Here is a 57,671-nt window from a genome sequence, read left to right as displayed (position 1 = left end):
ACAGCCGTACCTTGCGCGAGTTCACGCGCCAGCTTGCCGAAGCGGCGGGCTACACCGTTGATTGGGAGCGCTTCAACGAAAACAAATTCGGCCGCGATGTTCTCTATATTGCCCGCGACAAGAGTGTAAACGAACTGTCCTTCCCACATCTCCGAGATGCCGACACAAAGCGAGATGTGGCGTTTACGCGTGATAGTTTTGCGAGGAGCCGCGACTTACCGGACCTCTTGCGCGATGCGGTCCGGCCCTCCCGCGCAATTGCTTTTGAAAAGGAGGACCGCGAAACGGCTTTGAAAAAGTTTCCGGAGCTGGCGACGCATTACGCCTTGCTGGACCTTGCAGAGGCGCAGGCGAGCGAGCGGTTTTCGGCCGATCCACGCACCGTCGTCAATGTCGTGGCCGACATAAAGTCCCGCATGGTCGCGCGTCTCGACACAGGAGATGTTCAGATCGCCAGAGCAGCACCCGAGCACGCCCGCGCCGACTGGATCGAAAGAGACGAACACGACGACGCGCGCGACGAGGGGCGGGAGCGATGATGGTGTTGTGCCCTGCTGCCTACGGTGCGCGGCCAGGTTCCCACAACGTGCTTTGAGTTGACCAAAAGCTCTTCGGGTCACTTGGCCTTACAAGGGTGCGGAACCACTCGCCGCACGCCGCCATTCAGCCGCCACGAGAGGATTCCTATCAGGGCAACGAGTCCAGCTTCATGCGGGCCTGAGGGTAGACAAGCATCGATCCTGCTGACGGACGATTTCGGAATCCACAAAGGTCATCAGCACGTAGCGGGGTCTGCGGTGCCGCATCGTCTGCGGCCAACTGGGGTTAGGTTGTCTGTTCAGATCGTCCCAGGATGCCATGCCGGGCCGGAGGCGTCGAGGACGAGCGGTTCCCCCAATTTTGACGACGGACGCTACGCGACCGCCGACAAAATCGGCTCCCCCACTCGCCGGCTTCGCCGGTCGCTGCGCGCTCCTCGACCCCTCCGGCCCGGCATGACCTTCAGCGTCGTCTTTCACAAACGTCAAGGAGACGACAATGACGATCCTCGAGCAAATCGACGAACTTCGCGCTGAGTTGCAGGGCGCCATGGATGCGGCCGAGCGCCGCCAGATCGAGGCCGAGCTTACAGCGGCACTCGCGCAACGCGACATCATCGTGGCCAAGCAGAACGGCCGAATGAGCGCGGAGCCTCGCCACTAGGGACGCATTCGCCATGGTTCGCACCACGAAATGCCGCACCCTCTGGGCGCGGCACTTCGTAGGGCGCTTGGGTCGTAACCTTCGTCGATGTTGTTTCGTCTTCGTGCACATTCGTTTCAAAGCGCTCAGCCGTTTTCGGTTGAGCCGACGTCCGCGTATCCACGATGCCGCTTTGTGCGCGCGAGACGACAGAATTCACTTTCGGCCTCGTGTGTTTGACCGAAGGTCTCCATCATGGATTGTCCGAATGTGCCAATTCGGCCCCAGGTGCGGACCACCGAAGTGTCACCGAACAGCGTCTGTTGGAGAACAAGCGTGTGGAACCGCCGCATGTTCTGTGACGGATCAATCCGGCGAAGATGAAGCGAGCTGGGTTCCTCGTTCGACATGGTTGCAGCTTCGCTTCGCGATAGTGCTGCGTCCAACGATTTTCGTGAATCGGTGCGCGACCATCGATTCATTGCTGTGATGGATTGGTTGCTTCTGTCGACTTAGTAAGGCAATTAAAATTCGCCTCGAAACCGGTGGCTGGATGAAGGCGCCGAGTTGCTCATATGGAAATTGCGGCAGGCGTCCGTCAAGATCGTCATGCAGGGCGAAGCCTTCGGCCCGCGCTCTATTCGCGTTCCGCGAACGGAGCCACTGTGCGTCTCCGCCTAACGGTTACGATCGCTTTCGCGCGTTCGACGTCAGAGTATTGAGGTGAGTTCGTCGGGCACGTCATCTGGCATCAGATGATGGAGTGAGCCGTCCGTTTGCAGCAACGCGGGTGCGCCGTTGGCAAGACGCACGAGCCAGCCCGCATCTTCGATTTCGCCGATCGCCCGCGCGCACAGCGGCAACTTGCGTTTCAAACGCTGTGCAAGCGCCGGAAAGGTTCCGATCGCGTGCACGCTTGCGAGCATGGCGTCGACGTCATCCTTGTTCATTGGTGGCGGCCTCCGACGGAGATGCGACAGCATAGCACCGTCGGTCGGTGCGCTCTACCAACGCCAATCAATTGTCAGCCGTGAGAAGGGCGGCTCCGCATCGTGTGCGGTGGGTCTCGACACGCCTGGAGCGGTTCAATTTCCTCGCTCGGCTCGTGGTTGTTTCGTGGGGCGCGCCCGAACCTGTCCATCGAGATTGCGCGATCGCGTGGGTTCGAACATCGGGATCCAGGTCGGGGGGCGAGGCATGGTTTTCGTCTCTCCGCTGATGGTGCCAGGCGCCCACCGTTACGTCGCCGGATGGGCTGCAGCACCGCTTGAGGCTTTGTCGGTCGTATCGTCTTGTCGACAGTGTAGTCGCCTGGCGGGATCGAAGAGTTGAAGATCGGCGGAGATAATTTCGCATGGCATCGAGGCTAAGTCCTCCGTTGACAGCTTTGTCTTTGCTGGCCTTGGTGGTCGCGGGCATCCGAAACGGCCTCTTATGGGGGGATCTAAAAACAATCCAGTTTGCCGGCAACGGCGCCGCCAAAAATTTTCCCCTGACCGGTCCACCCCACGCGGGTGAAGCCGCGCGGGGCCCCTGAGACCGGTCATTCCTCGCGGTACAAAATTTTACGATCATCTGTGCGGCTCGCTCTGTCGCCGCCGCGCTGCCGCGCGTGTTTTGTCGTCGGCAGCAGAGCGAGCCGCACAGATGATCTTGGCTTAAGCGCCGTCCTCCGCTGCGCTCCGGCCCTTTGGGGCACCCCATTGCGCACGCGCAACCGGGACCCCTGGGGTGCAGTCAAAGCAGGCCCGTTTTTTAACGATCCCATCGAGGCCGCATCGGGCGGCCCGAACAACAGGAGCAAAGACCATGGCGATCATCGGTACCTTCACCCGCACCGAAAACGAATTCATCGGCACGATCAAGACCCTCACCGTCTCCGCGAAAGTCCGCCTGGTTCCGGTCGAGAAGACCAGCGACAAAAGCCCCGAATACCGGGTTTACGCCTTCGGCGGCGCGGAACTGGGCGCTGCCTGGCCGCAGGTTTCGAACGATGGCGTTCCGTACCACTCGCTGACCTTGGATGATCCGAGCTTCGCACGTCCGATCTACGCCAGCTTGATGCACAGCGAGGACGAGGCCGATCAGTTCAACCTCCTCTGGAGCCGCCCGCGAGCCAATTGAGCCCACCAAGGAGGCCGCGCCACAAGCGGGGCCTCCTTCGCATATCCGAGGGAGGAGCTGACAAATGTGATTCTACCGCAAGAAGATTGAACCTAAGCAGTATTGAACGCGAAAGTCACAAACCTCCGAGAAGCCCGGCCTCAAGATGCGTGGCCGGCTCTCGTTCTGCGTGACTTGATCTGCGACGATGGCAATGCGCGATTCAGCTCAAGCTTGGCTGTGCGCGGGCATTCGTGTCGCGCGCTAGCCAAGGCGCTTGCGTTCCGCTACTTTATAAGGCCAATGGCTTCATCCACTTGAATTTGCCCTGACGTACGCCTTTATCGAAATCCTATCATTGTCTCCATCAGGGATAATCATGATCGGTCTCTTGCAGAAGACAAACGATACATACAGTGAGCCGGACGGCAACATTTTGCTCGTTCTCGTTTTTGCAAAGCATAAGAGTCCGCAGCAGGTGAAAGAGCGTCTCTAGTGCGAAGTCTCAACCCGGACTGCAGCGTATGACCCGCTACATACAAATCGATGGGTATCGTCTTGCCACGGACGACACCAATTTTCAGAGCAAACTCGAATGGGCATACAAAGCCCATTCGCGTCCCCTTTGTCTGTGCCAATCCGGCGGCGTGCCGATGTATATCGCCCGTGCCGACGATAAATTCGTGCTGAAACGCATGCCACTTTCCGGCGAGCAGCACGCGCCACAGTGTGAAAGTTATGAGCCTCCTTACGACCTCACCGGCCTTGGCCCGCTGATCGGCACGGCGATCGAAACGAAAGGCGGAGAGGCGGACTTCGTGCATCTCAAGCTCGACTTTTCGCTCGCGCGAGGCGCTCCGCGTGGCCCGAACGTGCCTGCCGCCGATCCGCCGCCGGTCGTGCGTAACGCGCCCCCGCGTCTCTCCTTGCTTGCCCTTCTGCATTACCTTTGGCATGAGGCCGAGCTTGCCGAATGGGATCGCCGCTGGATCGGCAAGCGCCATTGGCGAACTGTCCGTGACCGACTGCTCACTGCGGCAGGTCATGCGGTCGCCAAGAAGGACGCGCTCTCGGCCTCCCTGTTTATCCCGGAGCCGTTCGCCAAGGAGCGTGTGAGCGAAATCGAAGCCAACCGGCAGCGCGTCATTGCCCCATTCAGACAGCCAAGCAACAAAGCGTTCCTGTTGGTGATCGGCGAGTTTCGCGAAGCAAAACCATCGCGCATGGGAGTCGCGATTTATCTTCGCCACTCCAACGAGGCGTTCTTTATTTCGGAGCAGGCGTGGAAGCGCGCGGAAACGAACTTCGCCCGCGAACTTGACATGGCGCACCATGAGGCTGACGGCCATCTCATGGTCATCGCCACCGTTTCATTTTCGGCTTCGGGCTACGCGAATGTCGAGCAGTTTGCGTTCATGTACACAAATCGCAATTGGCTGCCGGTCGAGAATCGCTACGAGCTGGAATTGCTCCACGCTCTCGACAGCCGATCAGGGCGTTACGTCAAGGGCCTTCGTTTCACGACGCCGCCGAGCAAACCTATTGCCGCAGTGCTTTTGCCTTATGCCGCGCTTTATCTGATGCCCGATAATGCCGACGCGGCTTTCGAGGCGGCGCTGGACGATCTCACGGAGCGCAAGGCGTCGTTGCAGCACTGGATTTGGCGCACCGGCACCGCCATGCCGCCACTGCCTGTTGCTGGAAATCCCGGTGTCGGCAATTGACCGGGTTCATCGACAGGATTGAACTTTGGTGCTTGTCCGGCCAGACATCATCCTGTCCCAAAAGTTCTTTTGGCTCTCCGAAGGAAAGGTCCGTTCCGTATTATGAGCCGGAGCGGACCGTGTCAGAGCCGCTTGTCCCGTGTTGGATGTTGAAAAAGTCTCTGATGGAGCGCGTTTTGCCCCCGACTCGATGCGGCCCCGCGATAAACTCGTCCACTGCGTCTAAGTCGATTCCGACTTTTGCCGCCGAGATTTTCCAATCATCATCTGTAATACCCAGAAGCTCCCCGACAGGTATATTTAACCTGGACGCGATGATCTCCAAAGTCTTAATCGTTATATTGCTTTTCCCGGTTTTGATCTTATGCAGTGTACCAGTTGCAATTCCAGCGGCTTCCGCAAAAGCGTCTATGCTTGGATGGCTTCTTTCCAGCTGCATCATCCGACATGCGATTATGATGCTGAGACGACCGTAAGACGTGCGCCTTTCCTTACTCACCTTCGTTCCCCGATTTTTTGGGCGTGCCTTAGGGCACTGCCTTGCCGGGCTCCAAAACCACGATCGATGCGCCCCCCAGACACCTGCTTAAGAATCAGCTGCCTGATTCTTCAGCGGACATCGACCGCGGTTTTGGAGCCCTATCCCCTTGTAGGGATTCGACTAACTAGCACCCTGCAACTACCGGCCCAAGACGACCGAAAGGCGTATAGCAGCCTGCTTTATCATTCGTTGACAAACGAGTCATCGCATCATGGCACCGTCGGAATTCGTTGCGGCACCCAACCGTTGCATGATGGCGCCGGTCTGGGGCATTTTTGTTGCACAACGACACGTTAGGATTCTGGATGTCCGAAACGACCACAAAAAGGAGATAGGCCCGACAGAATTTCTTAGGAACGTTCGCTTCATGCCGGAGCTGCTGCGATAGGTCGGTGAGGCGATCGGACGCAGTTTTCTTCGTCGATCTGCACGGCTCAGGCGAGCCGCGCCAGCCAAGCTGAAAGAGGAAACGAGTTGAAAATTCTTGTCGTGAACAACCAAAAAGGCGGGGTTGGGAAGTCTGCTATCGCCTGCCAGTTTGCGTTGTATCTCCATCTCAAGTGCGGCTTTAAGGTCCTCGTCATCGATCTTGATCACCAGGGCAACACGACCGAGGCCTTGTCCCAGTCACCGCATGTCCTCGTTGCAAAGGATCCCTCGCCAAAGCTGTTCAGCGATCGCGTCGAGATCCCGTGCGAGCCGCTTCTGCTGATCCCGGCAGATCGCGAGCTATTGACGCTCGAATCTCAGCCTCAGAGCCACGAGACGTTTCTCAATAATTTTGTTGAAAATCTCAGAGAGCAGCAGCTCGACTATGACTATGTTGTCGTGGACACGGGGCCGAATCCTGATATCCGGCCGATGAGCGCGCTCATCGCTGCAGACGCGGTGTTGGCGCCGATACAGCTTAATCAGGAGGCCATTGATGGTCTTTCGCAGTTGCAGGCTGACATTGAGCGGGTTCGCCCGCTCAATCCCACCGTCAAGCTGCTCGGCGTCCTGCCGAACCTTGTGCAAAATCTCCCCTTCCAGAAAGAGAATCTGAAAGCGGTTTACGAGCATTTTCCGCATCTCTTCATGCGTCTTGCCGATGGCACTCCTGCCCGCCTTTTCATGCGGCAGGCCATCGCGGAGGCGCAGGCCGCGGGAAAGGCAGTCTTCGAAATTAAGAAAACCCAGACGCAAGAGGTCTGGCGGGAAATGCAGCCTGTTTTTGACCGCATTATCGTTTTGATGGAAGGAATTTAAGCTATGGCATTGCGACTCGATAAGCTTAGGGCGTCGGACGCCGCCGCGCAGGCAGTGCAAGCGCACATGCGGAATGGCCCGGCGACGCCCTTTGAATTGCCGGTTGCCGACATCCGAACGGATCCTCATCAGCCCCGCACCGAGTTTTCGGGCGAGGCCATGGATGAACTCATTGCGAGCGTCAAGGAACGCGGCATTAGAACCCCAATTTCGGTGCGCAGACATCCGAGTGAGCAGGGGAAGTGGATCATCAACCACGGAGAGCGGCGCTATCGCGCCGCGGTAGCTCTTCGCTTGCCGACCATTCCGGCGTTTCTCGACGAGACGCATAACGATTTCGATCAGGTCATCGAGAACCTTCAGCGCGACGATTTAAAGCCGATGGAACTGGCGCTCTTCATCCAGCGAAAATTGGCCGAAGGCATGAAGGCGGGCCAGATTGCGTCTCACCTTGGCGTGAAGAATCAATTGGTATCATACCTTCAGGCCCTCATCGATCCGCCCGCGTTTCTCGAAGCCCTATACCGGTCAGGACGGTGCACAGCCATTCAAGCGCTTTGGGCACTTCGGAAGTTGCACGACGCCTTTCCTGACGAGGTTGAGCGATGGGTAGAGCGCCAGGAAGACATTACCCAGGCGGCCGTTCGGCATTACGGCGACGAGCTTAAGAACCCGCAAGCCAAGTCGGCGGGTGACGCAGCGAATATGAATAGCAAGGATCAATTCGCGGCGGTTTCACCGGGCGGGCCGGGGACCATCGCGGCCGGGGCGGGGCGTTCCCTTGAGCGAACCCCGCCAACCTTGGGTGGTGCGCCAGGGCGCGAGTTTGGTGATGTGGGAGGCGACCACGTCACCGTTTCTACCAAGATCGGCAAGATCAAAAAGCCGTGTCTTCTGATTTCGTATCGTGACGAGGCCGGGGCTGTGCTCTTGGACAGACATCCGAGCAATGTTGGCAAGGCGTGGATCAAGCTACATGCGTCGGGCGATACGCTGGAGGTCGCGATGAAGGACTTACAGTTGGTCAGTCTGACCGAGGGGTGAGGGGGCGGAGCTATGTCTTCGATTCCCGCAGGACCTCTATCCAGGACCTTTGGCGGGGTGGTCCGGCCTGTGGCCAGGTTGCCTCACCGAAAGTCTTGGACGCCCTCCATGGCGACGATTTACGGCACGGATCCGCGAATGGTGGGCCCATTCACGAAAGATGGCGCGCCGACAGTGGCTTTTTCCTTTAAATGAATTTTTTTGATTTTTTCTTCTATTGCAGGATAGGCGGATCGCCGGTAAAAGTGACACATGGAAGATGATCGAGAGAAAGATGCCGGAGAGAGCACGTTCCTGACGGTGCGGCTGGGCTCCGAACTCAGGGCGAAGTGGTTCGTGTGGTGCAAGGCGCGGGGACTGAAGCCGACAGCCAGCTTGCGCCAAGCCGTGGCCGAACAACTCGCGTCGGCAGCCTTGCCGGAGTTTGTTGAGACGCCTGGCGCGGTCGATAGCGGTCCTCGGACGCGATTTGAGCTGCGCTTGTCGCCGACCGAGATTGATGCGCTCCGGGCCCGCGCAGAATCCGAGGGGGTCGCGCCGCAGCTTTGGCTTATCCGCGCGATGCGGGCGCAGCTTACCGGCCGGTATCAGATCACCGACGCGGCTGTGCAAGGCGCGGCCGAGCTGCATCAGGAGTTGCTGACCATTGCTCGCAACATCAATCAAGTGGCGCGCGTGCTCAATACAACGAAGGTCATTTCCGCCGGCGAGATGCAGGCCGTCCTCGCTACTCACAAAAGCAACCTGCGCGATCTCGCAGAACTCAAGGATCAATTTGCGCGGATCTTGTCTGGCTATTCGGTCCGGTTCCCGCTCAGGAGGGTTGAGGGATGAGCGATCACACCTATTCGGCAACCACCATAGACGGGATGCTCAAAAACTGGGGCGATCGGCTGTATTACCGTTCGCGCAGGGGCCGGAAGGCGAAGCCCCGCGTGGCATCCCGTCCGGCTTACCGGGCGTCAACGCCCAAGGCGCCGCGTCGAAATCCGCGCGCTGAGTTAAAATCGCTTGCTCGCAGAGCGCCGCAGGTCATGGTCAAGATCACCGGGGGCGGGACCGGCCTGAGCCGAATCGATCCGCACCTTAGTTACATCTCGCGCAATGGTTTGCTTGAGCTTGAGGATCAGGACGGAAATCGCGTCACTCGCAAAGAGACGCTTCGCGCGTGGAGCCAGGGTGATTGGCCGGTGCCGGCCGAGAGCCGGTATCGTGAAGCCTTCAACGTGATGCTGTCCATGCCGCATGGCACGGACAGAGCGAGCTTGGAGGATGCGGCGCGGGCCTTCGCTCAGGAGACTTTTCCGAAGAACCCATATGTGTTCGCCATTCATGACGAGCATAACCGGCCGCACGCCCATATCGTCGTCAAGGCACGCGACATCGAGGGCCGCCGGCTCAATCCGCGGAAGGCCGATTTGCAGATGTGGCGTGAGCGCTTCGCCGAGAAATTGAACGAACGGGGTATCGAAGCTGCAGCCTCGCCACGTTCCGCGCGTGGCATCACTGTGAAGCGCGACAAGCAGGCCGTCCACCAGATCAACAAAGGCTTCGAAGAAGGTAAGCGGCCACAGAAGGCCTGGCAGGCCTTGAAAGAGGACGTGAGTGCCAAAAAGGAGCTGGCTGGCGCCGTTCACGTCAACCCACGCTCCACCGCCATCGTGGAGCGCCGCCAGGAGGTACTTGATTCCTACAGGTCCCTTTCGGAGGCTTTGGCGCGCTCGGAGAGCCCCAGCGATCGCGATCTTGGCGCCGAGCTGGTTGACTTCGCTGCTGCGCTGCCACCGATTGTTACGCGGCACGAACGGCGGGTCGCAGAGCTGTCGGCACAACGCAGCGCCATCGCCAGAGGACACGACGCGCATGAGGCACAACGCGGCCACGAACGATAAGGGGTCCTGTGCGGAAGAGGGCGGACTGCGCTTGTCCGAAAGGTGCGACCTTTCAAAGATTCCCCCTTGGTGCCGCCGCGGATGGGACGATCGTTGCCAGCGGCTGCACGTTCACGGAGAGCGGCTGCCGCAGCGGCGGCGCAGTGCGCCTTGACAAAGTAAGGAAGATTCCTTGTGCGCCACGAATTTTGGGGCGCACGCCTCTGTGGCTGGCCAGGGCAATTCCAGGTCTTAGGGTAGCGGACGGAGATGAGGCTGGCCGCTAGCGTCGAAATCGATGCAGCTATTCACGATTGCACCCATCGGATCGCCGCCCCGACCTTCGAGCAGCGCAATTGCGTCAGCAATCAACGCGAGACCCTTCGCACGGCTCGTCTGCGGTAATGCGATGAGGCCTGGATGAATGTCTTCCCGTCCGAGCAGCGCTTTGAAATCGCCGACATTCTCCGTAACGATGACGCGGTCTTCCGCGATGCAGCGATCCTTGACCGTATGGTCCTGTTCGCCCCGACGACCAATATGAAGCGGATGGACAGCGTCGTGACCAAGACGCGCCAGGTCGAGGGCGATTTCTGGTGACAGACATTCGTCGATGAAAAGACGCACGACCAGTCATGCCGCCGAATGCTCACGACGGGCGGGCCGACCGGGGAGAGGATGCGTCTTGGCGAAAACGACGGCTGCCTCAATCGCCTCCGGCGGTAGATCTGGGTTTTCGGCAACCAGATCCTCGAAGCTATCGCCGTGATCAAGGCGACACGCGAGAGAATGCGCGGTCAGCCGCGTGCCGCGGATCACGGGCAGACCGCCCTTAATCCCCGGTACGCTGTCGATCCAATCTTCACGCGCCCTGACGTAGCGCTCGGCGCGTTCCAAAGCCTCGCCGGCGGCCTCGCCCACATCGGCAGTCAGGGACGGCGCCAGTTGGACCCGGGCGACTTTCAGCCGGTCTAAATCATAGGTTTTCAGTGATCTGGCGAGCCTCCTCTTGGCGGGAATCGTCAGTGAGACCTCGCGAGAAAGCCGACGCATCAATCGGATGTATGCGATGCTTTCCATGCCAAGATAGCGCCGCTCGGCCTTGCCGAAAGCGGTTGCGTGGGCAGTCTTATGGACGACCAGGACTTTCTCTTCGATCGCCTTTTCGACGGAGCGCTTCGGAACGCTGGCGAGTTCCGCAACTTCTCGGGAGGTTAGACTTATAGCGATCATGAGAATAGGTCCAAAATAAATCCCTAATAGGGGACTAATTTAGATGAGAAGTGCCGCGGGCGCAACTGGTTCGGCCACCAACGGCCGTTCTGGGCCAGGGAGCGGCTGCCGCAACGGCAGCGCAGCGCTCCTTGACATAGTAAGGATTATTCCTTACTTTTGACTTGAGGCTTTATTGGAGGCCACTATGGCTGCGCTGCTGAAGGAAGAAAGTACAATCACTGCCAAGGGACAGACCACAGTGCCGAAATCGGTCCGGCAGGCCCTGGGCGTCGGCTATGGCGACCGAATTGCCTTCTTTGTCGATGATCAGCGTCGGGTCTATGTCGAGAAGGCCGGGGGCGAAGGGACTTCCGACCCGGTTGTCGAACGGTTTCTCGAATTCCTGGCACGGGACATGGCCGAGCATCCGGAGAAGTCCGTCGTCGCCTTGCCAGCTGCGCTGCGCGATCGCATTGCGGCACTGACCGACGGCATGGCTGTCGACCTTGATGCTGAAATCGAGGGGGATGTCGCGATCTAGACATGCTGACGATCAACGGCTGGACCGTCCTTGCCCATCCCCTTTTCCTCGATCAACTGGAGAAGCTGACCCGCGCGGTCGAGACCCTGAAGGCGAAGAAGCCGGACGATTACCAGAAATCCGCCGACGCCAAGCTGCTCGCGGCGCTCAACCAACTGGTCTTCAAAACCATACGGTCCGATCCAACTGCCGGCACCTACAGGCAGGGCTCAACTCTTGGCGATAATCGCAAGCATTGGTTTCGCGCGAAGTTCGGCAACGGCCGGTTTCGGCTCTTCTTCCGCTTCAGCAGCACTGCCAAGATTATCGTCTTCGCCTGGGTGAATGACGAAAACACATTGCGGACCTATGGTGCCAAGACAGACGCCTACAAGGTCTTCAAGTCCATGCTGGACGATGGCAATCCACCCGATGATTGGGCGTCGCTGTGCAAGACCGCTTCCGAAAAGCCCACCACCGAGCGCTTGGATAAAGCCGCGCCCGCTGGGCGATGAGGGCGCCTGTCTTTCCTGCGGCCCGTTCCGTCGCGCCAGCACGGTCGTGCCGGGCAGCGGCGAGCAGATGTTCGTATCGCAACCGTGCCAGTTCACGGAATTGCTCATGCGTCCAGGCCAAAATCGCAACGATGTCGGCCCGCGCTGCCATCGAAAGGCGAAAATAGGGCATCACCGTTGGATGGCGACCTTGCGTATGCGCTCAGCAGCGTCATGCCCGAGACTACCGACATAGTCCGCCAGCCTGCTCCCAGGCACGTCGTCGAACCGGCCTTCGTCAAGATCCCGGAAGCCGATACGAGCGGCCTCGCAGAGCGCCTCGAGCTTCGCCGTCTCGTGCGTTTCGTGCTGCTCGAGCAAGCGCAGGCCTTCGCGCATGACTTCGCTTGCGTTCTGGTAGCGGCCGGACGCCACCAACTGCCCGATCACCTGCTCGTGGTGTTCGGTGAGCACGACGTTTCGTGTGGGCATTGCGGCTCCTTGAACATCCATTTCGATGTTTGATTGTAGGGCAATTGGCATTCTAGCCAATCTCCTTAGAGCCCCATCTCTTATAAGTGCACGAAGCCCCGCGTTAAATATGCCTCGGCCATGCACGCCAGAACAGCGGACCCGGAAGCGATTTTGAGCCGGTTCGGCCGCGCCGAGGTAATGCATCCGACCTACAAGGCGCTGGGCGAATTGGGACGGGCGATCAAGACGATTTTCCTGTGCCGGTATTTGCGGCATGAAAGTTTCCGGCGTGAGATTCATGAAGGATTGAATGTCGTCGAGAATTGGAACAGCGCCAACGGCTTTGTGTTCTTCGGCAAGGGCGGCGAGATCGCGACCAACCAACTCGACGAACAGGAGATATCCGTTCTGGCGCTGCATCTTCTGCAAGCATCCTTGGTCTATGTGAATACGCGGATGATGCAGGCAGTCCTGTCCGAGCCGAAATGGGCCGCACGCATGGCTCCGGAAGATTATCGTGGCCTGACCCCGCTGATTTACGGTCACGTCAATCCCTATGGCCGGTTCGATCTCGATCTGGACAGTAGGATCGATTTCGGCCAGATGGCAGCGTAAAATGATTAAAAAAAGCTATTGCAATAATCTGTCGCAAAAGCCTAACTTTAAGTGGGAATTTTGCGAATCGTGAGATAGTTTATGCCCCAGTCTCTGCTTTCGCTCCTTTGTATTGCTGTTCTTTGTCTTTCCTCGCTATCGCGTGCGGAAACGATCAAGCCAATGAGCGGGAGCGATGCCTCCTCGTGCAATGGTTGCACAGTTTATATACCTCTTAAGGCGGTCCCCCCGGACGCCGATCAAAACGACCCAGCGGTCCAATTCCAAATTGGCGTGGATCACTGGTTGCGCCAAGATTTTAGTCAGGCGATCACTTGGTTTCGAAAAGCCGCTGATCAGGGGTTTGAAGCCGCACAAGTTAATCTCGGTGCGATGTATGAAGGCGGCCAAGGCACGCCGCAAGACTACGAACAGGCTCTATTTTGGTACAGTAAGGCCGCGCAGCAAGGTGATCCAATGGCCGACGAGGCTATTAAGAGGCTGAAAAAAATACACGATCCCTGAATGCTTTATGATGAAATTGAAAATCTGGAGTAGTGGTGGCGAAGGGGCGAATTCATCATGGGCGCATTCTCATTGGCGGCCATCGCACGCCGCGTGGCAAAGCTGTAACGGATCTTCATGGGGCCACCGCCATTTCACGCGTCTCGACTAATATTCCCGAATGCTCTCATCGAACCCGCGCAGCAGCGGATAGAGAAAATATGACATCACACTGCGCCGGCCGACTTTCACTTCAGCAGTGACCGCCATGCCCGCAATCAGCTGAACACGATCCTGCGGCAGCCGAAGCTTTGTGTCGGTTAAGTCGACCACGACACGATAATAGGGAGACGTGGTGCGATGCGCCGGATCAACCTTGGGATCCGGGGAAAAGGAATCCTGGCTGATCACGCGCACAACCCCTTTGCCCGTCCCGTACTTCTGGAATGGAAAGGCTTCGAATTTAATCCGCACCGGTTCGTCGATCGCGAGTTGGCCAATGTCTTTGCCTTCCACATTGACTTCGGCTTGAAGCGGCACATCGCGCGGAACCAGCACGAAAAGCGTTTCGGCCTCCCGTACCACCGAGCCAACAGTGCGATCAGCAATCTCCAACACCACCGCATCGGCCGGGGACTTCAACACGATAAGTTGGCGGCGGAGTTCAACTTTTTTGAGATCTTCCGCTGCGCTCTCTCGCTTGGCCAAGGTTTCGACCAGCTCCTGGTACGCGGTGCGCCGAAACTCCTCTGTGAACACTTTTTGATCCGCGAGCGCCTTGTCAACGCGATGCTCGTTGTCGGCGATGCTTCCCCGAACGCGAGCCAGATTGTTTTCGACATCGAGACGCGCATCGCGCGAAAGTAATAGGTTGAGCCGCGAGCCCTCTTGCCGATCCATGAGGGTGCTACGCATCTCCTCGATCGATTTCACAGTTTCCAGTCTCTGGGCCAAAACTGTCTGCTCATCCTGCGCGGTTTTCAGGTTGGCCTGCGCCGACGCGATTTGCGTCCCGAAATTCTGCACTTGAGCGTCGTAAGCTGACTTCCGTTGCAAAAACACCTTGCGCTGAAGTAGTTCGTCAGGCTTGGCATTTTCACCAACGACATACTCGCGATCACCAAGTTCGGCTCTGAGACGACTAATCGCAGCATCAAAAGCGGCAACCTGATTATTCAGCTGATCCAAATCAGCCTGCGAAAAGGTCGGGTCGAGGGTCGCAAGAAGATCCCCTTTATTCACTCTGTCCCCGACTTTCACGTGGATTTCGCGAATGACCGATGTCTCAAGCGGTTGGACGACAAGATTCGGCCGGGTCGTAACCAGCTTCCCCTGCGCCGTCACGATCATGTCGATCTGTGCCCAAGTCGCCCAAATCACCGCGGCGACGATCAAGGCAAGAACGCAATAGAGCGTGGCCCGAGCCAGAAGCGGCGGTGCTTTCTGCTCGACCTCGCTTGCATCGGATTGGAACTCTCTAACAGCCTGTCGCGCGCGCCCGTTGGGCCCACGCGATGCGCGCTGCCGTCTTTCCGTCGTCCGACCGCGAAGTCCCTTGTCAGCCTTCTCCTGCTGGCTTGGTTGCTCTGCCTTCATCATGTGATCTGCTTCGTCTGCTGGGTCCATAGATGCCGATAGATGGTGCATTTCGACAGGAGCCGATCGTGCCGATCCACATCAACAATCCTGCCCTGGTCGATAACCAGAATTTCTTTTGCGTCGACCAACATTGACAAGCGGTGCGAGACAATGATGACCGTTCGACCTTCCGCCATCCGGCGCAGGTTGCGCCGAATGATCATTTCGCTTTCGGAATCAAGGGCGCTGGTGGCCTCGTCCAGGATGAGGATTTTGGGGTTCACAATGAGTGCCCGGGCGATCGCCAGGCGCTGCCTCTGTCCTCCAGACAAATTTGATGCGTTCTCCTCGAGCAGCGTATCGAACCCGCGCGGCAGGCGTTCGATGAACTCGTCTGCTCCCGCGAGTTGAGCTGCTCGCACGACCTCGGCAAAGGTTGCATCGCGCTTCACACACGCAATATTTTCTCGAACCGTTCCGCGGAACAGAAAATTGTCCTGTAGAACCAAGCCGAGGTTTCGCCGCAAATGGACAAGATCAAGTTCGCGCGAATCAACGTCATCCATACGTAGTAAACCTTGCTGGACAGGATACATTCCCGAGATAAGCCGCGTCAGTGTCGTCTTACCCGAGCCGCTTCGTCCTACAATTCCAAAGACCGATCCCGGCGCAATGGAAAAGGATATGTCATCCAGAGCCGGGGCACCTTCAGGTCCATAGCGGAACGAGACATTTTCAAACTCGATCTTACCCGCGATTTCGGGCATGAGCCCATCTCGATTCCCATCTCGCTCGGGCTTTTGGTTCATCACCTCGCCGAGCATTTTGACCGAGAGCGCCACTTCTTGATATTCGTGCACCATGGTCACGAGTTGGACGAGCGGGCCGGAGACGCGCGCAGCCAACATGTTGAAGGCAACGAGAGCGCCTATCGTCATGTCCCCGCTGAAGACGTAATTTGCGCCAAGGGCGATGATCCCAAGCGTCATCATCTTCTCGAGAAATCCAGTAATCGCCTGCGCGCCTGCGGAGATCTTTTCCACCCCGAAACGCATGGCAACCGACTGCGCGCAACGATCGTCCCAAACTTTGCACTGCCGCGGCTCCATCGCCAGCGACTTTACGGTGCGCATACCGTGTACGCTCTCGACCAGGAGCGCCTGTCGCGCGCCTTCTGCCTGGTAGAGATCGTATAGGCGGCGGCGAAATGGCCCCATAAGCAGAGTGACCACTGCTCCACTCGCGGCGGTAAAAGCCAACACGACAAACGTCAGTTTCACGCTATAAAGGGCGAGGATCGGCACGAAGACGAACAGTGATAAGGCATCAAGTGTTGTCAGGAACAAGCGCCCTGTCAGAAATTCGCGAATTCGGGCGGACTGTTGCATATGCTTGACCAGAACGCCTGCGGATATGTGTTCAAAGAAGGTGACCGGCAAGCCAAGCAAATGGCCAAATGTCTTGGTCGCGACGCGGATATCCACTCTGTTGGTCGCGTACAGAAGCAAATATCGACGCAGGAAACTGAAGATAGCGTCGAAGGCGACAACGACCGCAGCTCCCCCGGTCAAGACGTAAAGCGTGGTGAAGCTCTCGTGCACCAAGACCTTGTCAATAACAAGCTGGAAGAAAATCGGAAGCCCGAGTCCGAGGGCGTAGAGCAGGATGGCGGCAACAGCAACGTCGGCGAAGAGCCGCCATTGCCGAAGGAGTTCGGGAACAAACCAGCGGAGCCCGAAGGGTCTACGTTCGCCCAATGCGGGCCGCGCGCATTTGATCAGCATGACATCGCCGCCCCAGCGCGCGCAAAAAGCGCCTGTGTCAACGGTCAACGGTTCATCCCGACGGACGGCAAGCGGATCGAAGATGCTAACGGTGTCGACGCCATCCGATCCTAGTACGACAACCCAATTACCGTTGGTCAGCTGCGCAAGAGCCGGATAGGCCTCGCCAAGCTGAATCAGCTCTTTCCAATCGAGACGCGTCTTTTGCGCGCGCAACCCCGCGTCCTTCGCCATGCGCGACAAAAGCTTTGCCGGAATCGGGCTACCATCGAGCGCATAAGCGTGCCGAAGGCGCTCGACCGGCATATCGACACCATGATGGGCAGCCACTTTCGACAGGCAGTCCAGCGCCGTGCCCGGGACCGCCGCCGGCGCGCCTTCCGGCGCCTCGGACTGCGGCACGGCGTCTTCGAAGCGATCTTCTTCAACGGAAATTGCTTGAGACATTTGGTGACCGTGTCGAGGTGGTGGGAATGGTTGCGCGAAGTTCGTCCGATGTGGCGCTCGCAGAGATATTGGCCACCGACGGTGCGTTGCGTCGCACCACGCCAGCATCCACCAGGCTCTGCAGCGCATTCTGCATGACCTCCACGGAATTGGCGAATGCTTCAACCGAGAAGATCAGGCGTTGGCGAAAGACGCGCACCGGCGCATTGCTGGCGTCGCGCTCGGTCGGAGAAAGACTGACAAGATCGACACGTACGATGGATCCTCCGACCGTGATTTCCTCGACCCCATCGGTATAGAGTTCGGCGTGCATTCTTGACTCCTATGCTGCGAGCTGCGGCTTGAAAACCACGTCCACGCCGTAACTCGTTGAGTTGTAGCTGTTCGCTGGAAACAGGCTGGAACTCCCATAAGCATAGACGCCATTGCCACCGCTGCTCGAGCTCGAGGGAGCGGTCAGCGGGCCGTTCGTCAGCGCCGTCGCGAACAAATTCGGGCTCGCAGAATAGTCGCCGCTGTTGGTATGATACGATGCGACATAGGTGGTTCCCGCCGTGACGGCGACAGGCGTGGTGAAATTGACTTGCTGCCATCCGGTCGGGGTTTCGTTTGTAAAGGTCGCACTCGCCAATAGTGTGCCACTGGAGCTCCACAAGTCGGCGACATGCGTGCCGGTGTTCTGAGCACCTTTGTAGAAACGGAGCCCGGTGATCTCGCCATTCGAGGATGCTTGGAATTGCACACCAAGCTCGGCGGCATTTGGATCGTTCACGCTCGTGAGCGATGGGGCGGTCGTGGGATCGAAAAGGCTTGAGGTTGCCGGATCCGAAACCATTAACGATGCCGTTGCGGAAGCGGAAAGTCCTGAGGTATCGGTGATGGTATAGGTGAAGCTCGCCGAACCGGTATAATTGGCACTCGGTGTAAATGTGACGGTCTGATTTGTCGCGTTGTAACTGACTGTTCCGTTGTTCGGATTGCTCACGCCGGTAACAGACAGTGCCAGACCGCCTGGATCGGTATCGGTGGCAAGCAGGGCCGACGCGGAAATCGTCGTCGCGGTATTCATGTTGGTGGCAAAACCGCTGTCGTTGTTGGCGACCGGAGGCGCCTTCGCGTAAACCACATCCACCCAATAATTTCCTGCATTGTACGAGGCATTCGGAAATACGCTGCCCGAGCCGTAGGCGTACACGCCATTTCCGCTCGCCGGCGCAGTCAGATCTCCACTCACAACAGGGTTGGCAAAGTAATTGGATGTGACGGAGTAATTGCCACTCGTATGGTAGGATGCGACATAAGTCGCGTCCGCGGTAATAGCGACAGGACTCGAGAAGTTTACCTGCTGCCATCCGCTCGCCGTTTCATTGGTGAAGTTCGCGCTTGCCAACAATGTCCCGTTCGAATCCCACAGGTCGGCCACATGGGGGCCTGTGTTTCCGGGTCCCTTGTAGAATCGCAAGCCTGTGATCGTTCCGTCGGCGTCCGCCGTGAACTTCACCCCGAGTTCGACGGAATTGGGATCATTTACCGTCAACGTGCTCGGCGTTGAGCTCAGGCCGAACAGCGTCTCCTCGGTCGGATTATTGACAAATAGCGAGACATTGGTCGAGGCGGTCGCGCCACCCGTGTCGGAAATTGTGTATGTAAAGCTTGCGTTTCCGTCGTAGCCCGTGGTCGGCACGAAGGTAACGGTCTGATTACTCGCCGAGTAAGAAACGGTACCGTTGATCGGATTGCTGACCCCCGAAAGGGAGATGGCTTGGCCGCCGGTGTCACTGTCGTTCGCAAGAAGAGTTGACGCGGCGATCGAAATCGACCCGTTCTCATTGACGACAAAACCGCTGTCGGGATTGGCAATCGGTTGGATCGACCCGTCGAAAACAACATCTACCCAATAGTTTGTCGAATTGTATGAATTAGTTGGGAAGTTTGCGCCACTGCCATAGGAGTAGACACCGTTGGTGGTCGCTGTGGCCGTCAACTCGCCATTGGTCAGCGCACCGGCGAAGTAGTTTGGACTATCAGAATAATTTCCTCCCGTACGGTAGGCGGCCACGTAAGTCGTACCGGCCGTTATCGCAACAGGCGTCGAGAAGTTGACCTGCTCCCAACCGCTCGCGCTCTCACCTGTAAAGGTTGCAGTGGCAAGCAATGTCCCGGTCGAGCTCCAAAGGTCGGCAACATGCGTGCCGGTGTTGGAAGCCCCCTTGTAGAAGCGGATACCCGTCACCATGCCGTTCACAGAGGCCGTGAATTTGACGCCCAACTCGACTGGCCCTGAATCACCCGAATTGACGACACTCGGCGTATCATTCGTTCCAAACAAGCTCTGAGCCGTGATCGGATAGGCCACATTGAGCGATACTTGGTCGGAGCCGCTGGCGCCGCTGGAATCGGTAAATGCGTAGGTAAAACTGGCTGCGCCTGCGTAGCCCTGGTTCGGCGTGAACGTGACCGTTTGATTCTGCGAATTGTAACTTACTGTGCCGTTCACAGGATTGCTAACGCTGGTGATTGAGAAAGGCAGTCCCGACGGATCGGAGTCGTGAGAAAGTAATGCGGACGCCTGAATCGTCAGAGCGTTGTTTTCGGTCACGGTGAAATAGACCGCGCTAGCGCCATTGATAGTCACATTCGCATTGTTGCCCGCAACGACCCTGTCGTTGGAACCATCAATCTCGAGGGTTTGTCCGTCCGCCACATAGATCGTCGCGTTGCTCACCGAAATCTTATCATTCGAACCCGAAACGTTGAAGGTCAAACCCGAGCCGCTTGCAGCAACCTGATTGTTCGAACCAAGATCGACCGTGTCGGACATCCCAGTGATCGTGGCGGTGGAGCCGTCAACTAATGTCACCGTGCTGCTACCAGCGTTGTCAGCGATGGTTTCGTTTGTACCATTGACTGTCAGTGTCGAGTTCTGACCGAGCGTGACAAGATCATTGTTGCCGGTCAACGTCGCGCTTGCGTCGGCCGACTGATTGATGGCGTTGCCGTCGCCGACGATCACATCGGACGCGCCGGCCTCCAGTTTGATCGTAACCCCGGATGCGATAGTGGTATTTCCCGAGCCGAGCACGTCGACCATAGACGAACTTACCGCACTGCCGCTCCCCGCTGCACTTAGAGTTTGGCTCCCGTCAAGTACCGTGGCGGCGGAATTGGTGGTTTGTGTCACATGAAGATTCGAACCGTTGACAAGCGCGTCGGCGCCGTCTGTCAGGGTCGTTGTGCCGCCGCTCCCGATATCGGTAACGATATTACCGGTTCCCGCCAAAATAAGCGACGCATTATCACCCTGGATCACACTATTGTCATTTCCACTCAAATTGAGCGCCGAACCCAGAAGAGCTACAATATTATTTTGGTCTCCTGTGACCACCGCGGACACATTCGGCTCGACAATCACTGTTCCGCCTGAAAGATCGTTCGTGCCATTCGTCTTACCCAGAACGAGCGCAGATGACCCAAGATCCGTCAGATTGACCTGATAAATGACATTGGTAATCTCCTGCAGCGCCTGCACATCCCCTTCGACCTGGGCTAAAGTCAGACTGAGCGTTGGCGTGCTTGTATCGGTCAATGTGATGGACGCGATCGCGGTATCGCCATCTAGGGCATCAAAGACCGAGGACACATCGGCGGCCGTATCGCTCACCGAAACAGAACTGACATTTTTGTCGAAAGCAAGATTAGCGGTATCCGCCAGAATATTGCTGGCCGTATCCGAGACGGCAATCGCATAGTTCGCGTTTGAATTGGCAATGAGGCTGAGGGCGGTTTCATCGCCTAGCGCTTGCGCGGCGCTAAGGGTCAACGTGGCGATACCTGGATCAGTCAAATTGATCGCGCTGATCCGGCTGTTGCTGTTCAACGCGTCGAAATTCGCCGAGACATCCGCAGCGCTATCCGTCACGGCCAAGTTGTAGCTCCCGACGATGAGCGAAAGCGCTCCTGCTTCTGTCGCGGCTTGCGAAGCGGTAAGCACGAGGGTCGATGTGCCAGAATCGGTCAGAACCATTGAGTGCAGCTTGGTTGCTGTGCTCAAGGCATCCCAATTGCCCGAGACGTTCGCTGCGGTATCGCTCACGTTTATGGTCGTAATTTGTGGGTCGACGGCAAGCATCGGGAGATTCGCCGCGACGTTGCTCGCCGAATCATTCACCGTCACCCTCAGTGGGCCGGTGATTTGGGCCAAACCGGCTTGATTGGTCAGGACACCATCGACGGTCTCGACCACATTGATCGACGAAATATGCGTGTCTGCGTTCAGGGCAGCGGCATTCGCGGCGACATTTGCCGCTGTGTCCGAAACGATCACTTGACCCGGAAACCCATCGAGACCTGCTTCATTGTTCAAGAAGCTTGCTACAGAGAGATCAATCTGGCTCGCATTTGAATAGTGAACCACATTGCCATTATTCAAGGTCACGCTCAGAATGCCATTCGCATAACTCACCGCGCTTGGGCTCAGTAAACCCGTCGCTGTGATCGTTCCGTCAGTTCGCTCCGTCAGGGAGGCCGAGCCAACGGTGATCGACGCATTCAGCGTCTGGTTAACCGAGATGTTGTTATCGGCACCATTGATCTGAAGGGCAACACCATTTTCTCCAACGGTCAGATTGTTATTATCTCCGTTAATCGTCGACGGACCATAAAGATAAGCAGTGTCTGAGGTGAGATTTGCAACATCGCCGGCTCCGTCAAAATAAAGCGTGTCGCCTCCGGACATTGCGTAGATCGTGTCATTGCTGCCTCCGATCTCGCCGGTTGCGTTGGCCCCAAGCGTAATCGTGTTGTTCTGACCAGCCTCACCAATTGAACTCACGCCGGCCAAGTTCAGGGTATTGCCGGTGCCTGAGACCGTGACACCGACGGTACCGCTTTGCACATTCGAATTAACGGTATTTCCGTTTCCGGTCAGCGATAGATATTGCGATCCCTGTTCCAGCGTCACTTGGTCGGAAGAACCCGTCAGATTCATACTGGCGCCGCTCTGCATGTCGAAGGATGCGTTGCTGATCGAAGCTGAAATCCCCGGCTCAAGCACGTTATATTGATTAGGCGCCACTTCTAGGAATCCAAGTGTCGTCCATGTGGTATTGCCGTTAGAATCGATTTGTTCGACTTTCGTGAAATACGTCACGCCATCGATCGTAATAATGTTGCCGTCAGCACATTTGATGGCGGCAGTTCCGCCAGCCATCAGGCCGTTCCCTGAGGCGTTAAGTGAAAACGTCATCGAATAGGAAGCGGGATTGCCCGATATAGCAATCGTACCATCCGCCTTTTCCGCAGCAGATATATCAGACGTCACAACGGAAAGATTTTGTAATCCCGCCTCCATCAGGATGCTGTTGTTGGAGCCGTTTACGTCGAGTCCAACGGAATTCGCTTCTAATGAAAGCGTGTTGCCATTCCCATTTACCTGCGCGGATCCATGAAAATAGGCTTGATCATTGGTCAGGTTCGCGACGCTTGTACCAGAGCCGTTGATGTACACGGTTGCGCCACCTTGCGCCGCCGTGACGGTGTCGGTCGCGCCGTTAACCGTGGCATATGCGCCAGCGCCCAATGTGATCGTGTTGTTTGCCCCGGACTCAGCAAGGGATCCATTGGCGCCCAATGTCAATTGGTTGCCACTTCCGGACAAGGTAACGCTCACTCCTGCGTCAGATCCCGCTGCAACACCATTTCCGTCACCCGTCACCGTCAGGCTGGACGCACCAGATTCCAATGTCACCGAGTTGGCAGAGCCGGTCACCGAGAATTTTGACTGACTATGGACGTCAAAGGACATCCCATTGACCATCGCCGATCCATTCAAGCCTGTTACCGTATATTGAGCGCTGCCCACTGCCTGCAGATCGCTATCAATAAGCTCTGTCGAAGTTGTGTTGCCTGATCCATCGATATACTCGACATTCGTGAAGCTACTCACTCCGGACACTTCAACGACGTTTCCGTTGTCGAGCACGACAGTCGCGACGCCGTCGCTGAGCAACACTGAACTGAGACTGGTCGATCCCGATAATGCCAGAGATCCATCGGGCATTTGTACCAAAGCGGCCTGCGTTGTCGCAATTGTCGCGTTTTCCTTTTGCGCAACGGTGACAATGTTATTATTGCCGTTCAGGTTGAGAACGTCCGACTTTGACTCGATGGTGAATTGGTTGTTATTCCCGGCGACGTTCGCCGATCCTGTCATATAAACTAAATCGTTGTTCAGACTTGCTGTGGCGGTCCCGGTATCATTGATATCGATAGTGTCGTTCCCTTGGGTTGCGTTAATTATCTCGTTGGAGCCATTGTCAGAAACGGTAGTCAAGTTGGAAATCACAGTAACGGTGTCGTTCGCCCCATTGTCGTAGACAAGTGAGTTGGCGCCGACGGTGGTCGAATTGTTTGCACCCGACAAAGTTAGGTATGCGTTTTGGGTTGCACTCGCATCGACGACGTTGCCATTGCCACTGAGAGAAAGGCTGGTCGCGCCGCTTTCCATTGTGACGTGATCTGCCGACCCTGTTAACGAAAGCGTCGCACCGCTTTGCACTTTCACGGTATCGGACGAGCCGTCTAATGCAAGACTTGCTCCCGACTCAACATTGAACGAGGAGTTGTCCAGCGCGAGGGAAATATTGGATCCCTTCACTTCGTATTGAGCCGGCGCTACCACCTGCAGGCCAGAACCGAGAAATTGATTCCAAACCGGGACTCCGGATGCATCAAGATACTGCACTTGCAAAAAGGTATTGGCCAACGCGATATTGACCACATTGCCACCGTCAAGGCTTAGGCTGACAACGCCATTCGTCAACGATATCGAAGTCGGATCAACATTGCCTGTTAGTTTGATCGTTCCATCCGGCGCTTCAGTAAATGACGCATCAGGCGTGGTAATCGTGGCGCCCATACCCTGCGCCACAGAAACCACATTACTCCCCCCCTTAAGGTTAAGAGAGGTCGAGGCTGCGTTAATGGACAACTGATTGCCGTCGCCGTAAACAACGGCCGACTGACCGGATTCGACGACATAATTTGTATTCGTGATTTTGCCGAGCGCCAAAATGTCATTTGTTGCTTGCGCTGACGTAAGGGTAAGTATGCCGCCCATGGAATCCGTCAGCATGGGCGTCCTGCCACTCGTATCACTCAGCGTAATCGCCGCCAGATGGGTGTTGGCGTTGAGCGCGTCAATATACACACTGACATCGCTCGCATAGTCAGCCACGTCGATCGTGTAAGTCGGGTTTGATATTTTCTGCAGAACGTCTGAATCGTCGCCGACCTGATAGGCCGCCAGCGCTACGGTTGGCGTGCCGGTGTCCGTCAGGGTGACTGACGCAAGGTTTGAATTGCCCGATAAGTTGTCGATCAGAGTTCCGACGTTTGCCGCCGTATCAGCCACATCGATTGTGTAGCTCGCATTCGTGATCTTGCGAAACGCCGAGGTATCATGCTCAACTTGAGTCGCCGTGAGCGTGAGTGCCGCGGTACTGGAATCGGTCGTCGTGATTGTCGAAACGGTGCGATCCGTATTCAGCTGGTCAAATTCCGTGCTCACATCCGCTGATGTGTCGACCACGGTGAGGATATAATTCGAATTTGTGATCAAGTTAAATGCAGCGATATCGTTTTCCGCCTGCCTTGCCGTCAACGCGAGGGTGGGCGTTCCAGGGTCTGTCAATGCGATAGCCGCGAGACTCTGATCTGCATTTAAAGCATCAAATGCCGCGGCGACATTTACCGCTGTATCGGAAACGACAAAGCCTCCCGACGTCGCATCCAGGCTGGATTGGTTGGCCTGAAAATCAGAGACGCTGACGCTGGGCTGGGGCGGAGTTCCACCGGTCGACCCGCTTCCAGAACCTGAACCACTCGAACTGCCTTGGGGGCTTAAGAGATAATCGGACAAGTTCAACAACAATTGGGATTCAATGGATGAAGAATTTGCGAAGTAGTTTGGTGGCAACGCCGGGTATGCCGGCACGTTTTGTGAGACCGGCCCATTGGATCCCACATTTGTCCACACGCCAATCTCTGCTGGTCCATTACCAATTGGGTTGATTCCAAAATCTCCCGGCACCCATCCGCTAATCATTATCTTATTACCAGATAGATCCGTTGGCGCCGATTTATCATAAGTAAAACCATACCTTGTGAGCGTATATCCCTGAAGTGGATCGCCCTCTGTATTATATTTGCCAGATTGCTCGTTGGATGACGTTTGGCCGGACCCAAGAGGGTTGATAATCAAGCTTGGAAATGTCGCATTTTCCGCGCGAGGAAAACCAATATTGTAACTGAATTTATCTGACCCATAGAAGAAGGATTCTCCCCACTCCCAACTGCTCAGAGATAATATCTGTCCCGTTAAATTCGATGTATAGATTGTGGAACTCTGATCTTGACTCAGCATTTGATATGTAGGGGAGTTGATCTCCTCGCCCTGATATTCCAATTTGTCCGTATTCGTGGGATTGATGATTACTGTACTATTTTGTTGAATAAACCCTTCAGACTCTAAATTGTTCGCCAACTTCGTTAAGTCCAGGTCAGACAAATTGGCTTCGGTCAACCCGGCAATTCTCAGCTCGCAGACGTTGGCAGTTTGATCAAAGTCGAAAGTATCGTTCCCAGTGCCTCCCCATACGAAAGTCGTGCTCGCGTGTGCAGTATTTTTAAACTCAAAATCGTTTCCGGTCCCGTCGGCCATGAGCAACATAGGTGAGCCACCGCCCGCTCCATAGTCGACGTTGAATGTCTCATTGCCTCCGCTCGCTCCGATCCGACTGACTCCGCTCAGGGCATAGGTCTTTCCTGTCCCACTCGGCAAATCAATTGCGCCATGTTGTGTACCGCCGCCAGGGGTGAGCGCCTGATCTTGGATATTGATTTGCAGCTTGGGACCGTCCAACTTGACCGCGTCCGAGGTTCCGACCGTAAGCTGGGAGACATGGGTCAGATCGTCTTGCGTAGCTGATGACGCGGCGGCGCCAAGGCGCGTCTTGGTAACCAATATATCTCCGGCCAACTTGTAAGACCCCGCGCTTAGTTCGTACTGATGCGGACCCGTCTTGGCATCGAGGGCTGTATAATCGACCGTCGCCTTGCCTTGTGTGCCTCCTGCGACGATATTGTTTCCTCCTCCTAGCGAAATCGTCTCGTCGCCGCTCTCCCCAATAATGAGATTGTTGCCGTCGCCGACGGTGACTTGCGAGCCGCCAACGATCAAACTACTGCCATTTCCGACGGTGATGGTTCCACTGCCATCGGAACCGACAAGAATGGCGCCGCTGGGGCTTCCGCTAGACAAATTTGTGTTCGGCCCGAGGGCAGCCTGGATTTGCGTCACATAATTTGTAACGATCGCAGCCATCTTTTCGTAAAGAAAAACTTCGTAGCCTGTGTCGCGATACCCTTGATCAACAAACGTAGATTGCAACAAAAGCGATGCAAAGTCATCCCGACCAAAGATAGCCGGTGATGTCTGCTGAGGGTTGGACACCCATTTTGCTGGACCAAGATTGACCGTTAATGTTGTTCCATCCACACTGAGCACGCCATCGCCTGCGGCGGTCCCATCAGTTGTCCCGCCAGCTTTTGCCGCCGTGATGGCCTGCTCGCCCGCATATTGCACTAGGATTTCCGCAAGAGCATCCTGAATGCCACTGCCATTGAGAACTCCTGTCAATTTATTAGTGCTTACAAGGTCCCCAAGCGTATCGGCATCGTTGAACATCGATTGGATGGCTTGGGTACCAAATGGTTGATATCCGGTTGGAACGGCCGAATAGGCGATTTCGTCGCGCAACTGAGAAGCAACTGCTTCACTCCCCAAAGCATCTTTGGCAACCGCGTCGTTGAACAACGCCCCCAGGAGCGGAGTAGCAACGCTTTGCCACGCCGTCTTGTTATTGATCTGCGCCCACATCAAATCGACCAGAACCGCCATGCGATGCAGATCGGCCCCATTATATCCGGGGATGCTGGAAGCTTGTCCATAGGGTTTGATGGGGTTCACATGAGTCGTCTGCAGTGCGCGCAAGTCCTCAATCGCCTCGCCGACAACAGCATAGGCGGAGATGCCGCTGATCGAGCCCGGAAATGGCGTTCCGGATCCGTAGATCAAACTTTTTAAAGTGGGATTTTGTGGCGGAAACTGGCCGTATGGGCTTGATGTAGGCATCGACTCAGTGAAAGCCGTGGTCGCGGCTGCTTCAAACGCCATATTGTCGAAGATAACTGCTTTCTGACTGTAGATGTCCGCAACAAAGCCTGCGAGGCCCCCGCCAAGTGAGTGCCCCACAAGCAAAATGTTCGCGGTTCTGTAATCGCCGTTAAACTGCGGATTCGAGTTTGCTACCAACTGATAGAATTGTATCGCCTCTTGCGCCATCGGTCCGTTCGGGTAGCTGGCGCCAACGCCGTAACCGTTGAAAAGATCGCTCAAAATGTCAGTCGTACCGCGATAGGAAATCACGGTCTGGCCGCCCCAATTCCATGCGATGGCGTGGAACAGCGTGTCAGGGTCGTCAGACCCTTTTACAAAAGTTGCGTTGCCTAGCTGGCGGGATACCGTCGTCGAGGTCCCAGGGAGGCGCGCTAACGCGCCGGTCACCGCATCGCGATCATAAGCGTCCATGGCTAGGATCGCTTCGAACAGAGTATTGTTGTCAGGAGTATTGTCGTCAGCCATTTTCAGAATCCTTTGAATTGCGCCCCTTGCAAACACAGGCTCTGACTTTGAGGACCACAGGCGAATTGACCGTCAAGAAAGTAAGCAACTTTAAGGTTCTTGAGCCAGTCGGGCCAATTGCTCGGCATTTCAGAGATCGCATCGCTCGTCGGCTCCAAGGTGGCGTCTAATAGGTCGACACCTGTGCCAAACGTCGCACTGAGATTTCGTGGATCGACGTTCTCGGCTGTCTTGGGATTATCGATATTGCGAAAGCGCACCAATTCGGGCACTAGATTGGGCGGGATATCAATTCGCGGTTGTTGCATTGCACTCAGCCTTCGCAGCCCCGGGTCGCCAACGACTGAATTCAAGGGAACGACGCCATACGCCTGCAGCGGAAGGAGTTCAAATCCCTCATGACCATATCCCGGTTCAAATACCGCGAATAAGAGCCCCTTTTCTCCGAGATCGACCGTCGGCGCAGTGCCACGGACGTGAAAGTCAACCGATGGCCCACCCGCATAGTACCAGGTAGGCTTTGGCCAATATATCATTTCGATGACGCTGGAGCCGGATCTCACAATACCGTTGACCTGGACATTCAAGGTCAATCGATACCGGAAGCTATAGGTCGGATAGCTGATCTTCCAGATTGCTATGCAGCCCAAAATGAGGGCGGCGAAAACAAGAAGGAATTTAAGCGCGAGCCGCATGAGTTGAACTCTCCGAAATGAAAATGCACTTGCATTCTACGTGTCGTGTGACGCTCCTTCGACAATTGCGATATGAGCGGCGCCGTGTGCATTGAAGACCGTCATCTTCATTCGATGGCCTTTAAAAGCATTGTGCTTGAGCCACGTCAGGGCCGATTCAATGCCCTGTTGGCCGCCGACAGCATCGATGATCCAGCCGATATCGCCGCTGTTCCATTCCTCCGGCCGCAACCGGGCGGGACGCCGCAAATCTTGCTGCAAGCGTTGATCCACTTCCTCAGAAACAAAAGCCCAGGTCAGGAGCGCGATGGGTTTTCTAAAACCCTTCTCCCGGTGCGCCATCTCGGCAATGTAGATCTGCCCGAGACGAGCCGGCGGGAGTAGAAGCCATTCGATATCGCTGAGCGCGCAATGCTTATAGTGAGACGACTGCGACATGACCATGATCGCATCGCCAAGACTCGCAGCAAACAACCGTGAAAGCGCTGCGCCGATATGGACTTGGTCAATAGTAAGATCAGGCGTGGCCGTCGCAGGACCTGTCTTTAAGGAAGGTGGCTCAGCGTCTGGCGCCATATTTTGGGCGCCGCCGCTGCCGTCGTTTTCCAAGCGACGGGTAGGCTCCGTGTGCTGGTTGGCAAACGCTTCTATCACGGTCCACCCCCCACAATTTAGCAATGCATAGCGACTTCACTCTTCTTCCTGCGCGACCGAACTGCTGTACGCACACGGCAGCAATGGCCTGCTGTTGCAGTGCACAGCCACTGCAAGGCAAGATTGCATAAACATTGCGAATTCGTTGCGTTATCTCCCCCAAGCCTCCTGAGAGGCTAGCGCTGCGACCGGCTTCGATATGTGAGAAAAACCACATATCCACAAATATAACACATTAACCTTTGGTGATGATTTTGTGATTGCCCTGTTTTTCCCGCTCAGCGCCGGCGGAATACAACACCATACCATATTCCCTTTCGACGATGTCTCAGTTCTAAGCGCGATATATCGCAGCGGAGACATGACGAATGCACGGGTAAGCGAGCCGTACCAGAACGTCCGAACTGTGGTATCGCGCGACAAAGCTATCGGCTCCCACAGACCAGTTGCCGCACCGCTCCCACCAGGAACGCGATAACGACTGCGCATCTCGATGCATATACAGATTGACCCAGAATGCTTGTCAAAACGAACATTGTGCGCACCCTCTTTCCACCGCTCCCCGTTTCCAGCTGGAAAGTTATCACCAAGTCTTTGGTTAGTGCACTTAACTTGCGGTTAGTGCATTTAACTTGCGAATGCTTTCGGATCGTTTTGTGGGCGCCCTTACCGCGGAGCGGCGCGCTCGCCTGTATCTCGCGCGCAAATCCTTGACTTCCCCGGACGTGACCTCGCGTGCATATCACCGCCCAGCCGCCGTTTGCCAGCTTCCAGGAACTCCTTCGACCAGCCGTAATATTGCGAGGCAGCGGTCCCCTCGCGCTGCGCAAGACTTCCAACACAATCCTGATCTTGTCTTCAGACGACCAATGCCGCCGTGTTGCACGGCGAGTGTCTTTGAGCGACCGTGGCGCGGACGTGATCATCACTAATGAGGCCAGTACCGATCGGCCAAGCCGAACGCGTCCCAAGCCAACAGCTGCATGGCGTTATAGTTGACTACCCGAGCTTAAGATATCCTCGACCGCATGGCCTTTCCCCGGGGGCCCGAGCAGGTTCGATGACCAAAGAGGTCCGGAATATTGTTCTCTATTGCTCCGATCAGTACGGCGTCCGACTTGGACAGGTCGTCACGTGCCAGCGTCATAAACCTCGCGATGGTGCGCGCCGAAGGCGTGCGAGCAAGTGCGCTTTGATCGGTCTTTTCCGCCAGACGTCGGCGCCGCGCCCATTCCGAGACGACGCCGATCTGGCCGCGGAAACCCTACTCGCGCATTTCGCGCCAAAGGGCCGAAGCAATGCGCGCGCCTTGTTCCCACCGGCTGTCGAGCCAAGGCAACCATGCCTCGAGCGAACTTTGCCGAACCCGAAACACGTCGGAGCGCTGACCGCGCAGGACGCTGCGGACGAGCTTGCGGCTATGCCCGGTGCGTTTGACGATCCGTTTGATCGGAATGCCTTGCTTCCAAAATTCCAGAATGGCCTCGTTCGTCTCCTGCCGGCGCTGATATCCTTCATACTGCAGCCGTTCGGCATAGGTCAGAGGCTTCGGATCGATGATGGTGCTGCAGACCGCCCTTCGGATCTGCCGCATGGATTTGCCGACGGCGTCGAGAAAGGCTCGACTGGCGTTTTCCATCAGGTGCCAGCGGTCGGCCACCTGGTCGGCGTGCGGCAAGGCCTTGGCGATGGCCTCGCCATACCCGCCACCCCGGTCACGTGCGACGGTCCTGATGGACGGATGATCCGAGAGCCATGTCTGGGATGTTGCCTGCTCGCGATCGGGCAGCAACGTCACCGGCCTGCGCGGTTCGAGATCGCAAACAATCGTCCCGTATCGCTGGCCGCGCCGAAACGCGAAGTCGTCGTTGCCGATGATGGCGAGCTTATCACGTGGTTGTTCAGTTCTACGGCGCACGACACGCAACAGGGTATCGTTGCTCACCGGCATCATGAGGCGATCGGCGAAGGCTGAGGCGGTCCTGCCGCCCAGTGCCAGTCCCAGGTGATGAACGATGGTCTCAAGGCGCCCGGTCTTTCGCGACAACGGAGCCAGTACGTTGTCGCCAAATCGCTCAGCAAAAATGCGGCGGCGGCAAAGAACTGCGTCGCACCAGAAACGACGAACCCTCAAACGGCCCGCGCAATGAGACCAATCGTGGTAATAACCACTAAATCTGCATAACTCTGTCGGGACCGCGACGAATGGTAGCGGGATTATGGCCGGGGCAGGGCGGTTTTGCATGCCTCGTGTCACAAATGCCCTTGCGCCTCGTTCACTTTTCTGGCACGAACTCATTATAATGAGTTTGTCAGAATTGCGGATATTCATTGTGAGATTTGGGTCGCTTATTTTCCTCGCGCTTGCGCTCCTTCTAACGCCCGCAATCGCCCGCGTTGTTGACGGTCTACAGGCCCCCGGACCGAAGCAACAAATCGGACCGAAGACGAGCGATTCCGTCTCGCAGATTCAGGCCGCGGTTGCCGCGTCTCCCGGCTATGACGCCCAAATTATGGGTCAGGCGGGCTCGCTTGCCGTCAACATGGAATCGGGGGGAAACGAGGGCATTTGGAACGGCACGTGCTGCACAGGCCTGCTCCAAATGAATGTCGGCAACCTCGCCAAATATGGCAGCTACACGCCTCATACCTATGCCAACGCCGGCATTCAAAAGCAGGCAGCGAGTTGGGTTCAACTGACAGCTGCTGCCGTCGATACGCCCGCCGTCAAGACGCTTCGATCCATAGGCACCTTTGACGGCCAGACTGTCGATTCCGCATTTCTTCTGGCCTGCATCCAACTCGGCGCGGCGAACTGCCAGAAAATGGTGTCGAAAGGCAGCTGTAACGGTTTTTCCGACATCAACGGCACGTCGATTTGCAAAATGGCGCAAGCCATCCGGGGAGGGAAGGGGGCTGGCCCAGCCGTGTCGAGCGCTCCTCAAGGAACCGGCACGACAGGTGGAAACGGCGAGAGCGGCAATGCCGCCCAGTCCGATCCGGCACCCAAAGTTTGCACGCCCGACATGATCAACACGGAGATCGGCGCGAACCTTCCCGGTTTGACCATCAACGGCGGAACCACGAGCCAGGGAGCAACCCAATGAAGCGCCTTATTGTCGCCACCGCTTTCGTTGCCTTGACGAGCGCAGCATTCGGCCAGGAAGTCGACATGAAGGACGTAGCCGTTGGCATGTTGCCCACGAACCCGCTACTCGAAATCGTCTGGAAGAACCAGTTTGCCGACTTGCGGCACGACAAGATCAGAATTGGCCCGAATGCCGGCAAGCCGTTCGCGACCCGCGCGAAGACCCGCAACGCCCTGATCCAAGATGGGGACACGACCATTCTCGTTTCCATTCTGGCGGGCGGGAGTAAGTACGGCGGTTCGCTGTGCGACACGACTTCGAACACCGTGGAGGAGATCGAGGAGACGATTCCGATGTGTCCGATCGAAGTGGCCAAGATCAAGGACAACAAAGTCGTCTGGTCGCGCACCAGCGCCGATCCGGACGCGGCTGCACTCAACGACTCGTGCTTTCCGCTACAGGACTCGTCCGCCAAGGCGGTCCTGTCCCAAGACCACAAGTCGCTGACGCTGATCACGATCGTGCAAGGCAAGCCGCTTCAATCGTGCCTGCAAAAGATTTCGTTACAGTAAGGGAGAGCCGCATGCGTAAATTCGTCGCCGCGTTTGCCCTCTTGGCACTCCCGATAAGTGTCGCGGCACAGACCGTGGGGCCGGTTGTCATCGATCCGACCAAAATCACCATTCACGTTGAGCAATTCACCCAGACACTGCTGCAATGGACGCAGCAAAAGCAGCAGATGGATCTGATTTCGGACACAAATGCTGCGAACCTGCAGATCCTCGACCAGCAATTTCAGACGATGACGAGCAATTTCATGCTCGGCAGCCTTTTTAACAACATCAATCAGACGTTGCCCCCGAACTGGCAAGCCTCGTTCAACGCAATTCCCCAGCAGGGCGCGAGCGCGCTGACCTCGGATGCACAGCAGATCTACTCGACAGCGATGCTCTACAACCGCTGCACCCAGTCCGATCCCACATTGGCGAGCCTCTGCCAGGCCAACGCGGCCCGCACCGCTCAGAATTTGGCCAATATGAACGAAGGTTTGCAGAACATTTCCAATGAGGATCAGCAGATCAATCTCTTGAAATGCCAGGTCGACATTACAAGAGATGCCAAATCCTCGCAGGACATCATTTCGCGCATGCAGGCCGAGCAGGCGAATATTACCCTGCAAGACAGCATACTGAAAATGTACGTCTTCTCCGACGCGAAACAAAACGATCTCGTGCAGGAGTTGCAACAGCAGCAGACAGCGAAAACACTTGATCGGCAGGGAGGAATACCGTCGACGGTTTCGTCGTTCTCTTCCCCCTGATCGATTTTAGCCCCGTTCCGCACACCGTTTTTTAAAGAGAATTATTTTGGTCACTCTTCCACCAGCCGTCCCAGCCTCTTGCTATGCGAGTGTTCCCCAAAGCACTTTGGCTGCGATTGTGCGCGTTGAATCGTCTGGCAATCCCTTCAGCATTGGTGTCGTCGGCGGCCATCTCGTTCGCCAACCGCGCTCTCGCGAGGAGGCGGTTGCCACCGCGATCGCCTTGCGCAACCAGGGCTTCAATTTCTCAATGGGACTCGGACAGGTTAACCTCCATAACCTCTCCCGATACAACATGAGCTATGCCACGGCCTTTGAGCCCTGCGCCAATCTCCGCGCGGCAGCGGACATTCTCGCCGATTGCTATCAGCGCGCCAAAACAGTCTATGCAGACCCGTTTTGGCCCGCCGTCTCCTGCTACTACTCGGGTAATTTCACGCGCGGCTTCGTCGCTGACTACAACCATACGAGCTATGTGCAACGCGTCGCGCAGGCCGCAGATCTGAACGCGGTCGCGCCGATCGCGGTCGTCCGCGATCCTGGGTTATCGCAGCAGGACGCTCCAAAAGCTCCAAAGGAAAATGTGGCGGTCACGCCTTCCAAGCCGCACCCCGCTGCGCCGGTCGTTCTTTTTTCCGATGACGAGCCGACCGAACAGCAATCCGCCGCCGTTGTCTTCCCAGAGAGCGGGAAATTCACGCGGCCCAATAGATCTGATCTGGACGACCAGAGCGGAGAAATCGTTGCGCAGCAACGGAAAACCACAAACTAGGAGAACGAAATGACTTTGGTTAAGCGGCACCTACCTCTCGCGATTCTGTGCTTGTTTGTGCTTTGCGACGCGGCGTTCGCCCAAACGAGCGGAAGCGGGGGTGGACTTTCGACCGTGAACACCCTGCTGCAAACGATCGAAACCACCTTGAACGGGATATCGGTCGGCGTCTGCGTCATCGCCATCATCTGGTGTGGCTACAAGTTCATGTTCATGCACGCGCAGTTCATGGACCTCGTGCCGATCATCGGCGGCGCTTTGCTGATCGCCGGCGCCACCCAGATCGCGAACATGATTCTCGGCGGCAGCGGGGGCTAGTCTGCCGTGGCCAAAGAAGCTGAAGCCTTAGACCCTGTTTTCAAGGGTTGCACTCGCCCAGCGATGTGGTGGGGAGTGCCGGTCGTCCCATTGGCTTGCACGGGCATGGGCTGGTTCGCGGTGTGCGCTCTTTCGCGCAACATGCTGCTCCTGTTCCTGCTTATTCCCGTCTACCTTCTCATGCGGTTGATCGTCCGGAACGACGATCAAAAATTCCGCCTTCTTTATCTCAAAGCGCGTTTCAGGGTCGGCGTCCGCAACACCAGTTTTTGGGGTGCCCACGCCTTCAATCCCATTGTTTTCAAAAAGCGGAAGACCCAATGAAAACGCGCTTCAAGGACCAGATCGATAATGACAGGTCGATCGCGGATTACATTCCCATCTCCAACCACGTGTCAGACGAAGTTCTGATCACGAAGGAGGGCGACTTGCTCCGGATCTGGCGTCTCGATGGGATCTCCTTCGAGACGGCCGATCTCGATGATTTGGTCATTCGCAAGAACCAGCTCAACACGCTCTTGCGATCGATCGCCAGCGACCACACAGCGGTGTGGTCGCACATCGTGCGGCGCCAGATCGCGGATCGCCTTGAGGCGAAATTCGGCAATGAATTCTGTCAGAATTACAATGAGAAATATTTCGACTCGTTCGCCGATTACCGGATGATGGCGAACGAGATTTATTTCACGATCATCTACCGTCCCGTTGTCGGCACACTCAACCGCCGCTTTGCGCGGTCACGTTCTCGCAGCATCGCTGAAATCCGCAAGGATTTGACCGACGCGATGACGACTTTCAAGGACATCTGTTTGCCAATCGAGGCGGGCTTACGGCGCTACGATCCGACCCCGCTTGGCGCTTACACCGATGAGAACGGCCACAAGTGCTCGGAGGCCATTTCTTTTCTGAATTATCTTGTCTCCGGCGTCTGGCAGAAAACGCGGCTGCCGGCGGCGCCGATCAACGAATATATCGGCAACGCGTGGCTATTCAGCGGCGTAGACACAATCGAAATCCGCCATCCGGCTGCTACTCGGTTTGCGCAAGGGATCGACCTCAAGGATTACGCGGCCTATACGGAACCCGGCATTCTGAACGCGTTGCTGTATCAGAATTTCGAGTTCATCGTCACCCAATCCCTCTCATTTTTCTCGAAGCCGGCCGCGCTGAAATATCTCGATAAGCAGCAAAAGCAGCTCTCGAATACGCAGGACGTATCGGTCACGCAGATCGAGGAAATGTCGGAGGCGATGGACCAGCTCACCCAAGGCGAGTTTGCCATGGGCGAGTACCATTTTTCCTTGCTTGTTTTCGGACCGACCACGGAACAGACATCGAAGAACCGCGCGACCGCCATCGCGGTTCTCATGGACATGGGCTTTATTCCAGCGCAGATCGTGACGGCCATTGATGCCGCGTTCTACGCCCAGATTCCTTGCAACTTCGCCTATCGTCCCCGGCTCGCCAACCTGACCACCCGAAACTTCGCGGGCCTCGCCGGATTTCACAATTTCATGGCTGGCAAGCGGGACAATAATCCGTGGGGGCAGGCCGTCACGCTGCTCAAAAGCCCATCGGGCCAGCCGCTCTATTTCAATTACCACTATTCGCGCGAGGACGATGACGCGACGGACCGCAAGGTCCTCGGGAACACGTTCATTATAGGTCAGTCCGGTTCTGGCAAGACGGTGCTGATGTCGCATCTCCTCATGCAGAGCCAGAAGTTTGCCAACAATCCGACCGGCTACACGGAAGTCTTTTTTGATAAGGATCACGGCGCGGAACTCATCATACGCAGGATCGGCGGCAAATATCTGTCGGTCAAGAACGGTAGGCCGACCGGCTTCAATCCGTTTCAAATGGAGGCGACCGAAGCCAATATCGCTTTCCTCGGCCAATTGATGCGTAAGCTGGCCGGGACGGCGCTGACGGCCAGCGACGACATCCGCCTCACCCAGGCCATCCGTTCCGTCATGCGCATGCCGAAGCCCGTGAGGCGGATCTCGGTTCTCTTGCAAAACCTGACCGAGGGCGTCACCCGCGAGGAACGGGAAAATTCCCTTGCCAAGCGCCTGTCGGCTTGGTGCTACGACGACGGTTCGGGGCGCGAAGGGTCCTTTGCCTGGGTCTTCGACTGCCCCGTTGATGCGATCGACTTCAATAGCCATTCGCACTACGGCTTCGACGGCACCGACTTCCTCGACAATGCCGCCGTTCGCACGCCGATATCGATGTACCTGCTGCATCGGATGGAAAGCGTGATCGACGGCCGCCGCTTCGTCTATCGCATGGACGAGGCATGGAAATGGATCGACGACCCCGCATTCGGCGAATTTGCCGGAAACAAACAACTCACTATCCGCAAGCAGAACGGCCTTGGCAACTTCGCCACCCAAATGCCCTCGAGCTTTCTCGAGTCCAAATTCGCGAGCCAATTGATCCAGCAGTGTGCCACCGAGATCTATCTGCCCAACCCGAAGGCCGACCGTGACGAATATGTCGGCGGGTTCAAGACCACCGAGGCCGAATTTAATCTCATCCGCAACCTGGCCGAAGACAGTCGCATGATGCTGGTCAAACACGGCCAGAAGTCCGCGATCGCCACGCTCAGCCTCAAAGGCTTCGACCAAGAGCTGGCCCTGATGTCGAGCAGCACCGACACGATCGAGCTGCTGCACGAAATCTTGAGCGAGGTTGGAGAAGACCCCGCCGTCTGGGAACCGATCTTTCACGAGCGCCGCAAGCACCTTTCCATCCGGAGGACCGCATGAGACACTTTAGAGCATTTGCCATCGCCGCTTTAGCCGCCACGTTCCTGTCGAGCCAAAGTGCGCGTGCCGTCGATGTCGTGATAGATCCGACCGCTATTAACACGTCGATCGCCCAGCAGGCGCAAACCATGCTCCAATGGGCGCAGCAGCTCCAAGGGATGATGAACCAGCTGCAGACCCTGCAAAGCCAGTTCCAGACGCTGCAAGCCACCTACGACTCGATGACCGGATCGCGCGGGTTCGGCCAGATCAATAGCAATCCGGCGCTCAACGATTATTTCCCGCAAAACTGGCAACAGACGTACCAGAACCTGCAGCAGACCGGCAATGGCCTTACCTCAACTGCCCAGACACTCTACGACACGGCAAAGATTTTTGACCGCTGCGCGTCGCAGACTGATTCTCAGGCGCAGACACTCTGTTACGCGCAGAGCAAGAAGTCCGCACAAGACCTCGATTTTGCCAACAACGCACTTTCCGTCGCGGGTCAGCGCTTGGACCAGATCCAAAGCCTGATGCAGCAAATCAACGCCACCAGCGACGTGAAAGGCGCGGCTGAGATGACGGCAAGGATTGGGGCCGAGCAGAATAGTCTGCAGGCCACCGATTCCAAGCTGAAGATGCAGATGTTCGCAGCGGACCAGAACGACAAAATCCTGCAAGAGCAGCAGGCGCAATATAACGCATCTGTCCTGTCTCGCACGGGTGGCATTCCCTCCACCGTGTCTTCCTTCGGCCAGTAACGTGGTTGTCGCAGCCTGATGCCATGGCCGCGGGAAGTCGCCCATCACGAGCGCCCCTCATGAATGTCACCCTGTTCTCGGACCTGTCGCAAAGCATTCAGAACGCCCTTACGACGATCGTGAATTCGCGCGCACAAGACATCATGACCCAGATCAATCCGATCGTTGTTGTGGCGCTGGCGCTTTATTTGACCATCTACGGATATATGATCCTTGGCGGGTTTGTGACTGCGCCCTTTCAGGATTTTATCAAGAAGGCGTTCATCGCCGCGATCGTTGGCGCGTTTGCCCTGAACTACACCTATTTCACACAGGTGTCGCAAACCTTGACGGACCTCCAAACCGGCATGGCGGCGGCCGTTACGGGCAACAGCAACGCCAACGGATTTTCGATGCTCGACACAACCTTGAACGATGGCTTCACCGTCATCCAAAAGTACATCGAAATGATGAAGGGTTTGGGTTGGCACGACTTCGGCCCCTACGTCGAGTATCTCTGCTGCATCTTTGTGACTGCAGTCGGCCTTATCGTTATCCTGATCCCCGGCGCGTATATGATCTTGATCGCGACGATCTTCCTTCAAGTTATGATCGCGCTCGGCCCGCTTTTCATTGCCTTTCTCCTCTGGCCCGCCACGGCGCGGTTCTTCGAAGCATGGTTGTCCCAGGTGATGACCTATATTTTCAAATATGCCGTCGTGTCGCTCATTCTGATGATCGCGGTGCAAATCTTCGACGACCACGTGAAAAAGGTCGACCCGTCTTCGTCAGACCAGAGCATATTTTTCCCGATCATCGAATTGCTCGCGCTCGCCTTTGGCCTGGCAAAGGTCATGCTTGAAGTGTCGAATGTGTCCGCACAATTGGCCGGCGGGATGTCCATCTCGGTCCTGAACGCCACCAGCATTCTCAATCCGGTTGGCAACCTCGTCAGAAATGTGAGTCGTGGAGGGCGCGGAGCCGCCGCAGGCGTCCAGGGGGCGAAGAAAGGGGTCCAGTGGGCCGCCAGCAAAATCAATCCCAACAAAGTGTGGAATCCGATGTTCCGCCAGGCCCAGAACCCGAACAGCACGAACTAGGACACACATATGGCCCTTTTCCGCAGGAAACTCGCACAGCCTCAGCCGACCGACCACTACGACGCCGCGCTCAACTGGGAATCGTCACGGATCTATCAGGTTCAGCGCTCCAATAGAACGGCTTGGCGCGTCACCGGCGTGGCGTGTTGCCTCACATTGATTTCGTGGGCAACGATCATGGTGATGATGCCGCTGAAACAGCGCGTGCCGTACCTTATCCGTGAGAATACCACAACGGGCGCGGTCGACGTCCTCGACACTTTGTCAGCCCCTGCCGAAACAACGTTTCAGGACACCCGCGACAAATACTGGCTTGCCCAATATGTCACCCACCGGGAGACCTACGACTGGTACACGCTGCAGACGGACTACAATTTCGTCGGCGCGACGTCGATGCCCAATGTCGCTGCCGAATACGGGCAACTTTTCATAGGCGACAAGGCGCTCGACAAGACGTTTCAGGATAAGGTGAAGGCGACGATCACGATCAATTCGGTTGTTCCCAACGGTAATTGGACCGGCACCGTCCGGTTCACGAAAGAGACAAAGCGCGTTGACGATCCGGGCCACGGCGCCGTCACCCATTGGGTGGCGACGGTCGGCTATGCCTATCAGAACCCGTCAACCATGAAGGAAAGCTTGCGGCTCATTAACCCCTTCGCCTTTCAGGTCACAACCTATCGCGTCGACCCGGAACTTTCGTCGAGCGCGCAGAATTGAGACAGCCCATGCGACATAGCTTTCTCTCGTGTCTTGTCTTAGTTGCTCTGACGCCGAGCGCGCATGCCGAGATATCGAACAGCCATATTCAATATTCCAATTATGACCCAAATCTGATTCCGACCCTGCATGCTTATCCGGGCATCGCCTCGGAGATCATTTTCAAGGGGGACGAAAACATCGTAGACGCCGCGAGCGGCTTTGGCTCCGGTTGGGAGCTCAGCCCGCGTGGCCATATCCTTTTCATCAAGCCCAAAACCGTTAAGAGCGCGGACAAGGAAACTGCTGCGATCCTGCCGACTCCGGATCAATGGGCGACCAATCTGCTGGTCACCACCGACAAGCATACCTATGCCTTCGACCTCAAATTGGTCGGTTCTCCGCAAGAGGCAACCTATGCACTCTACATCAAATATCCGGCCGAAGAGGCTGCCGCCGCCCGTGAGCTCGCCCGCCAGCGCGCCGCGGAGCGTAAGCTTGCCCAGCGGGCGCCGCCTCAGAATTGGAATTACAGCATGGCGGTCGGCGCCAATGCCGACAATATCCGGCCATCCTCTGCCTGGGACGACGGCCACTTTACCTATCTGCGCTTCCCCGGAAACGGCGATTTTCCGTCGGTCTTTCTGGTCGGCGCCGACGGTAAGGAGTCGATTATCGACCATCACGTCGAGGGCGACACCTTGGTCGTGCATCGCGTCGCGCGTGCCCTCATGCTGCGAAGCGGTGACAGCGCGGTTGGCGTCTACAACGAAGCCTTCGACGCCGTAGGAGTGCCGCCACAGGGCGGCTCGACCGTGCCCGACATCGCACGCACGTTCAAAAAGAAACTGCCCTTTGCGAACGGCCGACAGGAAACCACGGGTAAAGCCGTTGCTGCGCCCCCAAGTACATCCTCCGCGATGCCTGCCTTGCCGACGCCAGCCGCACCAGTACAGGGACAATGATCGACGATGAGCCAAGACAACGACACACTCGATGGCGCGATTCCGCCGGCGAACCCTTCGGTTTCGCTTGAAGGCGGTCGCGGGCGCTCGGCCCAAGGCCGGCAAGTCGTCGCATCGGTCTTTTTGATTGCCGCTCTCGGCGGCACGATCGCCGCTGGTTATTACCTCTTCTTCAAACGGAAGCCCGAGCAGGTGCAGGCGGCGGGCCAGGTCCGGAACGGCCTCGCCGCGCGCACGTTCCAGTTGCCTCCGCAAGCGCCTCCACCCGTCCCACCGCCACAGCAACCGCCTGCCGCGCCTCCCGTGCAAGCTGCAGCGTTGGCGTCGCAGGTCGTGCCCGTTACCGCGAGGCCAGTGCCCATCATCGTCGACAAATCCGCATCCGACATGATGGTGTCGGTTCCGAACCGGCCAGCCGCCGCGCCCGCAGACCAGCAAGCCGCCACGGAGGGCTCGCAGAGCGGGCTTGGCGCACTCTTGGTGTCCACGTCCACGCCTGGCCGTGCCGCACAGATGATTGGCAACCGGAATTTCATCCTTGCCAAAGGTTCGTTCATCAATTGCTCGCTCAATACCGCCATCAATTCGTCCGTCGCGGGCATGACCTCGTGCACCGTCACCAATGATGTCTTTTCCGATAACGGAAAATTTGTGCTGATCGAGCGTGGATCGACCCTGACGGGCGAATATCAAGCGAACCTTCATGTTGGGGACGAGCGGCTATTCGTGCTTTGGAATCGGATCAAAACCGCGACCGGCGTCGTCGTGTCTCTCGATTCTCCTGGCACTGACCGACTCGGCAACTCCGGCCTTCCCGGCTATGTCGACAATCACTATTTCAAGCGGTTTGGCGCGGCCGTGCTGCTGAGCATGTTCACGACCGGCGAGCAGATTGGCCAGAATGCCGTTCAGACCGCCATGCAGTCGAAGAACGGCAATAACACCAATAATACCACCAACATATCGACCGGCGCTCCGGATTCGCTGATCACGAATGCACTCAACGCTACGATCAACATCCCGCCGACCTTGACCAAGAACCAGGGCGACACGGTCGGCATCTTTGTTGCTCGCGATCTCGATTTTTCGACGGTCTACACTTCCAAAGCCTCCCCCTGGACCGTGCCGAGATGAAAACCAGCAAAGACACGTCCGTCCTGCACTTTCTGGAGCCTTTCACCGAATGGCTTGAGCAGCCGGACGTGACCGAGATCTGTTCCAATCGTGCCGACGAGGTTTTCGTTGAGCGCAACGGCAAGTGGGAGCGGCACGATGCGCCGATCACCTATGATCATATGCGGTCGCTAGGCACCGCCGTCGCCAAATTCTCATCCAACGAGTTCTCCGACACGCGTCCCGTTCTTTCGGCGATCTTGCCGAAGGGCCAACGCGTCCAGTTCGTCATGCCGCCCGCCTGTGAAGACGGCACCATCTCGATGACGATCCGCAAGCCGTCCTTCCTGTTGCGCGACATCGAGACTTATGTCGAGCAAGGCTTTTTCTCCAAGATCAGGCCGATTATCGCCGACCTCTCCGAGGAGGAAATGGAGCTCGTCGGCCTCTATGAGGGCAAGGACTATGCCCGCTTCCTGCAGCGGGCTGTCAGGGTTGGCAAAGTGATCGTGGTTGCCGGCGCGACCGGTTCGGGAAAGACCACATTCATGAAAGCCCTCATGCAGGAGATTCCGAAGTCCCAACGGTTGATCACGATCGAGGACGTGCCGGAATTGTTTTTGCCGAACCACCCAAATCACGTCCACCTGTTCTACCCGTCGGAAGCCAAGGAGGAAGAAAACGCTCCGATCACATCCGCTTCGCTCTTACGTTCCTGCATGCGTATGAAGCCGGATCGAATCCTTCTTGCCGAGCTTCGTGGCCCGGAAACCTATGATTTCGTCAATATCTGTGCGTCCGGACATGGCGGCAGCATCACCTCTGTCCACGCAGGTTCGGCGGAACTCGCGTTCGAGCGCCTCAGTCTCATGATGCTCCAGAACCGGCAGGGCCGCGCGATCCCCTACGAGGTGATCCGGCAGATGCTCTATTCCGTGATCGACATTGTCTTTCATATCCGCAGTGACGGAACCGAACGGCACATCACCGAAATCTGGTTCGATCCGGCGGTCAAGCGCCAGTCCGTTCGTCATTAGCGAGGCCTGGAGCGCCATGATCACCACCCTATTGTCACCTCAAACCGGTTCCAGCGAACTCGCCATTGGCATCGACCGCGCCAACGTGTGCCTGACCACAATGCGTGCCAAGCGATGAAGACGCTCCGCATTCTCTTCGTCGCGCTCACCGCTATCGTGGCGATGGTCGGCGTTGTCTACCTTTCCGGTGCGATCCTGCTCGCCTTATGGCATCGCAATCCCTTCACGGCCAACCTCACCACATGGTGGCAGTTTCACTCGGTTGCCGGCGACAATGTGATCGCCTGGAAGAGGCTTAAAATCTCGGCTGGCAGTTCGGCCCTCATCCTCGGCACGGTGCTCACGGCCGCCGTCGTCAAGGCGCTGCAAACCAACCGCGCGCTTTTCGGGGAGGCGAGGTTCGCAACGCCTGCCGAAGTCGAGCAGGCCGGGTTGCTCACGAATCGCAATGGCATTCTTGTCGGCAAGTATAGAGGCAAGCTACTGACATTCACTGGTCAGCAATTTCTCATGCTCGCAGCGCCGACCCGTTCGGGCAAGGGCGTCGGCATCGTCATTCCGAACCTTCTGAATTGGCCCGATTCGGTTGTCGCCCTCGACATCAAGCAAGAGAATTTCGACATCACCGCGGGTTTTAGGACGAAGCACGGCCAGCCGTGCTACCTCTTTAACCCGTTCGCCGAGGATATGCGGACCCACCGTTATAATCCGCTCTCCTATGTGCGTGATGGGCATTTCAGGATTGGCGACCTCTCCGCGATCGGCGAAGTCCTCTACCCCACGGAGGGCCGTGACAGCTTCTGGGAGGATCAAGCCAAAAACCTTTTCGTCGGACTAGGCCTCATGCTCTTTGAGACGCCATCCTTGCCAAAGACGATTGGCGAGCTATTGCGCCAATCTTCCGGCAAGGGCCAGCCGACGCACAAATACATTCAATCGATCATCGACGAGAGAAACTATGTCGTCGTCGGGGTCGACGCGAAGGGCAGGAAGCAACTTGCGTCGAAGCAATGGGCGCCCGAGAGCGGTGGGCTTCCGCCCCTTTCCGAGGCGTGCGTCGATGCCCTGAATCGTTTTCTGACCTCGTCGGATAATACGCGCTCAAGCATCCTTTCAACGTTCAACGCGCCGCTCGGCATCTGGGCGAACCCCATCGTCGATGCGGCCACCACTGAAAATGACTTCGACCTTCGTGACGTTCGCCGCCGCCGCATGTCGATTTATGTGGGGATCACTCCCAACTACCTCGCCGAAGCACGTCGCGTTATCGCCCTTCTCCTGTCGCAACTCATCAACCTCAATACCAAGGACCTTCCACAAAACGATCCAGATCTCAAATATCAGTGCCTCGTTCTGATGGATGAGTTTGCGTCCATTGGCCGTATTGGGATCGTCGCGCGCGCCATCTCTTACATGTCGGGATACAATATGCGCCTGGTCACCATCATCCAGTCGCCGGCGCAGCTTGAGGCGGAAATCCCGCTCGGCTACGGCCGCGAAGGCGCGGAAACGTTGCAGACGCAGCATGCCATGCGCGTCCTGTTCGCGCCACGCGAGCAAAAGGATGCCGAAGACTATTCCCGCATGCTTGGCGACGAAACCGTCAAATCCTCCTCCGTAAGCAGGCAGCGGGGCTCGTTCAACAGCGCGTCGGTGTCCGTGTCCGACCAGCGCCGCGCTCTGTTGCTCCCGCAGGAAATCAAGGAGATCGGTAAGCATCGTGAAATCATCACGCTCGAAAACACAAAACCGATCCTCTGCGACAAGATCGTCTATTACAATGATCCGGTGTTCAAGGACCGCCTGCTCGATCCGCCGCACGTGCAGGCGCTTGATGTCGATCTCCACCTTGCAAAGATCGAGCGCCGGACGAGGGTCATCACCCGCGAAGATCTTGAGCCGGCTGTGGCGACGGACGTAGCGGATGGTCCTGCCGCACCCAAACTCGCTCCGGCAAACCGCAAGAAGCTGTCCCTTGCCATGATTGATCGTTTTGCCGACATGCGGCCCCCAGCGAAAGGCGCGAGTCAGGCGGAGGCAAAGCAGTTTGCCGATGATTTCGTCGCCGCCATGTTCGCGAGCTAACCCATCCGCGCATCCTTAACAGAGGAGGGATCAAGCCATGAATGTTGAAACGCCGCGAGAGCTATTGGAAGGTATCCATTCCGCACTGCAACTCGTTCACAAGGACTTGGAGCGCGTCGCGGCTAGGTGTGTCGCCATCACCGACCTTTTCCTCGCGCTCCGCGCGGCCGAGGAGGCGAACAAGGGCCTGACTCTTTCGCGACCCGCACGCGTCGCTCCGCTAGAGCTTTTCCCACGGCTTGCCGACATCCCGTCGCTACCTGCACACCCCACGCAGCTCGATTACGAGCAATTCGCTGACGCGTTTGTAAACGCTTTATTCGACAGCCCCTCGGAGGTGCTGCAATGACCGATGATCAAGACAAGGATCACCCCGAAGCACAAGCGAAGGAGAAGTCGATCGCAGAGCGCCAGGCTGAGCAGATCCTCAAGGACGATATTGAAAATATCGTCCTTGAGGACACGCGCCTCAAGAACCTCGAACTCATGGCCGAACGCGATGCCCGCGATCCCAATATCTACGGGTCTCAATTGACGGTCGATGTCGCAAAACTGATGGCGCAGGATGCCCGCGTTCGGAGTTTGGCGGAGAAGAGCAGGGCGGATGCTGCTCGCCTCCGGCAGACAATTGATGACAAAGTACCACCGCTCAACGCCGACCACGACAGAGCGATGGCGGACACGGCTGATAGTTTAGAACGATACGATCGCCTCATGGAGGAGCAAGAGGCCCGCGACGAGGCGGCCAGGATCCTCGAAGAAGAAAGGCAGCGAGCGCTGCAAAACGCGCAGCGCCGCGAAGCGGCACGCAATGCGTTGACGATGCAATTCCTATACGAGCACAATACCGGTGCGTATTTCGATAAAAATTCGCGGGCGCTTATAATGAAGGAGATGGAGACATCGATTACCGCGCCACGGGATCATTCGCGTGACGGTGCCAAAGCCATTGTCCAGCTTGCGGAGGCCAAGGGGTGGCAAGCGATCGAGGTTAAAGGGACAAAAGACTTTCGCCGCGACGTGTGGATGCAGGCGAGCCTGAAGGGCATGCCCGTTCGCGGTTACGAGCCGACGGAAAAGGACAAAGCCGCGCTCGCGCGTGAAGTCGCCCGTAGCTCCGAAAATCAGATTCGTGAGGATCGCGCCGTGTCGCGCGACCAATCGATCGAAGATCGATTCACGGTCGCCAAGGATGTGATGGAGCTCTATCTAGAGACCAGAGTTCCGAATGCCGCCGACCGAGACACCATCCGCGCCGCCTTTCTGACGGCACTTGATGCAAAGCGGAAGGAAGGCAAGGTGCCTGAGATCAAGATGTTTGATCCCAAGGCACCAAAAGAACAGGACAGATCGGTTAGAGCGCCTGAGCAACGCCAAGAGCAGGAGCGCGGCCGTTGAAATACCAACTCACCATCTCCCTTGCTTTCGCCTCCACGCTTGCGGCCTGTGGACCACCGCCGCCACCAAGTGTTGATGCGAGCAAGCGCGTGCCGATTAATTCGCCCGCGACGCAGCAGAATATCGCCCTGGAATCGGGCCTCATCACGCGGCAATTGATCAATGGGGGCGATCGCCAAGGTCCGACGATCGATCAGGCGAATGCGCGCCTTCGCGCTCAGATCGCCTATCTCGACGATAAGCTGCACCGACACGGTGTTGCTTATGACCAGACCATTTTTATTCCGATCAAAGATGGAACTATCGCGCCTGACAAAGGTTTGCAGACGCAGCTTACCTCGTCGCTCAACGTCTCACGCGCCATTGAGATCACGGCATCGTCAGCCCAGCTCGGCGAGGACACGAAGAATTATCTCGTGCAAAATGGTGCGCCGCCGACGGCTGTCACGGTGACGGTATCGGATTTCTCGCCAAACTATGTTGGCGTGATGCTCACCTATTTTTAACGCGGAAAGGACCGACCAGCCATGCTGCGTGACATCTTCCTAAAAACCTTTGGCGGCTTTGCCTTGCAGTATTATCTGCGACACTTGCTTTTCGGTCTCATCTTTCCCGCCTGCGCCTATTTCCTCTTTCACCCGCAGGACAGAACTATCGGCCTATACATGTTCCTGACCGTCACGACCCTGCTTTATCCCTATTCGCGTTTCGTCTACGAAAGCATTATGGCCTATCTGCTCGGCAGCAACGTCTTTTTCGTTAGTGCGTTCATTGTCTCTATCGGCAAACTCTTCACCATGTTCTTTTGCTGGGCGCTCTCGCCTGTCGTGGCGCCGTTTGGGCTCGCATACCTTTATTATTATCACAGTAAGCAGGAGCACACGACGAACAGCGCTTCGAGCAATTCAATCGAACAAGGTTGACCTTGAAGCATGATCCGTCGCGCCCTTCCGATCATCGCCATATTGTTGCAATCGTCTCTTACGTTTGCCCGGTCACACACGCCGACCGTTCCACCGCCAACGCTCGGCCAGGAAGTCGCGCGTGTCGTCGTTGAAGCAGGTGCGCAAGCGATCGCCGACAAGCTCAGTCGCCCCGCGATTCCCCCTGACGCCGAGATCGAGGTCGCGTTCTCACCGGTCCCACAGGGCCGAGCGCTTCGGCTTGTCCAAAAGGCCATTAGTTCGGCAACTGCTACGATCCATATGGCCGCTTACACGTTTACGTCAAAGCCTGTCGCCGATGCCTTGATCCGTGCAGCTGCGCGTGGCGTGCGGGTCTATGTGGTTCTCGATGCCAAAGCGAATTCGCCGTACGACGACAAGAGCAAGATCGCCTATCTGCGTGATGCCGGCGTCAATGTCTGCGCCAATAGCCGCTACCCGGTCATGCACAACAAATTCGCCATCATTGATGGCAAGCATGTCGAAACCGGAAGCTTCAATTACTCCTATGCGGCCGAGGCGAGGAATGCAGAAAACGTGATTGTCGTCTGGAATATGCCGGATCTTGCCGCCAAGTACGACCAGCAATTCGAGCTGCTTGCGTCGCAATGCGATTAAAGAAGGTGCATTGACATGGTCAAACGAGAACCGCGGTTCTACGGTGTTACTACAGCCTTTTGGAGAAATCGTATATGTCGCGCGTTCTTTGCATCGCTATGTTGAGCGGGGCCGTCGCCGCCTGCCAATCAACCGAACGTCCATATGATCGGGCAACCTCTGGCGTTAAGATCGAAGGCATCGGCATCCGGCAACCAAGCCCGCCCGCGTGCGGCCGAGGCAATTTAATCGTCACTGAGGCGGGTAAGATTTGGTGTAACCAGGCTTCCAATTAGTTCTCTCAGGGGCCGTTATAAATGCAGCAACTTCAGAACCATCTTAACCGCCGCGGTTTCTGTGCATAGCTGCCAACGTAAAATCTTTTGGTGCAGGCTGGTGTTTCGGTGCCGATTGAATTCTGGGCGGTGTCGCTTGTGGGCTACTGGCGGAGGCGTTTGAAGACGCGGAACCACGTGTTGTACTCGTCGCTTTTGTTTTCAAACCAGGCGTCGAGCGTGCAATAAGCCACTGCGGTCGACGCTTCGTCGCCGAAGAACTCTCGCGCATAATCCGCCATCTTTTCTTCGATCTCATTAGGGCTTGCTGAGGCGGCGGAGTGACTGAGCAAGGTGGCCGTACTTTTGCGGGATTTGCGCATTGACTTTCTCCCTCGCGTCTCGCGCATGAGTGCTGGCAGCGATGAGGCGGTATTGCGACAGCGCAGCGACCACAATACGCCGACGCGATCGGAGATGGGTGAAGATTAAGCAAAATTTGCGAAAAAGATTTGTGAAGCGCGCGGCTGGACTGCCCCTTGTTGGGCACGATGCGAGCCCAAAACGCAATACCTAGATCTTGCGATATGCACCGGAATGAATTTGCTTCAGCCTATTGGCATCGACTAGTCACCCCGCAATCAGGGTCCAGAGGATCAAACGGCACAGCTAACGCGAGGCCCATTTATGTCCATGAACCATCCGACCGCTTCCCAACTGACGCGCCGTACTGCGCTTGCGCAGTTTCTCATCGCAATCGGGAATGCAAACTGTCCGCCTGCGACAGCGCCGTCGATGGAGTCAGGCAGGGATTGTGTGATCGTTGCATGGTGTGCGTGGCATGAAGCGCACGAGCGCACCATCGCTTTGTGCTGTGAACAGCAACGCCTTGAGGCTGAACTGATGCGCCTCGTAGGGTTTCCCCGTGAACCTAATTTGGGTGCGCACTGGGCGCGCTGGAGAGCCGAAGATCGCCGGCTCGGTTACTCTGCCGCCCGGCAGGCCGAGGCAGGAGCGGCGAAACAAGAAGATCGGCTTGCACGCCGGTTGTTCTCGATCGAGTCCGCTTCTTTTGCCGGCGTCGTTGCAAAAATCCACGCGCTGCTTGAGCGAGAAACGCCCGGCCCATCGGACGATGAGTCGCCCTGGCCGGAGCTACGGTGGATTCACGCTGATCTATCTCGGTTGGCCGGAAAGAAGGTTCCTTTTGTATCGTAGTGACCCCAGGCCGTCCGGCGACTCGCGTGTTTGTGAATCCAGTTCGCGTTTCCTGGAGCGAGTTCGCGGAACCTCGCACTGCGGGCTCGTTGCATTGAAGCTGACGGCGGGGGCTTAAGTTACAAAGAGTGCGGTTTCGGCTCTGGAGCTGGGTGAGTGAGTACACAAAATCTAATGCCTCACAAGGGGTGTCGGGTGCGCGTTCAATTTGGGGTGTTGCCTAACCGATTTTGCCCCGTTTGTTGCTTTTCATCGCACGTTGAATCGCAACAATCTTGTGTATTGTTGCAACCGCGAAGGGCTGTGGCTCGGTATTCCGCTTTTATCTCATGGCCATTACCGGCAAGCTTCCAGGCCAAGGTGGCGCCGATATTTCCTGCGCCGATAATTCCAGTTCTCATTGGATGTCCTTTCGTGATCGCGTGATGGAGCACAAAATGCAGCTCGGTCGGAGGGAGGCGGGCAAAGGCCACTCCCCCCGGCTGAAGGCTCCTATTCGGCAGCGAATGCGGTCGGCCGTTCTACTTCCGCTACCGCGCTCTCATGGGGCTTGTCGGCGGTTGGCCTGATCCGGAACCAGGTTGTGTAAAGCGCCGGGAGGAAAAGCAGGATCAGCACCGTGCCGATTGCCGTGCCCCCTATCAGCGTATAGGCCATCGACCCCCAGAAAACGGAGTGCGTTAGAGGAATGAACGCCAGCACGGCAGCAAGTGCGGTCAGGATTACCGGCCTTGTGCGCTGCACCGTGGCCTCGATGACGGCATGATAATCGTCGAGACCAGCCGCACGGTTCTCCTTGATTTGCTCGGTCAGGATTAGCGTATTGCGCATGAGGATTCCGGCCAAGCCGATAAGGCCCAGGATAGCATTGAATCCAAAGGGCTGGTTGAAGATGAGCAGCGCCGGAACGACGCCGACAAGGCCGAGAGGCGCCGTCAGCATGACCATAGCCATCATCGAGAAGGATCGCACCTGCAACATGATGAAGATCAGCGTGGCGGCGATCATGGCCGGGAAGACCTTGCCCAACGCGGTGTTGGCCTTGGCCGCCTCCTCGATCGATCCGCCCATTTCGATACGATAGCCGGCTGGAAGGGATGCGATCAGCGGTTGAAAAGCTGTCATGATTTCTTTTGAGACCTCCGGAGGCTGGGTCACCTCGTTGATGTCAGAGCGGATCGTGATGACGGGCGTCCGATCGCGGCGCTTCAGGATCGGCTCTTCCAGATGGATTTCCGAATGGCCGATCTGGTCGAGAGGAATCTGTCGGCCGCCCCGGCTCATCAGCGAGAAATCCGCCAGGCGCGTCGGATCCAGCCTCTCAGCCCCAGCGCTGCGTGCCACGACAGGGACGTTGCGGATGTCCTCACGGACCTGCGTGACGGGAATGCCGGTGAGGAGGAACTGCAGCTGCTGGTCCACCTCCGCCGGCGAGAGGCCGATGAGGCTCAGCCGATCCTGGTCGGGCATGAAGCGAAGCACGGGCGTGCGGTTGCCCCAGTCGCGGTTGGCCTGCCGCACGTCTGGGACGCTCCGCATAATGTCGAGAGCTTTTTCGGAAATGCTGTAGAGTTGCGCGGGATCGGGACCCATGACCCGGAACTCGACCGGGAACGGCGTATAGGGGCCGAACACGAGCTGCGTGACACGGACACTCGCCTCGGGGGCTATTCCCTCCGCCACCGCTTCCCGGAGTCTATGCTTCAGAACCTCGCGCGCCTCCGCGTCTGGAGTGAGGACGACGATCTTGGCGAAGGCAGGGTCAGGCAGTTCCGGCGCCATCGCGAAGAAGAAGCGGGGAGCGCCCTGACCGACATAGCTTGTGACGATCTTGGCTTCGGGCTGGCCTTCCAGCCAGTGCTCAAGCCTTTCAACCGTGGCCGTCGTGGTTTCGATGCTGGTGCCTTCAGGCAGGCGAACCTCAACCAGGACTTCGGGACGGTCGGATGTCGGGAAAAACTGCTGTTTGACGGCGCCCATCCCGACGACGGCCAGGGCGAACGTTATGCCGACGATGCCGCAAGTCACGAATTTGTGGCGCACGGCAAAGGTGATGAGCCCTCGCAGGCGTCGATAGTTCGGCGTGTCATAAATCGCGTGGGTGCCGCCTTCAATCGGCTTGATCTCCGGCAGCATCTTGACGCCGAGATAAGGCGTGAACACGACTGCGACGATCCAGGAGATGATGAGCGCAAAGCCTACGACCCAGAAGATATTGCCGGCATATTCACCTGCCGTAGAGCGCGCAAAGCCCACGGGCAGGAACCCGGCGATCGTTACGAGCGTTCCCGAGAGCATCGGCGCTGCAGTGTGGCTCCACGCATAGGCCGCGGCCTTGATGCGGTCCATGCCTTCTTCCATCTTCACGACCATCACCTCAATTGCGATGATGGCATCGTCGACGAGAAGACCTAGTGCCAGGATAAGAGCACCCAGCGTGATACGGTCGAAGAAACGCCCTGTTTCCAGCATGATCAGAAACACGACAGCGAGCGTCAAAGGGACAGCGGCGGCCACCACGATGCCGACGCGCCAGCCCAAGCTGAGCAGACTCACCAGCAGCACCACGCCGAGCGCCATGGCGAACTTCATCATGAATTCATCGACCGCCGAGGCGATGTTGACCGCCTGGTCCGTCACCTTGTCGAGCGTCATGCCGAGCGGCAACGTCTGTGCGATGGCTGCTGTTCTTTCCTCAAGCGCCTTTCCGAGCGCGAGGCCATTCCAACCCTCCTGCATGACTGCGGCGAGCATGATAGTTGGCTCGCCTTGGCGACGGATGAGGTAGGTTGGCGGATCCTCGTAGCCCCGGCGAATATCTGCGATGTCGGAGAGCTTCAGTGTCCGTCCTGCTGCAACGATCGGCGTGTCGGCGATCGCCTGAACGCTGTTATAAGCACCGTCGATTCGGATGAAGACCTGCGGCCCCTTTGTGTCGATCGAGCCCGCCGGCGTAACCGCGTTCTGCCGCTGCAAGGCGGCAGCGATGTCCTGTGCCGACACGCCGAGCGTTGCCAGCTTAGCGTAGGAGAACTCGACGAAAATCTGTTCGGGACGTTCGCCGAGAATGTTTATCTTCTTTACGCCGGGTACGTGCAGGAGATCTTGGCGGATCACCTCGGCCTGTCTAGCAAGTTCGCGCATTGGCATGCCCTTCGCTTTCAGGGCATAGAGGGCGAAACTCACATCCGAATATTCGTCGTTGACGAACGGGCCGTAAACGCCGGATGGCAGGTTGCGAGCTTCATCTCCGAGTTTCTTTCGAGCTTGATAGAACTCTTCCTGCACCGCGGACGGGGGCGTGCTGTCCTTCAGTGTGACCGTCATATACGCATAGCCCGGTCGCGTGGTCGTCTCCACCCGGTCGTACCAAGTCAGTTCCTGAAGTCGTTTTTCCAGAGGCTCAGCGACGAGATCCTGCATTTCGCGTGCCGTGGCACCCGGCCATACCATTGTGACAGTTAGCGTTTTGATAGTGAAGTTGGGATCTTCTGCCCGACCGAGCATGAAGAATGCGTAGGCACCGGCGGCAACCAGCAAGAGGATTGAAAATAGGGTGACGGCGCGTTCACGAACTGCGATTGCGGAAAGGTTGAAGCTCATCACTGGCCTCTGCTTTCGGAGGCAGTCCTGACGCGAGCGCCTTCTTGCAGGAGATGCGCGCCGAGTGAGACAACCGGATCACCGGAGTCCAGCCCAGAGACCACAGCAGTTTCGCTGTTGACACGGACAAGGCCGATTGGCCGGAAGTGTACGGTCGAGGTTGCACGATCCAGGAGCCAGACGCCGGTCTTTTCTCCATCATCAAGCACCGCTCCTAGCGGCACCTGAAGTTCCGGTTGGCTTGTCTCATTTCCAAGCCGAATGGTTACTGTCGCGCCAAGCGGCGCCGTTGCGCCCTCGCCATCGAGTACATAGCGAGCCTCGTAGGTGCGTGTCTGGGCATCGGCGGAATCCGATAGCTGCCGGAGACGTGCCGTATAACGCTCATTGCTCCCATACACACTGGCCTCGGCAACCGAGCCGATCGCCGGCCGAATTATCTCGGGAAGCGCGACAACCGCTTCGCGAGAGCCAGCCTGAGCAAGCCGAATGACAGTTTGGCCAGCGGAGACGACTTGCCCCGGTTCGCCAAGCGTTTCGATCACCGTGCCATCGGCATCCGCAACGAGGATGGAATAGGTTGCTTCGTTCTCGGCCACCTGCGCTTCTGCTTCCGCGGCGGCGAGTTGGGCCGTTGCGGTATCGAGTGCAGCCTTCGCCTGCTCGTAGCGTTGTGGGGTTGCCGCCAATCCATTCTTCACAAGGGCTGCATAACGCTTCTCGTCCGCACTTGCCTGAACCAGCACGGCGCGTGCTGCGGCGACAGCATTGCGTTTCGCCACGAGCGTAAGTCGAAGGTCGGTTTCGTCGATGCGCAGCAGAGGCTGGCCGGCTTTGACTTGCTGGCCGGCATTCACAAGCCGTTCTATGATCTTACCCGGCACACGAAAACCGAGATTGCTCTCGACCTTCGCCCCGACGATGCCCGTAAAACGACGCTCGGAATCGGTGGCCCGCCCTGCCATTGCCAGCTGAACCAGCGGTGTTTCTTGCCTCGGATCGCCTCCCGCCATGGCTCCCGGTGCGCGAGCGGCGAGTAAGGTGAAGGCGACTAAGCCTGATATCGCGATCAAGCCGAGCCCCAGCATAATAGCGGGCTTTTTTTTCATACCCATGGCCTCTTAAAAATAGATTGCATTCGACATCTATATCGCATATAGAGTGTGAACGCAATCTAAAAAAGAGGTCTATGATGCGTGTAAGTCGCGTTCAGGCTGAGGAAAACCGCCAAGCGGTGATCAATGTAGCAAGCCGCCTGTTTCGGGAGCACGGCTTTGATGGCATTGGCCTCAAGGACCTGATGGAAAGTGCCGGGCTGACCCAAGGTGCGTTTTACAAACAGTTCGCGTCGAAGGACGACCTGATGGTGCAGGCATCGAGGCGAGCTTTGGAGCACGCCTTTGATAGGTGGTCGGCCGCAGCCGCAGCCAATCCGCAGGACCCGTTTGGTGCGGTAATAGCGTTCTATCTCAGCATGGAGCATGGCGCGGAAAAGATGGACGGCTGTCCGATCGTCGCGCTTGGCTCGGATGCTGCCCGGCAAGGCGCCGATGTGAAGGCGTCATTCGAAGCCGGGATCAGGGAATACCTCGAGCTGCTCGGTCGTTGGTTGACCGATGCCGACGCCAGGGAATCAAGCAACAAAACCATGGCCGTTCTATCGACTATGATCGGTGCTGTCGTTCTCTCGCGGGCGGTAAATGACCAGGATTTGTCGAAGCGGTTCCTGCAGTCTGCGGCAGAGAGCGTGCGGACGACGATGTCCTCCGATGATGAGCGGCCGGGGGAGCGCCAATGAAATTGGAAACGGGACTAACCGCACCCGACGCCACTACAACATTCGCCGACGCATCTGAATGGTCCGGACTCGAATTTGTGGCGGCGCTGGCAGAGGGGAGGTTTCGCCGCCCTCCGATGGCAGAGACGCTGCCATTCACCTTGCTTCCCCCAGCGGAAGGCAAGGTTGAACTCCTAGCTACACCAGAGCCGCGCTTTTGCAACCTGACGAACACGGTTCATGGCGGCTGGATCATGACCATGCTCGACACCGTCATGTCGCTTGCAGCGCAGACGACGCTTTCGGCCGGGGAAACCTGTCCGTCGCATGAAACCACCGCCAAGTTCGTTCGCCCGATTTTCGCTGATTCCGGCGAATTGCGGGCGACCGGCCACGTCATCTCACGCGGCAAGACCGTCATCACGCTAGAGAGCAGGATCGAAGATGCACAAGGCAAACTCTATGCCCATGGCGCTTCAACGTGCTTGATCGTGAGCAGGAAGCCCTGATGTCAACGCTTTCGACCCTACACCTCTCGTATTCGGAGCGTCGCCTGCGCGACAGCAGAGGAGCCTTTTCAAATGAGTAGCTCAAGATTGCGGCGGTTCTTTTCAAAAGCGACATGGCACCGGTGGCTGCAGACGATTCGGCAATTTGAAGAGGCGACGGACTTCAATGAACTCGACTTCCTTGAGAAGCGGGTCAGAAGCCTCGAAGTGCGGGTTGCTGAAGCACATTCAACAATACAGCGCTCCAGCTCCCGAGAAAAATGAGCAACCGCGGCGTGCGCTTATCCGCACAGAAGTGAATTCAGGCCGGATAGCTCCGCTCACCTATCCAGCTGAATCGAGAGGAATGTAGATGCGACGGGTTGTTGTTACGGGCATGGGTGCGGTCACGCCGCTTGCCGCAAATGCAGAAACCTCCTGGTCGCGCCTTCTTGAGGGACAATCGGGGATACGGAAGCTTTCGGATCAGGTGGTGGGAGATCTCCCGACGAAAGTCGGTGGGGTAGTGCCATCTGCGCAAGAAGATCCAGAGGCTGGCTTCAACCCGGATGCCGTGATGGCACCGAAGGATCAGCGCAAGGTGGACCGTTTCATACTTTTTGCGCTGGCTGCCGCAGAAGAAGCATTGGCGCAGGCAAACTGGAAACCCGTCACTGAAACGGAACGCCTACGAACAGCTACGATCATCGCCTCTGGCATTGGCGGGTTCCCGGCTATCACGGAGGCGGTACGAGCCGTGGACTCGCGCGGTGTGCGTCGCCTGTCACCATTCACGATACCTTCCTTCCTCGTGAATCTCGCGGCGGGCCACATCTCGATCCGCCATGGCTTCAAGGGGCCGCTAGGCGCACCGGTGACGGCGTGTGCGGCCGGTATCCAGGCGATAGGTGACGCGACCCGCCTTATACGCGCCGGCGAGGTAGACATTGCGATAGCCGGCGGAACCGAGGCGTGCATGAACATCGTCAGCCTCGGCGGGTTTGCCGCGGCTCGCTCCCTTTCAACCGGGTTCAACGACACGCCTTCTCACGCCTCGCGACCTTTCGATAAAGCGCGTGATGGCTTCGTGATGGGTGAAGGGGCCGGAGTCCTTGTCATCGAGGAATTGAGCCACGCCCTCGCTCGTGGCGCAAAACCGATCGCAGAGATTGTCGGCTACGGCACCACGGCAGACGCCCATCACGTCACCTCCGGCCCTGAGGACGGTGACGGTGCGCGTCGAGCCATGGAAATCGCCATTGCCCAAGCTCAAATTTCACCAGAGGAGGTCCGCCATCTCAATGCGCACGCCACCTCTACGCCGGTAGGAGATCGGGGGGAAATCGAGGCGATCAAAAGCGTCTTCGGCACAAATGCCCGCATAGCCGTGAGTGCAACGAAGTCGGCGACTGGGCATCTGCTTGGAGCCGCCGGCGGACTTGCTGCGATCTTCACGATCTTGGCGCTCAGAGATCAAGTAGCACCTCCGACGCTTAATCTGAGCGATCCCGATCCAGCCGCCGAAGGGATCGACTTTGTTGCAGGCCAAGCGCGGGCAATGGATGCGGAATACGCGATTTCCAACGGCTTCGGATTTGGAGGCGTCAATGCCAGCGTTTTGTTTCGGCGCTGGGCTGGAGATGCGCATCAGGATCAGGGCGAGCACGCCGCTTTTGCGGGCGCGGTTCCATAGGTGCTGACATGCAGGGGACGACCGAGAAGAGAATCCGTAAATAAGACGAGAGACCGATCATGACAGCCACCAAGAACATCGTTGAACTAAAACCCAAAATCACTGTCATCGGCGTCGGTGGCGGCGGCGGAAATGCCGTCAACAATATGATCGCGCAGAAGCTCGACGGTGCAGAATTTGTTGTCGCGAATACTGACGCTCAGGCGCTTACCATGTCAAAGGCATCGCGCCTGATCCAGTTGGGCGCGAATACAACCGGGGGGCTCGGAGCCGGTTCCCATCCCGAAGTCGGTCGCGTGGCAGCCGAGGAGT

The 57,671-nt window shown here is 57.3% G+C and carries 50 protein-coding genes and 4 pseudogenes (2 of these 54 only partly in view); 36 read left to right on the top strand and 18 right to left on the bottom strand.

Going from position 1 to position 57,671, the window contains the following annotated elements; translation table 11 throughout:
• Window positions 1–539: the 3' portion of a Fic family protein gene (locus V9T28_RS23265; RefSeq protein ID WP_158554862.1), read on the top strand. Its footprint begins 412 nt before the window's first position; 539 of the gene's 951 nt are visible here — the last part of the coding sequence; the start codon falls outside the window, past its left edge; its stop codon occupies window positions 537–539.
• A 499-nt stretch (window positions 540–1,038) separates the two neighbouring features.
• Window positions 1,039–1,203: a hypothetical protein gene (locus tag V9T28_RS23260; RefSeq protein WP_199500209.1), complete on the top strand. Its 165-nt coding sequence runs from the start codon at window positions 1,039–1,041 to the stop codon at window positions 1,201–1,203.
• 125 nt (window positions 1,204–1,328) lie between these two features.
• On the opposite strand, the gene V9T28_RS23255 is transcribed toward V9T28_RS23260, so the two are convergent.
• Together V9T28_RS23255 and V9T28_RS23250 are read right to left on the bottom strand one after the other, a co-directional pair.
• Entirely contained in the window at window positions 1,329–1,535 is a 207-nt protein-coding gene (locus V9T28_RS23255; RefSeq protein ID WP_339071866.1) for a WGR domain-containing protein, read from the bottom strand.
• Window positions 1,536–1,892: 357 nt separating this feature from the next.
• Window positions 1,893–2,132 (bottom strand): hypothetical protein, encoded by a 240-nt coding sequence (locus V9T28_RS23250; RefSeq protein ID WP_116402021.1) that lies wholly within the window; start codon window positions 2,130–2,132, stop codon window positions 1,893–1,895.
• An 859-nt stretch (window positions 2,133–2,991) separates the two neighbouring features.
• On the opposite strand from V9T28_RS23250, the gene V9T28_RS23245 reads away from it, so the two are divergent.
• Complete coding sequence (locus V9T28_RS23245; protein ID WP_116402022.1) at window positions 2,992–3,306, top strand: DUF736 domain-containing protein; 315 nt, start codon at window positions 2,992–2,994, stop codon at window positions 3,304–3,306.
• A 503-nt stretch (window positions 3,307–3,809) separates the two neighbouring features.
• Window positions 3,810–5,009, top strand: a complete 1,200-nt coding sequence (locus V9T28_RS23240; RefSeq protein ID WP_116402023.1) for a DUF1173 family protein — start codon at window positions 3,810–3,812, stop codon at window positions 5,007–5,009.
• A 100-nt stretch (window positions 5,010–5,109) separates the two neighbouring features.
• Here the strand turns inward: V9T28_RS23240 and V9T28_RS23235 are convergent, their stop codons facing one another.
• Window positions 5,110–5,451 carry a helix-turn-helix domain-containing protein gene (locus V9T28_RS23235; protein ID WP_116402024.1) on the bottom strand — a complete coding sequence of 114 codons (342 nt, stop codon included), beginning with the start codon at window positions 5,449–5,451 and terminating at the stop codon, window positions 5,110–5,112.
• 573 nt (window positions 5,452–6,024) lie between these two features.
• Between V9T28_RS23235 and V9T28_RS23230 the strand changes: the two genes are divergently transcribed.
• The 4 genes from V9T28_RS23230 (at window position 6,025) to V9T28_RS23215 (ending at window position 9,734) form a co-directional block, all read left to right on the top strand.
• The gene (locus V9T28_RS23230) at window positions 6,025–6,798 is read left to right on the top strand and encodes a ParA family protein (RefSeq protein WP_158554863.1); all 774 of its coding nucleotides are present in this window, start codon (window positions 6,025–6,027) and stop codon (window positions 6,796–6,798) included.
• Window positions 6,799–6,801: 3 nt separating this feature from the next.
• Window positions 6,802–7,842, top strand: coding sequence for a ParB/RepB/Spo0J family partition protein (locus V9T28_RS23225; RefSeq protein WP_116402026.1), 1,041 nt, complete (start codon window positions 6,802–6,804; stop codon window positions 7,840–7,842).
• A 387-nt stretch (window positions 7,843–8,229) separates the two neighbouring features.
• Window positions 8,230–8,676: a plasmid mobilization relaxosome protein MobC gene (locus V9T28_RS23220; protein ID WP_158554864.1), complete on the top strand. Its 447-nt coding sequence runs from the start codon at window positions 8,230–8,232 to the stop codon at window positions 8,674–8,676.
• Window positions 8,673–9,734: a relaxase/mobilization nuclease domain-containing protein gene (locus V9T28_RS23215; RefSeq protein ID WP_116402028.1), complete on the top strand. Its 1,062-nt coding sequence runs from the start codon at window positions 8,673–8,675 to the stop codon at window positions 9,732–9,734. The genes V9T28_RS23220 and V9T28_RS23215 overlap by 4 nt, the downstream gene beginning before the upstream one ends.
• Before the next feature lie 231 nt (window positions 9,735–9,965).
• Here V9T28_RS23215 and V9T28_RS23210 read toward each other — a convergent pair whose 3' ends face one another.
• Both V9T28_RS23210 and V9T28_RS23205 read right to left on the bottom strand, forming a co-directional pair.
• Window positions 9,966–10,340 carry a DUF5615 family PIN-like protein gene (locus V9T28_RS23210; RefSeq protein WP_199500211.1) on the bottom strand — a complete coding sequence of 125 codons (375 nt, stop codon included), beginning with the start codon at window positions 10,338–10,340 and terminating at the stop codon, window positions 9,966–9,968.
• Window positions 10,341–10,346: 6 nt separating this feature from the next.
• Window positions 10,347–10,793: a DUF433 domain-containing protein gene (locus V9T28_RS23205; RefSeq protein ID WP_210210423.1), complete on the bottom strand. Its 447-nt coding sequence runs from the start codon at window positions 10,791–10,793 to the stop codon at window positions 10,347–10,349.
• Window positions 10,794–11,133: 340 nt separating this feature from the next.
• On the opposite strand from V9T28_RS23205, the gene V9T28_RS23200 reads away from it, so the two are divergent.
• Complete coding sequence (locus tag V9T28_RS23200) at window positions 11,134–11,469, top strand: type II toxin-antitoxin system PrlF family antitoxin (protein WP_116402031.1); 336 nt, start codon at window positions 11,134–11,136, stop codon at window positions 11,467–11,469.
• A 2-nt stretch (window positions 11,470–11,471) separates the two neighbouring features.
• Window positions 11,472–11,963 carry a type II toxin-antitoxin system YhaV family toxin gene (locus V9T28_RS23195; protein ID WP_116402032.1) on the top strand — a complete coding sequence of 164 codons (492 nt, stop codon included), beginning with the start codon at window positions 11,472–11,474 and terminating at the stop codon, window positions 11,961–11,963.
• A 171-nt stretch (window positions 11,964–12,134) separates the two neighbouring features.
• Here the strand turns inward: V9T28_RS23195 and V9T28_RS23190 are convergent, their stop codons facing one another.
• Window positions 12,135–12,434 (bottom strand): type II toxin-antitoxin system ParD family antitoxin, encoded by a 300-nt coding sequence (locus V9T28_RS23190; RefSeq protein ID WP_116402102.1) that lies wholly within the window; start codon window positions 12,432–12,434, stop codon window positions 12,135–12,137.
• Between the two features lie 102 nt (window positions 12,435–12,536).
• Between V9T28_RS23190 and V9T28_RS23185 the strand changes: the two are divergent.
• Window positions 12,537–13,031: pseudogene (locus V9T28_RS23185) on the top strand (Tn3 family transposase); the annotation flags it as partial.
• 81 nt (window positions 13,032–13,112) lie between these two features.
• On the top strand, window positions 13,113–13,535 hold the full coding sequence (locus V9T28_RS23180) for a tetratricopeptide repeat protein (RefSeq protein ID WP_116402033.1): 423 nt from the start codon (window positions 13,113–13,115) through the stop codon (window positions 13,533–13,535).
• A 147-nt stretch (window positions 13,536–13,682) separates the two neighbouring features.
• On the opposite strand, the gene V9T28_RS23175 is transcribed toward V9T28_RS23180, so the two are convergent.
• The 8 genes and pseudogenes from V9T28_RS23175 to V9T28_RS23140 form a co-directional block, all read right to left on the bottom strand.
• On the bottom strand, window positions 13,683–15,113 hold the full coding sequence (locus V9T28_RS23175; RefSeq protein WP_245424188.1) for an HlyD family type I secretion periplasmic adaptor subunit: 1,431 nt from the start codon (window positions 15,111–15,113) through the stop codon (window positions 13,683–13,685).
• On the bottom strand, window positions 15,110–17,182 hold the full coding sequence (locus V9T28_RS23170) for a peptidase domain-containing ABC transporter (protein WP_245424189.1): 2,073 nt from the start codon (window positions 17,180–17,182) through the stop codon (window positions 15,110–15,112). Before V9T28_RS23170 ends, V9T28_RS23175 begins: the two co-directional genes overlap by 4 nt.
• A 118-nt stretch (window positions 17,183–17,300) precedes the next feature.
• The gene (locus V9T28_RS23165; protein ID WP_116402035.1) at window positions 17,301–17,636 is read right to left on the bottom strand and encodes a hypothetical protein; all 336 of its coding nucleotides are present in this window, start codon (window positions 17,634–17,636) and stop codon (window positions 17,301–17,303) included.
• A 9-nt stretch (window positions 17,637–17,645) separates the two neighbouring features.
• A complete protein-coding gene (locus V9T28_RS23160; protein ID WP_116402036.1) occupies window positions 17,646–28,025 on the bottom strand; it encodes a DUF4082 domain-containing protein in 10,380 nt (3,459 codons plus the stop codon).
• Window positions 28,026–28,027: 2 nt separating this feature from the next.
• Entirely contained in the window at window positions 28,028–28,720 is a 693-nt protein-coding gene (locus tag V9T28_RS23155; protein WP_116402037.1) for a hypothetical protein, read from the bottom strand.
• Window positions 28,721–28,756: 36 nt separating this feature from the next.
• Complete coding sequence (locus V9T28_RS23150; protein ID WP_147306486.1) at window positions 28,757–29,374, bottom strand: toxin-activating lysine-acyltransferase; 618 nt, start codon at window positions 29,372–29,374, stop codon at window positions 28,757–28,759.
• A 700-nt stretch (window positions 29,375–30,074) separates the two neighbouring features.
• Window positions 30,075–30,300: pseudogene (locus V9T28_RS23145) on the bottom strand (IS3 family transposase); the annotation flags it as partial.
• 119 nt (window positions 30,301–30,419) lie between these two features.
• A pseudogene (locus V9T28_RS23140) lies at window positions 30,420–31,511 on the bottom strand (ISL3 family transposase); the annotation flags it as partial.
• A 106-nt stretch (window positions 31,512–31,617) separates the two neighbouring features.
• On the opposite strand from V9T28_RS23140, the gene V9T28_RS23135 reads away from it, so the two are divergent.
• The 19 genes from V9T28_RS23135 (at window position 31,618) to V9T28_RS23045 (ending at window position 48,326) form a co-directional block, all read left to right on the top strand.
• Window positions 31,618–32,481, top strand: a complete 864-nt coding sequence (locus V9T28_RS23135; protein ID WP_158554866.1) for a hypothetical protein — start codon at window positions 31,618–31,620, stop codon at window positions 32,479–32,481.
• On the top strand, window positions 32,478–33,035 hold the full coding sequence (locus V9T28_RS23130) for a hypothetical protein (protein ID WP_116402041.1): 558 nt from the start codon (window positions 32,478–32,480) through the stop codon (window positions 33,033–33,035). The genes V9T28_RS23135 and V9T28_RS23130 overlap by 4 nt, the downstream gene beginning before the upstream one ends.
• Window positions 33,036–33,046: 11 nt before the next feature.
• The gene (locus tag V9T28_RS23125) at window positions 33,047–33,784 is read left to right on the top strand and encodes a type IV secretion system protein (protein WP_116402042.1); all 738 of its coding nucleotides are present in this window, start codon (window positions 33,047–33,049) and stop codon (window positions 33,782–33,784) included.
• 106 nt (window positions 33,785–33,890) lie between these two features.
• A complete protein-coding gene (locus V9T28_RS23430; RefSeq protein ID WP_199500213.1) occupies window positions 33,891–34,556 on the top strand; it encodes a lytic transglycosylase domain-containing protein in 666 nt (221 codons plus the stop codon).
• Between the two features lie 9 nt (window positions 34,557–34,565).
• Window positions 34,566–34,874, top strand: a complete 309-nt coding sequence (locus V9T28_RS23115) for a TrbC/VirB2 family protein (RefSeq protein ID WP_116402044.1) — start codon at window positions 34,566–34,568, stop codon at window positions 34,872–34,874.
• A gap of 6 nt (window positions 34,875–34,880) precedes the next feature.
• Window positions 34,881–35,198, top strand: a complete 318-nt coding sequence (locus V9T28_RS23110; protein WP_245424190.1) for a type IV secretion system protein VirB3 — start codon at window positions 34,881–34,883, stop codon at window positions 35,196–35,198.
• Window positions 35,195–37,645 (top strand): VirB4 family type IV secretion/conjugal transfer ATPase, encoded by a 2,451-nt coding sequence (locus V9T28_RS23105; protein WP_116402046.1) that lies wholly within the window; start codon window positions 35,195–35,197, stop codon window positions 37,643–37,645. The genes V9T28_RS23110 and V9T28_RS23105 overlap by 4 nt, the downstream gene beginning before the upstream one ends.
• Window positions 37,642–38,388 (top strand): type IV secretion system protein, encoded by a 747-nt coding sequence (locus V9T28_RS23100; protein WP_116402047.1) that lies wholly within the window; start codon window positions 37,642–37,644, stop codon window positions 38,386–38,388. Before V9T28_RS23105 ends, V9T28_RS23100 begins: the two co-directional genes overlap by 4 nt.
• A 59-nt stretch (window positions 38,389–38,447) precedes the next feature.
• Complete coding sequence (locus V9T28_RS23095; protein ID WP_158554867.1) at window positions 38,448–39,467, top strand: type IV secretion system protein; 1,020 nt, start codon at window positions 38,448–38,450, stop codon at window positions 39,465–39,467.
• Window positions 39,468–39,476: 9 nt separating this feature from the next.
• Entirely contained in the window at window positions 39,477–40,187 is a 711-nt protein-coding gene (locus tag V9T28_RS23090; RefSeq protein ID WP_116402049.1) for a virB8 family protein, read from the top strand.
• Window positions 40,188–40,195: 8 nt separating this feature from the next.
• Window positions 40,196–41,131, top strand: a complete 936-nt coding sequence (locus V9T28_RS23085) for a TrbG/VirB9 family P-type conjugative transfer protein (RefSeq protein WP_116402050.1) — start codon at window positions 40,196–40,198, stop codon at window positions 41,129–41,131.
• A gap of 6 nt (window positions 41,132–41,137) precedes the next feature.
• The gene (virB10, locus tag V9T28_RS23080; protein WP_116402051.1) at window positions 41,138–42,265 is read left to right on the top strand and encodes a type IV secretion system protein VirB10; all 1,128 of its coding nucleotides are present in this window, start codon (window positions 41,138–41,140) and stop codon (window positions 42,263–42,265) included.
• Entirely contained in the window at window positions 42,262–43,281 is a 1,020-nt protein-coding gene (virB11, locus tag V9T28_RS23075; protein WP_116402052.1) for a P-type DNA transfer ATPase VirB11, read from the top strand. Before virB10 ends, virB11 begins: the two co-directional genes overlap by 4 nt.
• Before the next feature lie 114 nt (window positions 43,282–43,395).
• A complete protein-coding gene (locus tag V9T28_RS23070; RefSeq protein ID WP_199500215.1) occupies window positions 43,396–45,366 on the top strand; it encodes a type IV secretory system conjugative DNA transfer family protein in 1,971 nt (656 codons plus the stop codon).
• A 37-nt stretch (window positions 45,367–45,403) separates the two neighbouring features.
• Window positions 45,404–45,715, top strand: coding sequence for a hypothetical protein (locus V9T28_RS23065; protein WP_116402053.1), 312 nt, complete (start codon window positions 45,404–45,406; stop codon window positions 45,713–45,715).
• Window positions 45,712–46,764, top strand: coding sequence for an LPD7 domain-containing protein (locus tag V9T28_RS23060; protein WP_116402054.1), 1,053 nt, complete (start codon window positions 45,712–45,714; stop codon window positions 46,762–46,764). The genes V9T28_RS23065 and V9T28_RS23060 overlap by 4 nt, the downstream gene beginning before the upstream one ends.
• Entirely contained in the window at window positions 46,761–47,270 is a 510-nt protein-coding gene (locus tag V9T28_RS23055; RefSeq protein ID WP_116402055.1) for a hypothetical protein, read from the top strand. The genes V9T28_RS23060 and V9T28_RS23055 overlap by 4 nt, the downstream gene beginning before the upstream one ends.
• 21 nt (window positions 47,271–47,291) lie before the next feature.
• On the top strand, window positions 47,292–47,687 hold the full coding sequence (locus V9T28_RS23050; protein WP_116402056.1) for a hypothetical protein: 396 nt from the start codon (window positions 47,292–47,294) through the stop codon (window positions 47,685–47,687).
• A 9-nt stretch (window positions 47,688–47,696) separates the two neighbouring features.
• Window positions 47,697–48,326: a phospholipase D family nuclease gene (locus V9T28_RS23045; RefSeq protein WP_116402057.1), complete on the top strand. Its 630-nt coding sequence runs from the start codon at window positions 47,697–47,699 to the stop codon at window positions 48,324–48,326.
• A 418-nt stretch (window positions 48,327–48,744) separates the two neighbouring features.
• Here the strand turns inward: V9T28_RS23045 and V9T28_RS23040 are convergent, their stop codons facing one another.
• The gene (locus V9T28_RS23040) at window positions 48,745–48,963 is read right to left on the bottom strand and encodes a hypothetical protein (protein ID WP_116402058.1); all 219 of its coding nucleotides are present in this window, start codon (window positions 48,961–48,963) and stop codon (window positions 48,745–48,747) included.
• Between the two features lie 304 nt (window positions 48,964–49,267).
• Here V9T28_RS23040 and V9T28_RS23035 point away from each other — a divergent pair, with 304 nt between their 5' ends.
• Window positions 49,268–49,798, top strand: coding sequence for a hypothetical protein (locus V9T28_RS23035; RefSeq protein WP_147306488.1), 531 nt, complete (start codon window positions 49,268–49,270; stop codon window positions 49,796–49,798).
• Between the two features lie 320 nt (window positions 49,799–50,118).
• Here the strand turns inward: V9T28_RS23035 and V9T28_RS23030 are convergent.
• The 3 genes and pseudogenes from V9T28_RS23030 to V9T28_RS23020 form a co-directional block, all read right to left on the bottom strand.
• Window positions 50,119–50,199 (bottom strand): annotated as a pseudogene (locus V9T28_RS23030) (NAD(P)-binding domain-containing protein); the annotation flags it as partial.
• A 91-nt stretch (window positions 50,200–50,290) separates the two neighbouring features.
• On the bottom strand, window positions 50,291–53,401 hold the full coding sequence (locus V9T28_RS23025) for an efflux RND transporter permease subunit (protein ID WP_116402059.1): 3,111 nt from the start codon (window positions 53,399–53,401) through the stop codon (window positions 50,291–50,293).
• A complete protein-coding gene (locus tag V9T28_RS23020) occupies window positions 53,401–54,510 on the bottom strand; it encodes an efflux RND transporter periplasmic adaptor subunit (RefSeq protein ID WP_116402060.1) in 1,110 nt (369 codons plus the stop codon). The genes V9T28_RS23025 and V9T28_RS23020 overlap by 1 nt, the downstream gene beginning before the upstream one ends.
• Before the next feature lie 83 nt (window positions 54,511–54,593).
• Here V9T28_RS23020 and V9T28_RS23015 point away from each other — a divergent pair, with 83 nt between their 5' ends.
• The 4 genes from V9T28_RS23015 to ftsZ form a co-directional block, all read left to right on the top strand.
• Window positions 54,594–55,199, top strand: coding sequence for a TetR/AcrR family transcriptional regulator (locus V9T28_RS23015; protein ID WP_116402105.1), 606 nt, complete (start codon window positions 54,594–54,596; stop codon window positions 55,197–55,199).
• A complete protein-coding gene (locus V9T28_RS23010; RefSeq protein ID WP_245424191.1) occupies window positions 55,196–55,687 on the top strand; it encodes a PaaI family thioesterase in 492 nt (163 codons plus the stop codon). Before V9T28_RS23015 ends, V9T28_RS23010 begins: the two co-directional genes overlap by 4 nt.
• Before the next feature lie 352 nt (window positions 55,688–56,039).
• Entirely contained in the window at window positions 56,040–57,359 is a 1,320-nt protein-coding gene (fabF, locus tag V9T28_RS23005) for a beta-ketoacyl-ACP synthase II (RefSeq protein WP_116402062.1), read from the top strand.
• Window positions 57,360–57,418: 59 nt separating this feature from the next.
• A protein-coding gene (gene ftsZ / locus V9T28_RS23000) for a cell division protein FtsZ (RefSeq protein WP_116402063.1) crosses the window boundary here: on the top strand, window positions 57,419–57,671 show its beginning. It continues 740 nt past the right edge of the window; 253 of the gene's 993 nt are visible here — the first part of the coding sequence; its start codon is at window positions 57,419–57,421; the stop codon falls past the right edge of the window.

Origin of the sequence: Methylovirgula sp. 4M-Z18 (assembly GCF_037890675.1) — a bacterium.
Lineage (GTDB): Bacteria > Pseudomonadota > Alphaproteobacteria > Rhizobiales > Beijerinckiaceae > 4M-Z18.
This window is presented reverse-complemented; position numbering and strand designations above follow the sequence as displayed.

Coding starts and splice junctions, on each gene's coding strand:
- V9T28_RS23160 (WP_116402036.1), bottom strand. CDS start 28,025: ATGGCTGACGACAATACTCCTGACAACAATACTCTGTTCGAAGCGATC.
- V9T28_RS23040 (WP_116402058.1), bottom strand. CDS start 48,963: ATGCGCAAATCCCGCAAAAGTACGGCCACCTTGCTCAGTCACTCCGCC.
- virB11 (WP_116402052.1), top strand. CDS start 42,262: ATGAAAACCAGCAAAGACACGTCCGTCCTGCACTTTCTGGAGCCTTTC.
- V9T28_RS23130 (WP_116402041.1), top strand. CDS start 32,478: ATGAAGCGCCTTATTGTCGCCACCGCTTTCGTTGCCTTGACGAGCGCA.
- V9T28_RS23250 (WP_116402021.1), bottom strand. CDS start 2,132: ATGAACAAGGATGACGTCGACGCCATGCTCGCAAGCGTGCACGCGATC.
- V9T28_RS23070 (WP_199500215.1), top strand. CDS start 43,396: ATGAAGACGCTCCGCATTCTCTTCGTCGCGCTCACCGCTATCGTGGCG.
- V9T28_RS23115 (WP_116402044.1), top strand. CDS start 34,566: ATGACTTTGGTTAAGCGGCACCTACCTCTCGCGATTCTGTGCTTGTTT.
- virB10 (WP_116402051.1), top strand. CDS start 41,138: ATGAGCCAAGACAACGACACACTCGATGGCGCGATTCCGCCGGCGAAC.
- V9T28_RS23165 (WP_116402035.1), bottom strand. CDS start 17,636: ATGCACGCCGAACTCTATACCGATGGGGTCGAGGAAATCACGGTCGGA.
- V9T28_RS23125 (WP_116402042.1), top strand. CDS start 33,047: ATGCGTAAATTCGTCGCCGCGTTTGCCCTCTTGGCACTCCCGATAAGT.
- V9T28_RS23195 (WP_116402032.1), top strand. CDS start 11,472: ATGCTGACGATCAACGGCTGGACCGTCCTTGCCCATCCCCTTTTCCTC.
- V9T28_RS23045 (WP_116402057.1), top strand. CDS start 47,697: ATGATCCGTCGCGCCCTTCCGATCATCGCCATATTGTTGCAATCGTCT.
- V9T28_RS23090 (WP_116402049.1), top strand. CDS start 39,477: ATGGCCCTTTTCCGCAGGAAACTCGCACAGCCTCAGCCGACCGACCAC.
- V9T28_RS23245 (WP_116402022.1), top strand. CDS start 2,992: ATGGCGATCATCGGTACCTTCACCCGCACCGAAAACGAATTCATCGGC.
- V9T28_RS23105 (WP_116402046.1), top strand. CDS start 35,195: ATGAAAACGCGCTTCAAGGACCAGATCGATAATGACAGGTCGATCGCG.
- fabF (WP_116402062.1), top strand. CDS start 56,040: ATGCGACGGGTTGTTGTTACGGGCATGGGTGCGGTCACGCCGCTTGCC.
- V9T28_RS23085 (WP_116402050.1), top strand. CDS start 40,196: ATGCGACATAGCTTTCTCTCGTGTCTTGTCTTAGTTGCTCTGACGCCG.
- V9T28_RS23190 (WP_116402102.1), bottom strand. CDS start 12,434: ATGCCCACACGAAACGTCGTGCTCACCGAACACCACGAGCAGGTGATC.
- V9T28_RS23205 (WP_210210423.1), bottom strand. CDS start 10,793: ATGGAAAGCATCGCATACATCCGATTGATGCGTCGGCTTTCTCGCGAG.
- V9T28_RS23235 (WP_116402024.1), bottom strand. CDS start 5,451: ATGATGCAGCTGGAAAGAAGCCATCCAAGCATAGACGCTTTTGCGGAA.
- V9T28_RS23035 (WP_147306488.1), top strand. CDS start 49,268: ATGTCCATGAACCATCCGACCGCTTCCCAACTGACGCGCCGTACTGCG.
- V9T28_RS23170 (WP_245424189.1), bottom strand. CDS start 17,182: ATGCCGGTCGAGCGCCTTCGGCACGCTTATGCGCTCGATGGTAGCCCG.
- V9T28_RS23060 (WP_116402054.1), top strand. CDS start 45,712: ATGACCGATGATCAAGACAAGGATCACCCCGAAGCACAAGCGAAGGAG.
- V9T28_RS23100 (WP_116402047.1), top strand. CDS start 37,642: ATGAGACACTTTAGAGCATTTGCCATCGCCGCTTTAGCCGCCACGTTC.
- V9T28_RS23095 (WP_158554867.1), top strand. CDS start 38,448: ATGAATGTCACCCTGTTCTCGGACCTGTCGCAAAGCATTCAGAACGCC.
- V9T28_RS23180 (WP_116402033.1), top strand. CDS start 13,113: ATGCCCCAGTCTCTGCTTTCGCTCCTTTGTATTGCTGTTCTTTGTCTT.
- V9T28_RS23050 (WP_116402056.1), top strand. CDS start 47,292: ATGCTGCGTGACATCTTCCTAAAAACCTTTGGCGGCTTTGCCTTGCAG.
- V9T28_RS23225 (WP_116402026.1), top strand. CDS start 6,802: ATGGCATTGCGACTCGATAAGCTTAGGGCGTCGGACGCCGCCGCGCAG.
- V9T28_RS23135 (WP_158554866.1), top strand. CDS start 31,618: ATGCCTCGTGTCACAAATGCCCTTGCGCCTCGTTCACTTTTCTGGCAC.
- V9T28_RS23015 (WP_116402105.1), top strand. CDS start 54,594: ATGCGTGTAAGTCGCGTTCAGGCTGAGGAAAACCGCCAAGCGGTGATC.
- V9T28_RS23200 (WP_116402031.1), top strand. CDS start 11,134: ATGGCTGCGCTGCTGAAGGAAGAAAGTACAATCACTGCCAAGGGACAG.
- V9T28_RS23175 (WP_245424188.1), bottom strand. CDS start 15,113: ATGATGAAGGCAGAGCAACCAAGCCAGCAGGAGAAGGCTGACAAGGGA.
- V9T28_RS23020 (WP_116402060.1), bottom strand. CDS start 54,510: ATGAAAAAAAAGCCCGCTATTATGCTGGGGCTCGGCTTGATCGCGATA.
- V9T28_RS23260 (WP_199500209.1), top strand. CDS start 1,039: ATGACGATCCTCGAGCAAATCGACGAACTTCGCGCTGAGTTGCAGGGC.
- V9T28_RS23025 (WP_116402059.1), bottom strand. CDS start 53,401: ATGAGCTTCAACCTTTCCGCAATCGCAGTTCGTGAACGCGCCGTCACC.
- V9T28_RS23155 (WP_116402037.1), bottom strand. CDS start 28,720: ATGCGGCTCGCGCTTAAATTCCTTCTTGTTTTCGCCGCCCTCATTTTG.
- V9T28_RS23010 (WP_245424191.1), top strand. CDS start 55,196: ATGAAATTGGAAACGGGACTAACCGCACCCGACGCCACTACAACATTC.
- V9T28_RS23240 (WP_116402023.1), top strand. CDS start 3,810: ATGACCCGCTACATACAAATCGATGGGTATCGTCTTGCCACGGACGAC.
- V9T28_RS23255 (WP_339071866.1), bottom strand. CDS start 1,535: ATGCGGCGGTTCCACACGCTTGTTCTCCAACAGACGCTGTTCGGTGAC.
- V9T28_RS23215 (WP_116402028.1), top strand. CDS start 8,673: ATGAGCGATCACACCTATTCGGCAACCACCATAGACGGGATGCTCAAA.
- V9T28_RS23065 (WP_116402053.1), top strand. CDS start 45,404: ATGAATGTTGAAACGCCGCGAGAGCTATTGGAAGGTATCCATTCCGCA.